This window comes from Ferruginibacter yonginensis, from assembly GCF_042651465.1.
GTDB classification, from domain to species: Bacteria; Bacteroidota; Bacteroidia; order Chitinophagales; family Chitinophagaceae; genus Ferruginibacter; species Ferruginibacter yonginensis.
In genome coordinates this window covers 807,402-865,072 of the sequence record NZ_JBHSCZ010000002.1, presented here as the reverse complement: position 1 = coordinate 865,072, position 57,671 = coordinate 807,402, and the positions used below count along the sequence as shown (strand labels likewise).

Sequence of the window (57,671 nt, the reverse complement as noted above, 5' to 3'; positions counted from 1 at the left end):
CTTCTACACAAGATGTTACCTCATCAGGTAATTATAGGTTAATTGTTACCAACCAATTTGGGTGTACAACATCCGATTCAACCCCAGTAAGCATGGCCGACTTTGTGTTCAACGGTAGCCTAGTTGCTGGCGATGCACAACAAACAGGTCGTTTAAATCGCTTTGCCGTATTGAGTACTTGTGCAGCTCCAAAAAGTTGCCCACTTACATTTACTACTGCAGGTGCTAGGTACTACGACAGTTATACTGTAACTAACCCACGAAATGTTGCTGTTTGTGCTACTATTGGTCTAAGGAGTGATTGTGGTACCAGTCTTTTCAACGTAGCTTACCTTGGCTCTTACAATCCTACACAGCTTTGTAATAACTACCTAGCAGATCCTGGTTCATCATTCCCAGGTACCGGATACATGGAGGTTACAATACCTGCCAACTCCTCAATAGTAGTGGTAGTTCACGAAGTGAATCCAGGTACAGGCTGTTCAAGCTATCAATTAACAGTAGATGTACCAAGGGAAACAGGAGTTACTGTTAGTCCAAGCACACCAATTTGTTCAGCAACACCGGTTACTTTAACTGCTCCAGTTGCTAGTTCATATTCATGGAACCCTGGTGGTAATACAACACAATCTATTACCGTTACGCCAGCAGTTACAACTAAATATTTTGTGACACTTGGATATGGTAATGTGGGCTGTAATACAATTGATTCGAGTGAAATAGTAATTAGTCCATTACCTACTGTAGCATTTGCAGGTAACGATACTGCAGTATGTGGATTAACCATCAATAATTTAGCAGCCAACACGGCTGCTGTTGGAACTGGTACATGGTCACTAGTATCAGGCCCTGGTACAGTAACCTTTGGTAATGTCAATGCATCGAATTCAAGTGCGACTGTTTCTGTAAACGGTGTATATGCATTACGCTGGACGATTGCAACTGGCGCACCTTGCCCTAACAGTACGCAAGATGATGTATTGGTGAATTTTGCAGCAACGCCATCTACCGCTGATGCAGGGCTTGATAAAACAGCTTGCGTATCGCCGGGTAATGTAAGTATGACTGCTGCCGTTCCAACGGCTGGCTCTGGTGTATGGACTCAAGTAGCGGGCCCTACAACGGCCAGTATTATTTCGCCAAATTTGCCAAATACAAATATCAACGGTCTAAATACAATAGGAACTTATACATTTAGGTGGACAGTTTCCAACACTCCTTGTGCTTCCAACTTTGATGAAGTTAATGTGGTAGTGAACGGCAACCCGACCAACTTTACCATAACAGGAGGAGGTACCTTCTGCCCATCGGGTACTACCTTAGTTGGACCAGTTAACCCTAACTATACTTATCAATGGGGTAAGAGCTATTTAGCTGCTCCTTTTGCCCCTGTTGGTACAAACCAAACATTAGCGGTAACAAGTTCGGGTAATTATCAATTGACGGTTACCAACCAGTTTGGTTGCAGCACTTCCGCTACAACTATAGTAAATGCTGCTGACTATGTATTTACCGGCAGCTTAACTGGAACTGATGCACAACAAACCGGACGTTTGAACCGCTTTGCCAACCTCAGTACATGTGTAGCACCGAAAGTATGCCCAGGCACCTTTACTACTGCAGGTTCAAGGGCTTACGACAGCTATACAATTACCAACCCTCGTCCTGTACCGGTTTGTGCTGTTATCGGTCTTAACTCATCATGCGGCACTGCGGTATTCTCAGCTGCTTACAGCAACAGTTTCGACCCTATCAATCTTTGTAATAATTATCTGGCAGATCCGGGTTCATCACCTGCTTCCAGTATTTTCTACGAAGCTACAATACCAGCCAATGGTACTATTGTAGTGGTTGTACATGAGGTAAACCCTGGTCAAGGTTGTGCAAACTACAGCCTTACTGTAGATGTGCCAAGAGATAGTACACCAATTGTGGTAAACCCTTCAAGTGTTACTTGTGCTGGTACAGCCACCTTAACGGCACCTGTAGCCAACAGCTATTCATGGACTCCGAGTGGTGCTACAACAAGAAGTATTACTACTCCACCGTTGTTTGTAAATACCCAATATAAAGTACTACTTGGATACGGCAACAATGGCTGTACACGTTTGGATTCTACTACTGTAACGGTTACAAGTTTGCCACCAACAATTAGCTGCCCAGCCAATATAACTGCCAATAATACACCAGGCATTTGTGGTAGAGCGGTTACATACTCAGAAACTTCGGGTGGTTTACCTACACCAACTATTACCTATACCTTTACTGGTGCTACAGTAGCATCAGGTGCTGGTAATGGTAGTGGCTCCGTTTTCAACGTGGGTGTTACTACAGTAACGTTAACTGCTACCAATGCTTGCGGCAGTGTGAATTGTTCATTTACTGTAACCATCGTTGATAATCAACCTCCAACTGTAACTACAGGTACAATTGGTAGTTGTTACCCAACTGTAGCGGCAGCACAAGCAGCAGCTTTAGCAGCAACAAGCGCTACAGATAACTGTCCAGGTGTTTTAACAGAAACTGCTTCAACTATTGGAACTTGCAGTGCTGTAGTAACAGTAAGAACAACGGATGCGGCTGGTAATTTCACAGACGTAACTTATAATACAAGAATAGATAATACTGCACCAATCATTAATTGTCCTGCTGCAATCACCGTTTGCGGACAAGCAAATATTCCTGCTCCAAATATCGCTTTAGTTTCAGCGACTGACAACTGCCCTGGTGCTGTAATCATAACTCACCAAGGTGATGTAGTGAATGGTTTCTCTTTAACAGCGCCTTATACAGTTACTAGAACATATAGAGCAACTGATGGTTGTGGTAATTTTGCAGATTGTACACAAACCATTACCGTTAACCCAACCGCTACCGTAAATGCAGTGGCTAACCAAGTAGTTTGTAACAACACACCTACTACAGCAATTGCATTCTCTAGCCCGACAACAGGTGGTACTATTGTTTATAATTGGACGAACAACACACCATCAATCGGCTTAGCAGCAACAGGTGCTGGTAATATTGCTTCTTTCAATGCAACTAATACTGGTACAGCGCCAGTAACGGCAACCATCACTGTTACACCAGCTTATACCAACGCAGGTATAACTTGTACAGGTACACCAATTACATTCACTATTACAGTAAATCCTACTGCTACCGTAAATGCAGTGGCTAACCAAGTAGTTTGTAATAACACAGCAACCACTGCGGTGGCATTTAGCAGCCCTACAACTGGTGGTACTATTGTTTATAACTGGACGAACAACAATACCTCAATTGGCTTAGCGGCAACAGGTACAGGCAATATCGCTTCGTTCAATGCAACCAATACTGGTACTGCACCGGTTGTAGCAACCATTACGGTTACACCATCTTACACAAATGCTGGCGTAACTTGTACAGGTACACCAAGAACATTTACGATTACTGTAAACCCTACAGCTACAGTAAATGCGGTGGCTAACCAAGTAGTATGTAACAATGCTCTAACAACAGCAATTGCATTCTCTAGCCCTACAACAGGTGGTACAATAGTGTATAACTGGACGAACAACACACCATCAATTGGCTTAGCAGCTAGTGGTACAGGTAATATTGCTTCGTTCACTGCAATTAATACAGGCACTGCACCAGTTGTAGCAACCGTTACGGTTACACCATCATACACAAATGCTGGCGTAACTTGTACAGGTACAACAAGAACATTTACAATCACTGTAAACCCTACAGCAACAGTAAATGCGGTAGCAAACCAAGTAGTTTGTAACAATGCGCCAACCACTGCAGTTACTTTTAGTAGTCCTACAACAGGTGGTACCATAGTGTATAACTGGACGAACAACACACCATCTATTGGATTAGCAGCAACAGGTAGTGGCAACATTGCATCATTCAATGCCATCAATAATGGAACAGCGCCAGTTGTAGCAACCATTACCGTAACCCCAGCTTATACCAACGGTGCAGTTACTTGTACGGGTACGCCTACAACATTCACCATTACGGTGAATCCTACGGCAACAGTTACTGCAATTGCAAACCAAGGTGTTTGTAACGGTAGTCCATCAACAGCCATTACATTTACCAGCCCAACAACTGGTGGTACAATCGTTTACAATTGGACGAACAATACCACATCAATTGGTCTTGCAGCAAGCGGTACAGGTAACATTGCTTCATTCACTGCAGTAAATACAGGTACAGCGCCAGTAGTAGCTACCATTACGGTAACACCGGTTTACACCAATGCTGGAGTAACATGTACAGGTACACCACGTACATTCACCATTACGGTAAACCCTACTGCTACAGTTAATGCTGTTGCTAACCAAACATTGTGTAACAACTTCCCTACTACAGCAGTTACATTTAGTAGCCCAACAACAGGAGGTACAATCGTATATAACTGGACGAACAACACACCGTCTATCGGTTTAGCGGCTTCAGGTAGTGGTAACATACCATCATTCGTTGCAACCAATACTGGTGCTAACCCAGTAGTAGCTACCATCACTGTTACACCAGCCTATACCAATGCAGGCGTAACATGTACGGGTACACCAATTACATACACGTATACGGTAAACCCTACTCCGGTAGTTACTTTAGCACCGTTCCAACCAATATGTAAAAATGCAGCGCCATTAACCTTAACAGGCGGTACACCCGTAACTGGTACCAATGGTGGTGTAGGTGTTTACTTTATTGATAATACGAGCACACCGCAAACAGTGTTTAACCCAGCGTTATACACACCTGGTTTACATACCATTACTTATCAATTCACCAACCAGTTTGGTTGCGTAAATAGTACAAGTAGAACCATATTGGTTTACCCAATACATACAGTTGAAATTACATTAGCACCTAACACTGGCTTGGCTCCAGGTGCATCTGCAACTATTGCAGCTACTGTTTCACCAGTTGATAATTACACGTATGTATGGAAGAAAAACAATGTAGTAGTGCCAACAGCACCTACTGCCAATAGCATTGTAGTTTTAGCAAATGATGCAGGAAATTATACGGTAGAAGTTACTGCACCTACAGGTTGTGTGGTGGTTTCATCAAGTGTGTTTACACCATCATTAGTGATACCGCAACGTTTATTCATCTTCCCTAACCCAACTAACAATGGCATATTCAATGTTAGTTACAATAATGGTGGAAGTAACCTTACTAACAGAACCTTGAATGTGTATGATAGTAGAGGTGCAAGAGTATTTACAAAATCATACAGCATTAACGTACCATTTGGTAACATGCAGGTAGATATTAGTAAATATGCAAGAGGTACTTACCACGTTATTTTAACGGGTAGCGATGGTAAACAATTAGGTAGTGCATCAGTAATTAAATTATAATAAAATAAAGCACAACTAAAAAAGCGCCTCCAAATTGGAGGCGCTTTTTTTATATCAATAAATTATAAAGTTTACTTGATGTAAAGAATAGTTTAAGTTATACGAATAAGTAAATTCAAAATTTCTACAAAATTTACCAAGTAATTTTGCAAGATGAAATTGTTACTTATAGAAGATGAGAAAGAACTAGCCTTAAGTATTCAAACTTACCTAACCCACAAACATTTTATTTGCGAATGGGTAGCCAATAAAATTGATGCTATCCAAAAAATTACAGTTTACGATTATGATTGTATTTTGCTTGACCTGATGCTCACTGATGGTAACGGTTTCGATATTTTAAAAGAAATAAAAAAACAGCATAAAACAGATGGTATCATCATTATTTCAGCAAAAGAAACATTAGAAACACGAATTGAAGGCTTCAACCTCGGTGCTGATGATTTTCTAATAAAACCATTTCACTTAGCCGAATTACTAGCAAGGGTACAAGCCCTAATAAGAAGAAAAAATTTTAAAGGAAACAATATTGTTGCTTTTAACGAAATTAATATAGATGTTTTAGCCAAAACAGTTAAAGTTAACAATATTATAATCGATATTACAAAAACAGAAATTGATTTGTTGCTTTACCTAATTGCAAATGAAAACAGGGTGCTTTCAAAAAGTGCCATTGCAGAACATTTATCAGGCGATATGGCTGACATGCTTGATAACCACGACTTTGTTTATGCTCACATAAAAAATTTAAAAAGAAAACTACATGATGCTGCTTGTGGTGACTACATCAAATCAATTTATGGATTAGGTTACAAATGGAAACATGAATAAAAAGCTATTACTTAAAACACTCAAAGCATATTTAATTTACGCTGTGCTCATATTAATAATATCAGCACCTTTGTTTTATTTTGCTATTAAACGACTGTACACTAATGAAGCAGATGATACGTTACTCCTTCACAAAAAAGAATTTTTAAAACAAATAGCCTCATTAAAATATACTGACATTCCTCAATGGAATAAGTATAACCGAAACGCCAAAATTGATAGTAACAAAAAAGTATACCATGACAGCTTATTCTTCAGTGCTTATTATGATACTTTAGATGCAGAAATTGAACCTTACAGAGAATTAAACTATCCCATAAAAATTGAAAATAAAGAGTATACTTTTTCAGAAAAAATCAATTTAATAGAAACAGAAGATCTCCTAAAAAATATAGCCATTCTGTTTTTTTCTATCATTTCAATTTTATTAATCGGCTTATTTTTTATTACAAAAAAATTATCTCTACATCTCTGGAAGCCCTTTTACAAAACATTAGAGCAGATTGAAAGTTTCGAAATTGATAAAACCAAACATCCCAATTTTTTAAAAACAGACATTGAAGAATTTAATCGTTTAAATACCAGCATACAAAAGCTTATTGAAAAAAATACCATTATTTACAACAGCCAAAAAGAATTTATTGAAAATGCTGCACATGAACTACAAACACCCTTAGCGGTATTTAAGGCAAAAGTTGATACACTTATGCAACGTACAGATGTTACCCAAGAACAGTCTGAAATTTTAAATACATTAAATGAAAATATTACACGTATTACTCGTTTAAATAAAAATCTTTTATTACTCTCTAAAATTGAAAATGACAGTTATAACGATAAACAAACCATACCAATATCAAATTACATTGAAAAAAATTTAGCATTTTTTACTGAACAAGCAAGTGCAAAATCACTAGTGATAAAGGTTACCATGCAATATAATTTCGACATTTATTCAAACCCTTCTTTAACTGAAATACTGATCAGTAACCTATTTTTAAATGCCATTAAACACAACAACATTGATGGAATTATTTTGATTGAAATTCAAAATAACAAACTAATATTTTCAAATACAGGTATATCAAATACATTAAATAAAAGCAAACTTTTTAAACGATTTTCAAAAGTAAATCCTTCAGAAAATGGTACTGGTTTAGGATTATCAATCGTTAAGAAAATAACGGATAGCAATGGCTGGTCAATTGAGTATCATTATAACCACCCACTACATTCATTTATTATTAATTTCTAAAATTCAATTTTTATACTAAATCGTACAATAGCTTTGAAAAATTAATAAAATAAAATGCTCAAAAAGTACTTTTTAGTAACGGCTTTTTTATGGAACACAGGCTACTCAGTTTGTGCTCAAACACCTGATAGTGCTGTATTTTATAAAACGCAACGAATAAATACAAAATTTATTTATGCGCCAACTATACTCATCATAATTGGTATTGCTATAAATGGTAATGGTGCAGAAGGAATTAAAAAAGAAATTGCAGAGGAACGTAATGAATACCTACCAAAGTTTGCTACACATATAGATAACTATTTACAATATACACCTATTGCCATTGCCTATGGGCTCGATGCGTTAGGTCACAAATCAAAAACCGATATCAAAAATAGAACGGTGATATTATTAAAAGCAGAAGTACTAATGACGGGTGTAGTGTTTGGTTTAAAAAAAATTACCCATCAACAAAGACCCGATAACAGTAGCTATAATTCTTTCCCATCAGGACATACAGCACAAGCATTTGCAGCAGCCACTTTTTTGAGTGAAGAATATAAGCATACTTTTAAATGGATGCCTTTTGCAGCTTATGGTGCCGCATCTACAGTTGGTTTATTAAGAATGGCCAATAATAAACACTACCTCAGTGATGTATTAGTTGGTGCTGGGTTAGGCATACTTTCCACGAAATTTGCTTACATAACCCATCAATACAAATGGATTAAAAAACAAAAACCCTTACCCCCTTTATAAAACATATATTCAATATTCAAATTTTCTTCTAATTCATTTTTCAACTTTGCAGTTTCATTTTAAAGAGTAAATAGAGAATAATGTCATTTAAAATTTTATTATCACTTAGCATTGCATTCATTTTATCAACGGTAACACATGCTCAAACTGCAACGGTAACAATATCTGGAGTTACAAAAAACAAATCAGATAAAACAGCGTTACCGTTTGTAAATATCATCTTAAAAAAAGAAAAGGATAGTGCTTTTGTTACTGGTACAGTGAGTAATGAAGAAGGTCGATTTAACATTCCTAATATTAAAACAGGTAATTATTTTCTACAAGTTTCGTACATAGGTTTTACATCAAAAAATATCCCATTGGTAGTAGGCGCTTTAAGTAGTTTTTTAAACATAGGTGTTATTGAATTAGTACAAGATGCAAAACAACTACAAGAAATCACTATCAGCACCAAGCAAGATGATGTAAGTAATAAAATGGATAAAAAAGCTTATGCTGTTGCTAATAATATTACCCAAACTGGTGGCTCCGTTTTGCAAGCATTAAAAAATTTGCCGGGTATTACTACCAGTCAAGATGGTAAGGTGGAGCTTAGAGGTAGTGATAAAGTAGCTATTCTGATTGATGGTAAACAAACAGCACTTACTGGCTTTGGCAGCCAAACTGGGTTAGATAATTTACCAGCATCAGCTATCGAAAAAATTGAAATTATAAATAACCCTTCTGCAAAATATGATGCCAATGGTAATGCAGGTATCATCAACATTATTTACAAAAAAAATAAACAACAAGGCTTTAATGGTAAATTGGGTTTTACAACCGGTGTAGGGGCGCTTTGGCAAAAAAAAGATAACCTACCTAGCATTCGAGCACAATACCAAACAACGCCCAAAATAAACCCATCTATATCTTTAAACTATCGTAAAAATAAAATAAACAGTTTTTTGCAAGCTGATTGGTTATATACTGAAACCCTTAATAAAAATGAATTTGTAACAAGAAGTTTTGATGATGGTACTATTTTAAACCAACAAACCAAACGAAATAGAAACACTCATTTTGTTACATCTAAAGCCGGTATTGATTGGAGTATGACCAGTCAAGATATGCTCACACTTTCTGGCTTATTTGGTATTGAAAAAATAATTGATCGTGGTGACCAACCCTTTTTTAATAAAGACTTTACCAATAGATTACGCTTATGGCAGTTTGTTGAAGATGAACTAAAAACTACCGCCGTAGCATCAGCCACGTACCAACATAAATTTAAACAAGCAGGTCATGTTTTAAACATTGGTTTTAATTACACTTTTCATAGAGAAGATGAGAAATATAATTTTGTTAATATCTTACCTACTTTTATTGGTTTAGATTCGTTTAAGCTATTATCTGATGAACATGTGGCAGATGTGAATGTAGATTATATAAAACCTTTAAAACATGGGCGTATTGAAGGGGGCATAAAATTTCGTTATCGTGATATACCTACTAATATGCAATTTAAACCAGGCATAAATTCACCATTAGATGTTAATGCAGGCGGTGCCGCAACTTACACTGAAATTATTCCGGCAATATATAGTAACTATGTATTTGAAAGCAAAAAAATAGAAGCTGAAATAGGCGTAAGAGTTGAATATGTTGATTTAAAATACAAGGTAAATCCTAGCCATAATACTTACAAAAGTGATGGTTACCAATACAGCCAACCTTTTCCGAATGTAAGGGTGGCTTATAAAATAAACGATCAAAACAAAATTTCGTTGTTTTATAATCGTAGGGTTGATAGACCAAACGAGGTTGACATACGCATTTTTCCAAAATATGATGATGCAGAAATTATTAAAGTAGGTAACCCTGCATTACAACCACAGTTTACTAATACTGTTGAGTTAGGGTACAAAACAAATTTAAATAAAGGATATTGCTATGCAGCATTGTACCATCGCATTACCAAAGGTACAATTACCAGAATTGCAACACAGGTTCCTCCAAGTACCTTAATTTATACTGTGTTTCAAAATGCAGGGAATAGTAGCAATACAGGGGTAGAAGCAGTTTTTCAATATGACTTTTCTAAAGTGGTTTCAATGAATACCAATGTAAACATCTATCAAAACAGCATCGATGCCTTTACCATTTTAAATAAATACCCAGTACCCTCCATTTACACGGCAAATAATGAAAAAGTTACTTCTGGCAATGTTAAACTGAATGCCATTTTTCATTTACGTAAGCAAACAGAGGTTCAAATTTCTAGCATTTACCTTGCGCCAGATATTATACCCCAAGGTAAAATTGGCACCCGATTTTCCGTTGATATGGGTTTAAAAAAACAAGTACAAAAAAGCAAGGGCGAACTGTTCTTCAATGCTAGCGATGTATTCAATACCTTAACAATTAAGAAAACATTAAACGGAAATGGTTTCAAAATAACGAGCACCGATTTTTATGAAACCCAAGTATTTAGGTTGGGTTACAGCTACAAATTTTAATTACTTTGAATAAAAAACTTACTCAAAAAACAAAAGCCTGCAATTGCTTGCAGGCTTTTAATACGTTGTAAAAGTTTATGCTATGGCAGCACCTTCTACCAATACGGTAGCTTTATTGTTTAATACCTCTACAAAACCACTTTTTATGTTATAGGTTTCGGTATTGTTTTTATCTTTCAAAATTTTTAGCTTACCGCTCTTTAAAGCACTTACTAAAGGAGCATGCTTATCTAACAACTCAAACAAACCATTAATGCCTGGTAGTTGTACGCCGTAAACGTCGCCACTAAAAATCATTTTTTCTGGTGTTAAAATCTCCAAAGTCATAATAACGAATATTAAAGTTGTTATTGGCCAAACTGCGGTAACACATATGCAGTATGGCTAAAAAAATAGTACTGAGTGGAATTCTATACACACTCAGTACTACCTATATACAGCTTATGCTTGTGCAGCAGCCATTAATTTTTTACCTTTTTCAATAGCATCTTCTAAAGTACCTACTAAGTTAAATGCTGCTTCTGGGTACTCATCAACCTCACCATCCATAATGGCGTTGAAACCACGTATTGTATCTTCGATTGGCACTAATACACCTTTTAAACCAGTGAACTGTTCTGCCACAAAGAAAGGTTGTGATAAGAAACGTTGTACTTTACGAGCACGACTTACTACTAATTTATCATCATCACTCAATTCATCTAAACCAAGGATGGCAATAATATCTTGTAACTCTTTATAACGTTGTAAAATTAATTTAACCCTGTTTGCTGTGTTATAATGTTCATCACCAACAATTGCAGGTGTTAATATTCTTGATGTACTATCTAATGGGTCAACCGCTGGGTAAATACCTAAATCGGCAATTTTACGACTTAATACCGTTGTAGCATCTAAGTGAGCGAAAGTAGTTGCAGGAGCCGGATCCGTTAAATCATCGGCAGGTACATATACCGCTTGTACAGAGGTAATTGAACCATTTTTAGTTGATGTAATACGCTCTTGCATTAAACCCATTTCAGTAGCCAATGTAGGTTGGTAACCCACCGCTGATGGCATACGACCTAGCAATGCTGATACTTCAGAACCTGCTTGGGTAAAACGGAAAATGTTATCTACGAAGAATAAGATATCCTTACCTTGGCCATCACCATCTCCATCACGGAAATATTCAGCCATTGTTAAACCACTCAATGCCACACGTGCACGTGCACCCGGTGGTTCGTTCATTTGTCCGAACACAAATGTAGCTTTCGATTCTTTTAAACCTTCTACATCAACGGCACTTAAATCCCAACCACCTTCTTCCATGCTATGCTTAAACTTATCGCCATAGTTCATAATGCCAGCTTCAATCATCTCTCTCATTAAATCGTTACCCTCACGAGTACGTTCACCCACACCAGCAAATACAGATATACCGCTATAAGCTTTCGCAATATTGTTAATTAATTCTTGAATTAATACCGTTTTACCTACACCGGCACCACCAAACAAACCAATTTTACCACCTTTTGCATATGGCTCAATTAAGTCGATTACTTTAATACCTGTAAATAATATTTCGTTTGCTGTAGATAAGTCTTCAAATTTTGGAGGCTTCGCATGAATAGGGCGACCATTTGCTTTACTTACTTGTGGCAAACCATCAATAGCATCGCCAGTTACATTAAACAAACGACCTTTAATAGCATCGCCAGTTGGCATTGTAATTGGCTTACCAGTATCGGTAACTGCCATGCCACGTACCAACCCTTCAGTACCATCCATTGCAATGGTACGTACACTATCTTCACCTAAGTGTTGTTGTACTTCAAGCACTAACTTATCGCCATTTTCACGAGTAAGTTCTAATGCATTTAATATTTCAGGAAGTTTGGTATCATTACCAAATTGCACGTCAACAACGGCACCGATAATTGATTTTATTTTACCCGTATTTGCCATATTTACTATTTAAAATATATGAGGTATATAATTTTGCCGCAAAGGTAATACTTGAGTGCTGTAATTAAAAATTGAGAGCACTATTTTTTGCTAAATTGAGAGAATTAATTTGATAAAAGCCTTATTTAGGCGTAGTTTTTGCACAGATAGCAACAAATTATTATGCATTTTATTCATTTTTTTAATGTTTATTCAAAACAATCAATAAACATTTTCTCCCTTACATTTAACGTATGAAAAATATTTTTTTACTTGTAGCTGTCGTTTTTTTGTGCAGTGCCTGCCAACAGAATAAATTATACCGTCAAAATAAATCGGCATTGCAAGCGGCACAAACCATAAAAACCTACAAAGCAATTGGTGATTTAAACGATGCTTATTTCGATATTAAACAAAACAACTATTTTGAATTTTACATGCAATTGTTTGATAGTGTAAAAAATACCTATTACCCCGGCACCTACAGCCAAAATGGCGATACTTTGCTTTTGCAATTTTTTAATAAAAAAGGAGCAACGTTTTTAGGTACAAAAGCATTAATTAACAGTAGTAAAAACGAAATTATTTTCTTTGATAAAAAAGTAAGTCTATCAAAAAAAACAGCCTTTAATTAGTAGCCTGCTTTTGCTTATTGGCTATATATACGCCCGATAATATGATGGCTAAGCAAACCAATTGTTTCCAACCTATTGTTTCGCCGTACCATATACCCCACATTACTGCAACAACAGGAATGGCATAGGTAACCATTGATGAAAATACCATACCAGCTCTTTTAATAAGCATATAAAAAAGTATTGATGCTACCGCAGTACCAACAATACCCAATATAAATGTAAAACCAGTTGATATTAACAGCGGTTTACTTACAATATCTAATGCAAAGTAATCCGTAAAGTATAGAACAATGGCTGCTGGTATGGCACATAATGATAATGCAATAGAGGCAATTTGTATGGATGGTATATCTTTCAAATACTTACCTACCATATTTACATTTACGCCATACATTACCGTAGCTGCTACTACAAATAGTACATACAATATATTACTATTTTGATGGAATGATGGCTGTGCTAAAAAAAGTAATACGCTACCAGTTAACGATACAGCTATACCTATAATTTTATTTACGGCCGTTTGTGTAGCAAAAAATAAGGCACCTGTTACAATTACAAATACTGGTGTTAACGCATTTAAAGTACCTGCCAAAGCACTATCAATATGTTCTTCTGCCAAACAAAATAAATAGGCTGGTAACAAACTCCCCAGAACACCCGATAAAAAAATGAGTCCTAATTTTTTGGATGGTATATTTCGAATATGCTTAATGGCAATGGGTAAAAGTACCAAGCCCGATGAAATAATGCGAATTGAAGCTACTTGATATGCGGTTAAATGCATTAACCCTTCTTTCATTAACACAAAACTACTACCCCAAATAAATGATAAAAGTATAAACAGCAACCAGTTGTACAATCGATTATTCAAAGTAAAAATTTTGGCAAAGGTGCAGTTTAATTACTTACTACTCAAGTTATCAATATAAATTTTGTTATTTTGTAATATATCGCTTAACAAAACTAAAACTAACATTATGAGTATGATTAAAGAATTTAAAGCATTTGCTTTAAAAGGTAACATTATTGATTTAGCAGTGGCTGTTATAATTGGTGCTGCATTTGGTGCCATTATTTCATCGTTGGTAGATGATGTTATTACACCTTTACTGCTGAACCCTGCTATGAAGGTAGCTGGTGTAAGTAAAGTAGAAGAACTATCGTGGGGAGCTGTAAAATATGGTAAATTTTTAGCTGCCGTTATTAAATTTATTATGGTAGCCTTTGTTTTATTTTTATTAATAAAAGCTGCTAATAAATTAAACAAAAAGGAAGAAGAACCTGCTGCACCAGCTGCACCATCATCAACAGATGTATTGTTAGCTGAAATTAGAGATGAATTAAGAAAGAAATAAGCTTTTGTTAAAATAACCAAATATGTAAAATAAGCCATTTGAAAAATGGCTTATTTTGTATTATATGAAAAAATTAATTTGTTGTTTCTTTATTACAGCATATTCATATTGTTTTGCACAAGACAATACCGTTAAATTTTTAAAAGCAGAAACAGAAAAGTTTTTTGCTAAAGAAAGCCTAGATACATCATCTAAAAACTGGCGCAAAGGTGGTCAATTTAATTTCAATGTAAACCAAGGCACACTTAGTAATTGGAGTGCTGGTGGCGATAAATTCTCATTTTCACTCAATGCTTTTTTAAATACCTATGCTTTTTATAAAAAGGGCAAACATTCGTGGGATAATAACCTCGACCTTGCCTATGGCATCATCAACACTACTAGCTTGGGTAATCGTAAAGCTAGTGATAGAATTGACCTTACGTCTAAATATGGTTTCTCCTTCACAAAAAATATGAGTTTAGCTCTTTTATCAAACTCAAGAACCCAATTTGCAAAAGGTTACGCTTATTTAAAAAATAGTACCGGAGGCGATTCTGCATCGGTAACATCAAAAACATTTGCACCAGCATATGTACTGTTATCATTAGGGGTTGATTATAAACCTGTGCAAGCATTATCTATATTTTTATCGCCACTTACCCAACGGTATGTTATTGTTACTGATAAACGATTAGGAAAATTTTATGGCCTTGATAGTGGAAGCAGGTTTAAAAATGAAGCAGGTGCTTTTTTTTCAGCAAATTTTTTTAAGAAATTAAACGCCAACATTACGGTAAAAAGTAAGCTAGATTTATTTTCTAACTACAAAAATAACCCTCAAAATATTGACGTGTTTTTTTCAAACGTATTTACCGCCAAAGTATCAAAATTTATAAACGTATCTGTTAACCTCGATATTATTTATGATGATGATACTCAAAACGTTAACCCCGAAAAAGGGCCAGCACCACAAATACTTCAACTAATGGGTATTGGTTTTGCCTATAAATTTAAAGGCTAAATTACTGATACATAACAGCACATCTTTACAAAAAACCTTATTTTTACCTCCCTTCAATAAACATTGAAGGGATTTTTTTACATGATCAACCATTTATTTTGTGAGCAATAACAACGAATCATATCAAATTAAATTAGAACAGTTTGAAGGCCCATTTGACCTTTTATTGTTTTTTATTGAAAGAGATGAACTGGATATTTACAACATACCTATCACAAAAATTACCAACGACTTTCTAGATCACATTCACCTCAGTGGCAAACTAAATATTGAATTGAGCAGTGAATTTATATTGTTTATAAGCACCCTCATGCGTATTAAAGCTAAAATGCTTTTGCCACGTAAAGAATTAGATGCTGCAGGTAATGAAATTGACCCTCGACAAGAATTAATTGATAAGATTTTAGAATACAAGAAATTTAAAGAAGCCTCCGCAAAATTAGCTGAAATGGAAGCTGAACGTTTGTTGATGATTAAACGTGGAAACCTTCAAAAAGAACTAGCCATAATTGGTGAAGAAGCTGGAGAAGGTACCGAAATACAAACCGTTACGCTTTTTAAATTGATGAAAGCTTTTGAAAGAGTAGCCCAACGTTTACATGAACGCAACCATAAACCTGTGCATACCGTTGTACAATACAATTATACAATGGAAGGTGTGAGAGAAAACCTACTCACCATCAGTAAAAAACAAAAAACATTGGCTTTTGAAAAAATATTTGATGGCTGCGAAAACCGCATACATGCTATTTTTATTTTCCTCAACATGCTTGAGTTAGTACAACAAAAGTTTTTGCAAATTTTAGTTGGTGAGGGCCGTAACAACTTCATTATAGAGTTTAATGAAGAACGTGAGGAAGACCAAAGCACAGCACTCACGGCCGACGATTTTAGTCACCTCAATTAATTTTGCCAAAATAACAGTTACTCAACCTTGGTATTTAATTTGATGTTTAAACATTAAATTTAAAGCAATGAAAACAACCATTACAAGAGCCAATGAAAGAGGCGTTGCCAATTATGGCTGGCTAAAACCAGCACATTATTTTAGTTTTGGAGGATGGCATGAACCTACAAAAGTTCATTTTGGTGCATTAAGGGTACTTAATGATGATTGGATAGCTGGTGGAGGCGCCTTCCCTACACACCCACATGATAATATGGAAATTGTAACCATACCTTTTACGGGTGCGTTACAACATAAAGATAGTACTGGTGGCGCTGGCATTATTAAAGCAGGTGATATTCAAATTATGAGCGCAGGTAGTGGTGTACAACACTCCGAAGCCAACGCCTCACCAACAGAACCTGTTACCTTATTTCAAGTATGGGTTTTCCCAAAAGAAAAAAACATTACACCTCGGTATGATCAACGAACATTTGATATAAATGACCGTAACGAAAAATGGCAAACAGTAGTATCACCGCTTGATGCAGATGCTGCTTTATGGATAAACCAAGATGCTGCTTTTTCTTTAACCAACCGTGCAGCACAACAAACCATAACATACCAACATAAATTCAACAACAGTGGTGTTTACCTTGTGGTGATAGATGGTGTGGTAGAAGTAGAAGGCAATAAACTTAACAAAAGAGATGCTATTGGCATTGCCGAAGTTGATCAATTTGATATTACCATACATGAAAATGCTTCGTTACTTGCTATTGAAGTACCTATGCAGTTTTAATGAATTAATAATAAATCCATAGTAATATGGGTTTATTATTTTCATCAATACACTTTTTGAGTTGTTGTAAAAAAGCTGGACTCACCGTTGGGCAACCCCAACTGGTACAAATTGGTTGCGGATAGGTAGGTTCATTAGGCACAAGTGGATGAGCATGTAATACCACGGCTCTTTTAAAAGCATTACTATTACTAGCATCTAAGCCATGTAATTTATAGGCTAACCCAAATTTACCGTAATACTGCTCTCCTATTTTATATTTACCAATGGAAGTCGCATTACTCCCCACAATGTTTGAAAACTTTAAATCGCTTGTACTTGTTAATGAACCGCTGCCATGGGTTACTAAGGCTTCGTACACTAAACTATCTTGTTGCAAATTGTAAACAAAAAAGCGGTTTTTACCACTAGGTACCGTCATGTCAATTAAAAAACAATACTGGGTATTGAAGTTATTTTTTTGCACAAACTGTTTTGCTAGCACCACCTTTGTTTTTAAACGTTCATACACATAGGTGTTACTCAATGTTTCTTTAACGGGTGATTTTGCTACAACAGCTTTTTGTGGCTTTTTTGAAATGAAATTTGTTTTATTAATAACACCATAGCACAAACCAATAGTAGCAGCTATCATCAATAAAAATAATTTCATAGCAGTAATTTGTTATGAGATGTAAACAAAATTACTTACCATAAAATGAGTAAAACTTTTTCACAAGTATTATTTAACCTCTTGCATTTCAACCAGTTTTTTATAAAAACCATTTTGTTCAATTAGTCCTGCATGGGTACCTCTCTCAACAATTTCACCTTTACGCAACACTATAATTTCGTTTGCATGGCGAATGGTACTTAAGCGATGGGCAATAACTACCGAGGTACGATTTTCCATTAAGTTATTAATGGCATCTTGTACGAGGCGTTCACTTTCAGTATCAAGTGAAGATGTTGCTTCATCTAAAATTAAAATAGGCGGATTTTTTAACACTGCCCTTGCAATGGTTAAGCGTTGGCGTTCACCACCACTCAACTTCATGCCCCTATCGCCAATGTTGGTGGCGTAGCCTAATTCTTTCTTTTCAATAAAACTATGAGCGTTGGCTATTTTGGCGGCATTGATAATATCTGCTTCTGTAGCATTATCCATACCTAAAGCAATGTTATTTGCAATGGTATCATTAAATAAAATAGGCTCTTGGGTTACAATGCTCATTAAACTTCTTAATGAAAACAATGAATAATCTTTTATTGAAACCCCATCTACCAAAATATCGCCATGGGTAGCATCATGAAAACGAGGAATTAAATCGGCCAAGGTTGATTTACCAGCACCACTGCTACCCACTAATGCAATGGTTTTACCTTTTTCAACTTTAAAACTTATGTTTTGTAAAATAGCCACATCATCGTAATAAAAACTTACATTTTTAAACTCAATACTATCATTGAACGAAGTGATTTGTTTTCCGTTGGGGTTATCATCTACTGTAACTGGGGCGTTCAACACTTCTTCAATACGAGCAATAGCAGCTGTACCTCTTTGTAAATTACTAAACGCACCAGATATACTTTTGGCTGGGTCAATAATGTTGTAAAACAAGGCCATATAGGCTAAAAACAAAGCGCCGTTTAACGGCAAACCGGGCTCATGACTTAACACTTTGCTGCCACCGTACCATAAAATTGCGGTAAACATCATTACCCCAAGCATTTCACTCATGGGCGATGCAAAACTTTGTCTGTACCCAATTTTATTGGTAATACGCATTAAATTCATGCTATTATCAAAAAACTTTTTACGGGTTTTGGCTTCTACGTTAAAGGCTTTGATGACTCTTAAACCTCCCAACGTTTCATCGAGTATAGAAATTGATTCACCACTTTTTTGTGCAACTTCACCAGATGGTTTTTTGAGGGATCTTCCTAATCGTCCGATAAAAAAGCCCATTACCGGAATAAAAAATAAAATTACAATGGTAAGCTGAACACTAATGGATAATAATACTGCCAATGTAATGATGATTTGTAAAGGATCTTTCACCCAGCCTTCTAACGCACCTATTACAGAACCTTCTACTTGATTAATGTCGTTGGTCATACGGCTCATTAAATCGCCTTTACGTTGTTCCGTAAAATAACCAATGGGCAAGCTCAATACCTTATTAAAAATATCAATACGAAACCTAGTAATCACTTTGTTTTTTGCAGGCATTAATGAACGTGATGCCAAATACAAAAAAATATTTTTTAGTACAATACTGCCAATAATAAGCATACAAATTATAGAAAGGGCATATAAATTATCACCAGCAGCAACTAATGCGGCAACTTTTTGCTTTACCCATTCAAAGGGTGAAAAACCAACAGCTTTTGCTGTACTTACGGTTGTTGCAGCATCATTTACCTTAAATAACACTTGCAAAAAAGGAAACAACATACCCAATGATATGATGCTAAAAACGATGGATAAAAGGGTACAAATGATGTACGATGTAATAGCCAGTTTATAATCTTTCAAATAAACAAAAACCCTTGAATATTTTTTCATTCGTATAAATAAAGTTCATTAACCAGCAAAGTAACTAATTTTACAGTGATTTAAAGCACACATTATGTTAGAAGGTAAAAGACAAAAACAAGTAGCGGCCGTATTAGAAAAAGAGTTAAACGATATTTTTCAGCGTATGGGGCTTTCAATGATAAATGGTGGAATGGTTTCAATTGCATCTGTAAAAATTACACCCGATTTATTTGATGCAAGGATATACTTAAGTTTTTTTAAAATAACCGACCCTGTTGGCACCTTAAATTTTATACAAGAAAAAAATTGGGAAATAAAAAAAGAGCTCACAGCAAGGGTACGCCACCAGCTGAGAAGCATGCCACAACTTACTTATTATATAGATGATACTTTAGAGTACGTTGATAAAATTGAACAGCTTTTTAAAGATATTAAAAAGCAAGATGAACAAAAAGATGGAACGGCTTAATACTAAGTACCATGTTTGTAACCTTTGCCTGGCGCTATTTTAAAGCAAAAAAATCTGCCAATGCTATTAATATTATTGCATGGGTTACTACTGTTGTAATTGCATTTGCTACTTGTAGCCAAATACTAGTATTGAGTGTGTTTAACGGTTTTGAAGGGTTGGTAAAATCGCTTTACTCTAGTTTTTATAACGATGTAAAAATCAAACCTAAGCAAGGAAAAACATTTGTATTATCAGCTAACCAAATTGCCCAATTAAAGCAACAACCTTTTTGTGCAGGCTTATCTATGATAGTGGAAGAAAAAGCATTGTTACAAAATGAAACAGCCCAAACGGTTGTAACGCTTAAAGGGGTTGATAGTATGTATAAAAATATTAGCGGTGTACCAGCGCATATTAACAATGGTAGTTTTGATGTTGGTACAGAAGATGCTCCCAAAATAATAGTAGGTTACGGCGTACAAAATGCAGCGGCCATCAGTTTTAGTGAAGCTTTTCCACCTAGCAACGTTACCATCATCTTACCCAAAAAAACAACTTCTACAGATGCTTTGGCGGCTATGGCACAAGGCAATGCCCTAACTGCAGGCGTTTTTACTATACAACAAGAAATTGATAACGAGTTTGCCATAACCAACATCGATTTTGTTAAACTACAAATGGGGTTACAAGCCAATGAATACTCTGCCGCAGAAATGGCGTTCACAAAAAACACTGATGAAGCTGCTGCTATAAAAAAAATACAAACTATAATTGGTGACCAAATGTTGGTATTAAATAAATATGAACAAAATGCCAATTTATATAGCACTATGCGACTTGAAAAATGGGCTATTTATGCAGTTTTAACCCTCATTTTAGTAATAGCTGCTTTTAATATGGTGAGTGCTTTAACCATGCTTGTACTTGAAAAACAAAAAGATATAAGTATTTTGAAAAGTATGGGTACCAGTAATGCTGGTATTCAAAAAATATTTTTATCAGAAGGTTTATTGCTTGGTATTATAGGCACAACGAGTGGTATTTTACTGGCACTTATCATTAGTTTTTTACAGGTGAAGTTTCACCTCATAAAAATTATGGGTGGCTCCTTTTTGATAGATTATTTTCCTGTAAAATTGATTGCAAGCGATTTATTAATGGTAGCACTTACTGCCATTTTTATAAGTGTGTTGGCCTCATGGTTTCCTGCGCAAAAAGCGGCTAGGCAAGCTATTGCTTTAAAATAAATGATCCATTGTCCATCATTTATTTAAAGTAAAATTTAATAAATTTTACAAATATGATTAAATTTATATATTTACATAAATTTTAAATCATACCTATGAAAGTAACCGTCTAAACATTATTATTATAATAACTTTAGTGATATTACAATTTGTTGCCTGTAAAAAAACGGCATTCAATGAAACAACAAATAATAATTTTAATACAAGTTTATTTTTTAAAAATGATAAAGTATTAACTTTTTATCAGAACCTATTATTTACTAAATTAAAAAAGCAAGTAGCTTCAAATAATACAACCCTACAAATTCCACAAAATTTAGGTTACCCGTTGTGGCATAAATCGTTGATATCATTAAAACCTATTGCCCAAAGTTTTACTAACACAAACGAAGGAGATACTTTAATGGCTGCATATATACCATTAACTATTAATGGTGCTTATTTAAGTGGCCTTATTAAAGCCGATGAATTGGTTGATGGTACATTTACTTTTAGAGTAATGAGCAATACTGAGTTTTATAATGTAATGCATAACCAAAATGCACCAGCTAATGTACAAAATAATTGGTTGAACATATTTTTAATAATGGACTATAACTCTTTTGGTAACAAATTATTTAAAAATATACCTACAACTGCTTTTGCAGCAAATAATATACCTTCAAATATTACAACGGTTGACATTTTAATAGATTCTGTTTATGCTGTACATAATTTAATGCTACCAGTAGAACAATGTTACAATGTAACTTACCAAGGATACCACTGTGGCACTCCTAATAATAGTTTATGCATACCCCATTGCGACTGGGCTACCGGTTGTAGCGTATGTTGGGGCATGTTTTTTGATATGGAAGTTTGTTATGATGTAATGATAGAAATGCCAGGTGGTGGCGGAGGTTCAACAGGTGGTAGCAGTGGTGGAGGTGGGGGTTCATCACCTAACCCTTGTGGTGGTGGTACTGTAGCAAACCCTCTTGAAGGTACATGGTATAGACCAGCCAATGGTGGTTGTGGAGGTGGCGGCGGTTTTGAGCCAGATCAAGAACCACCAATGTCGCCTTGCGAAAAAATTCAATTTTTGTTAAATCCTGCTAATGTAGATGATAGGCAAGCCTTAATAAACTTAAAAACCAATGGCAATAATTTTAATTACGAAACTGGGGTTACTTTTAGAACAATTGGTGGCGCCCCCATTACAATGCCTTTACCAGGGCAAATACCCCCCGTAATTAGTTTAGAAAATAAAGGAGAAATAAAATATACGAATGCTATTCAAAGAATGATGGTGCATTTTCACCCAAACAATGCATTTTTAGCAGCTTTAGGAATAAAAACGTTGCCTATTTTTTCGCCAGGCGATGTTATTTCGTTGGCAGAAATAGATGGATATAAAGATGCATCAGGTAGAGATTTGGTTAATTTAAACAGGTTTGTACTAGGTATGATTAATAGTAATGGCGACGCTTATTTTATTAGTATAGATGATGTAGAACAATTTCGTAATGCTATGAGGGATATTGTCAATGATCCAGTAAACAAAGAAAACTTTGAAGAAAGTTATGAAATTAAGCCTAACACCAATCCAATAATCTATGAAACACAGTTTTTAAAATGGGTAAAGAAAAAGCAATTAGGCATTTCTGTTTTAAAAGCTAATGCTGATTTTACATCTTTTTCAAAACTCACTTTGGACAATCAAAATAATGTTATTCCTACACCTTGTAATTAATTTATAAAAATGAAAAAAATAATACTACTATCAATTGTTCTTTTTTTTACAACTTTAATATATGCCCAATGCCCTAATGCTGGTGATAATATTTATTACCCTCAATTAAATAAATTTGAAGGTACATGGAAGTACAGCAATGGCAACACAGAGGTAATATTGATATTAAAGAAAAAACACATTACAACAAATATTGCTGATAGTGAATCTTACCAAATCGATAAGATACTAGGCGTACTAAGTGTAAAAGTAAACAATATAACAGTTTACAGTAATTTGAATGACCTAAATAGTTTAATAAACGATAATAATTATAGATGCAGATTTGTTTTTAAAAAAGAATGCGATATGAATAATGACGATTTGATTTATTGTTATTCGCATGATGATATTAAGCAAAAAAGTATAACTATTTATGTAACCTACCAGCATACCAATACACCGAGTATACACCTAAGGCAATCAAACAACGAACGCTTTGGATTAATAAATTTAGATGGTACAGTAATTAGCGAAGACCTATCGAACCCCAATGGTACTTTTGACCCTACTTTTACTATACCTAACAACATTGTACTTATAAAACAACCGTAGTGAAATATGCTTTTTATTTAATATTAAAGTGGTTCGCATTTTTGGCTTTAATTTTTATTGGCCATATAATCTATGCTCAATACCCTGATAATGGCGATAATATTTTTTACCCTCAATTAAATAAATTTGAGGGTACTTGGAAATATAGTAATGGTAATACAGAAGTAATATTGATTTTAAAGAAAAAACATATTACAACGAATTTTGCAAATGGTGAGTCTTACCAAGCAGATGAAGTACATGGTGTGTTAAAAGTAAAAATTAGTAACAATACTATTTTTGATAATACTACAGAACTAAACGAATTATTGACAAATAGTTTATATAAGCCAAAAATATCTGTTAATGTAGATTGCTTTTCCAATAATTATGATGTAATTAGTGGTTATATGAGAGATGTTACAAAGCAAAAGGGTGTAGAGTTAAAACTTACATATCAAAATACAAATACACCTACTTTACTTTTAAAACAAATAAATGAAGAACGTTTTGGTTTAATAAATTTAGATGGTACGGTTATTAGCGAAGACCTATCGAACCCCAATGGTACTTTTGACCCTATTTTTACTATACCTAACAATATCGTTCTAGTAAAACAGCCATAGTTTTTTAATTATGATAAACATATAGCATTAAGAAAGCCGCTTTGCAGCGGCTTTTATATTTTTAGTAATCGCCTAATGTTTCTGGTAATTCAGCTAGCGCCTTGGCCAATTGCTCATCATTAGGTGCTATACCATGCCATTCGTGGGTACCTTCCATAAACGAAACGCCTTTACCCATTATTGTTTTCATTAAAATAACCACAGGCTTGCCTTTGCCAGTTAAGCTTTTAGCATGGTGTAAACCTGCAACTACAGCATCCATATCATTACCATCCATCTCCATTACTTCCCATTTAAAGGCTTCAAATTTTGCATGGAGGCTACCTAAATCCATTACTTGGTGAGTTGTACCGTCAATTTGTTGTCCGTTAACATCAACCGTTGCAATTAAATTATCAACGTTTTTACTACCGGCATACATAATGGCTTCCCAGTTTTGTCCTTCTTCTAACTCACCATCGCCCATTAATGTAAATACCAAATGAGCATCTTTATTTAACTTTTTTGCAACTGCTGCACCAATAGCTACGCTTAAACCTTGGCCCAATGAGCCACTAGCAATTCTTACACCAGGTAAATGCTCATGTGTGGTTGGGTGCCCCTGTAAACGAGTGTTAAGTTTACGAAAGGTTGCTAACTCTGCCACAGGGAAATAACCACTACGGGCAAGTGTACTATACCATACTGGGGAAATATGTCCATTACTTAAAAAAAACAAATCTTCTCCTTTACCGTTCATATCAAAATCTTTGTTGTGTGTCATAACATCAAAGTAAAGGGCAGTTAAAAAGTCAGTACATCCTAAAGAGCCGCCGGGGTGACCGCTTTGTACACCATGTACCATACGTACAATATCTCTTCTAATTTGTGTGGCTGTTGCTACTAATGGGTTCATTTTATAAAAAAAAGTTATAGGTGGTTGTATTTTTGCATTGCAAACGTAAATGAAATGATAGATTTTTAAAGCATATCCTTCATTTTTATTTTGACTAACAAAATAATCAGCAAAAACGAACGTTAGTAAAAATACAAAGTGTCAATATTAGTTTTACGTAAACATTACCGTATAAACAAGTTAAAATATATGTTTTAACAACATATTTTATACCTTTGTTAGGTTGTGGAACAACAAACCCTTTATGCAGCAATTAATACTTAGTACAATTTTAGCATTTTTCGTCACTTTTTTTGCGATACCTGTTATTATTCAAATAGCAAAAAGCAAAAAATTGTTTGATGAGCCCGATGAAAGAAAGGTTCATAAAGCCGTTATTCCTACATTGGGTGGGCTGGGTATTTTTGCAGGCTTTATTGTAGCAACTTTAATGGGTGCACCAACTGTGCAAGAGTTACAATATTTTGCAGCAGCCGCCATTGTAATATTTTTTCTAGGTATTAAAGATGATATTTTAGTACTTTCTGCCAATAAAAAATTTATAGGTCAGTTAATCGCCGCTGGTATTGTTATGAAATTTGGAGGTTTGTATATTGATAATATGCATGGCTTTATTGGTATTCATAACATTCCCTATTATGCCAGTGTGTTTTTAACTATTTTTACCATAATCGTTATTACCAATTCGTTTAACTTAATTGATGGTGTTGATGGCCTTGCAGGTAGCCTTGGCCTATTAACTAGTGTGGCATTTGGCATATATTTTTATTTGGCTGGTGAGTTAGCTTATGCTGTAATGGCATTGTCACTATCAGGTGCTATTTTAGGATTTTTAATTTACAACTTTTCACCTGCTAAAATTTTTATGGGTGATACTGGTTCGCTTTTAATAGGTTTAATCAACTCCATATTAGTAATAAAATTCATAAATGTTGCTGGCGGTACAACAAATGCATATGCACTCAATGCAGCTCCTGCATTAGGTTTCGCCATTTTAATGATACCATTGTTTGATACATTAAGGGTTTTTGGGTTACGCATTTCAAAAGGGCGATCACCTTTTAACCCAGACAGGATACATATTCACCATTACTTACTTGATTTAGGTTTTTCACATAAAAAAATTACCCTTAGCCTTGGTGCAGCAGCGGTAGGTTTTATGGCGTTGGCTTTTGCTATTCGTCATTTAAATTGTACAGCTATTGTTGCAATACTATTATTAACAGGCTTTTTATTTATTGGTATTATTTACATGCTCAGAAAAAACCTAAAATCATCGTTTAATGAGCCTGTAAAAGAAAAAGAAATACGCACCACACATAAAATTTTCAACTTAGTACCAGAAACTGCTGAGTTAGACTAAAATTTAATTCCAATTAAATTTAATAAAATAAAAATCTGATGATAACACATCAGATTTTTTTAGCTTTGCACCCAATTACATTTACATTATGGCAGAAGAATTAAATATTATAGTTTCAGATGCAGCAGCTTCAATGAGTAAAGCAATTAACCATTTAGAGGCTGAATTAGCAAAAATTAGAGCAGGTAAAGCTAATCCTATTATGCTTGAAGGTATTACTGCAGATTATTACGGTAGCCCAACACCAATTAGCCAAGTTGCTAATATTGTAACACTAGATGCTCGTACCATATCAGTACAACCATGGGAAAAAAACATGTTACAAGTTATTGAAAGAGCCATCATAGCTGCCAATATTGGTATAAACCCACAAAATGATGGTGTTTCTATCCGCTTATTTTTACCGCCACTTACTGAAGAAAGAAGAAAAGAATTGGTAAAAAAATGTGGTGTTGAAGGCGAACAAGCCAAAGTATCAATCCGCAACATCAGAAGAGATGCGATAGAGCAAATCAAAAAATTACAAAAAGATGGTGCTAGTGAAGATGAATGTAAGGATGCCGAAACCGCAGCCCAAGCCACCACTGATAAACATATTGTAATAGTTGACAAATTATTAGCCGCTAAGGAAGTTGAAATTATGGCTATTTAGTTTTGATGTGTAGCAACAACTAACATTATAACCTCATGCAATCAACTAGAGAAACTTGGTTTTTACTGATTTCTGTTCCTATTTATATATTGTTTATAGGAGCAGAAATTTTACTAAGTAATTGGGGTCATAAAAAATGGTATAGTTTAAAAGGTGTGTTACAAAATGTATACCTCACCTTAATGAATGGCAGTTTAGATTTGTTACTTCGCTGGGCTTTTTATGTGAGTGTTTTACAGTTTACATACCACCATCATATTTTCGAAATTAAAAACCCTTACCTATACTGGTTTTTATTGTTCATTTTAGAAGATGTTGCTTTTTATGTTGAACATAGAATTGACCACTATTGCAGGCTTTTTTGGGCAGTACACCTTACCCACCATTCATCAGAAGAATTTAATTTAACCACAGGTTTTCGATCATCAGTTTTTCAACCCGTTTATCGTTTTATATATTTTTTACCAATAGCTTTGTTAGGGTTTCACCCTCTTGATATTGTGTTTATGTACTCCATTACCCAAACCTATGGTATATTGGTACATACCCAATACATTAAAAAAATGCCCCGTTGGTTTGAAGCTATATTTGTAACACCAGCGCACCACAGAGTGCACCATGCAAGCAACATCATTTACCTCGATAAAAACATGGGAATGTGCCTCATTATTTGGGATAAACTTTTTGGTACTTTTCAAGATGAACTACCTGAAGAACCTGTAAAATATGGGCTTACAAAACCTATTGAACAGCCACACAACCCTTTCAACCATGTTTGGCACGAATGGAAAAATATATATGCAGATTGGCAACGTAACATTCCATTTACCACCAAATTAAAATACCTTTTTATGCCCCCGGGTTGGAGCCACGATGGTTCATCAAAAACAGCCGAACAATTACGTAAAGAGCTGCCCTTAAATTAACCCTTTGTTGTTGCTTTTTTAAAGTATTTTTATACCATGCAAATTATAAATGTAGTTACTGCAGCCGATGCAGCAGCATTTTTTAAATTACCGCTCTACATCTACAAAAATGATCCAAATTGGATACAACCATTGGATAAAGATGTAATGGAGGTTTTTGATAAAACAAAAAACAAAACCTTCCGCAATGGTATACTCGAACGTTGGATTGTAAAAAATGAAAGCGGAATGGTAGTTGGCCGTATTGCAGCTTTTACCAACTCAAAATATAAAAATAAAGGCGATCAATTCCCCGTTGGTGGTGTTGGTTTTTTTGAATGCATCAATAACCAATTAGTTGCTAATTTATTATTTGATACTGCCAAGCAATGGCTTTTACAACAAGGCATGCAGGCAATGGATGGTCCTATTAATTTTGGTGAGAGAGATCGTTGGTGGGGCTTGGTAAACAAAGGTTTTATGGAGCCCATGTATTGCATGAACTATAACTTACCATATTATGTTGCACTGTTCGAAAACTATGGCTTTAAAGTATTTTTTGAACAAGTATGTTTCAGCATGCACCCAAAATCGCCCCTCGATCCTAAAATTTGGAGTAGGCACCAAGAGTTACAAAAAGATGCAAACTTTTCATCTGACCACTTACACAAAAATAATATTGCTAAATACGCTCAAGATTTTACTTCCGTGTACAACAAAGCATGGGCTGGCCATGGTGGGTTAAAACAAATAAGTTTTGAACAAGTTAAAAGCATGTTTACCAAAATGAAACCAGTGATGGATGAAAAAATCATCACGTTTGTATATTATAAAAAAGAGCCAGTGGCTTTGTTTGTGAACATACCCGATTTAAACCAGTGGTTTAAATATTTACATGGAAAATTCGGACTCATTCAAAAACTCAAATTTTTATTCATTAAACAATTCAAAAAAAATAAAAAATTTGCTGGGTTGGTTTTTGGCGTAGTACCTGAGTGGCATGGTAAAGGTGTTGATGCATACCTTATTGGCGAAGCTGCTCGTTATATTCAATCGCCAGAAAGCCCTTATACAGAGTACGAAATGCAATGGATTGGCGACTTTAACCCCAAAATGCTTAACATAGCTAGCAATTTAGGAGCAGTTTTTAGGAGCCGAAATTTATGCACCTATCGGTATATATTTGATCGTAACATGCCTTTTGAACGCCACCCCATTTTATAAATTTGTAACTTTACCTTTTACAACATTCAGCCATATCACTGCATGTTCATTTTACCATTATGGAGAAGTTTATTGTATCAGCTAGAAAATACAGGCCACAAAATTTTAGTACCGTGGTGGGGCAATCGCATATTACCACTACACTAAAAAATGCCATTGCTAATAATCAACTAGCACATGCCTTTTTGTTTTGCGGACCAAGAGGTGTGGGTAAAACAACTTGTGCCCGTATTTTAGCAAAAACAATCAACTGCGAAACCAAAACAGCCGAAGGCGAAGCTTGTAACACTTGCAATAGCTGTGTTTCTTTCGATAATGGTACATCACTCAATATACATGAACTTGATGCTGCTAGTAATAACTCGGTAGATGATATTCGCAGTTTGGTTGATCAGGTACGTTTTGCACCACAAGCTGGCGAATACAAAGTATATATTGTAGATGAGGTACACATGCTCAGCCAAGCAGCTTTTAATGCTTTTTTAAAAACATTAGAAGAGCCGCCTCCCTTTGCTATTTTCATTTTAGCAACAACAGAAAAACATAAAATATTACCTACCATTTTAAGTAGGTGTCAAATTTTTGATTTTAAACGTATCACCACAAACGATACTGTTGAACATCTCAAAGAAATTTGCGATAAAGAACATATCACTGCAGAAAATGCAGCCTTACACATCATTGCCCAAAAAAGTGAAGGTTGTATGAGAGATTCGTTGAGTATTTTAGATAAAATTGTAAGCTTTACTGGCGGACAACTCAATTACAGCAATACCCTTGAGCACCTGAATATTCTTGATGAAGACTATTTTTTTAAACTACTGCAATACGCCATCGACCAACAACTTACTGATGCCTTACTTTTGTTTGATACCATCAATCAAAAGGGATTTGAAGGTGATACTTTTTTAGAAGGTTTGTTGGAATTTTTTAGAAATCTTTTGGTAAGTAAAGATGCGAAAGCCGCTATGCTGCTAGATGTTGCTACTGATTTTAAAAATAAATACATACAAGCTGCTACCGAACTTTCAGCAAGTTGGGTTATCAGCGCCATCAATTGTATGAACGATGCAGCCATCAACTACAAACAATCTCGTAACAAACGTCTTTCAGTTGAAATGGCACTCATAAAACTATGTTACCTCAATCAAGCAATTGAGTTGAGCAACGATGGCGAAGGCTTATCAAAAAAAAAACGAGTTGATGCAGTAAAACCTATTGCATTTAAAGGCATACAGTTTATAAAATTGCCTACCACAACAGCGGTGGTGAATGCTCCAAAAAATACGTCGGCACAAGTAAACACCCAACCTGAAGCTACGCTTACTATTGAACAAGAAAAACAGCCATTAATTCCTACAAAAACAGCTGCTACTTCAAACACCACAACTAGTAACACAACCACCAAAAAACCAGGACTAGGTTCTTTATCAAAAATTAGAGAAAGGCTGTTGGCAGAAAGTAATCAAAACAACCAAAGTATTGCATTAACCAACGAACATTTACAAGAGGCTTGGCAATTGTACATTGAAAAATTACAAGAGCAAAAAAAGCACCCTTTTGTTACACAGTTTAAAGCAGCAAATGTGCAATTAACGGATGAAAACACTTTCAACATCATCACTGGTAGTAGTTTTCAACAAAAATTTATTGAGCAAGAGCGATCGGGTTTAATTAATTTTTTACAGCAACGTTTCAATAATAAATTTTTAAAATACAACCTCATTGTTGAAGAAACAATGGATGAAGAGCAGCCTGTAGATGAAACAAAAGCATTAACCAAAAGGCAACAATGGGATATTTTAGTATCAAAATACCCGTTAATTAAGCAATTTAGAGACCGTTTAAACCTTGAATTAGACTATTAAATTGATAAACTAAACAATGCAAATCAATTTTATTTTTTTTGCATTAATTTCGAAGCAAAATTATACAACTATAATATTATGGCAGAAGTTATTAGGATGCCGCTATTGAGCGATACGATGACAGAAGGGAAGATTGTGGCGTGGAATAAAAAAGTAGGCGATAAAGTAAAGGCAGATGATGTATTGGCTGATGTTGAAACAGACAAAGCCACTATGGAAGTAAATGGTTACGTTGATGGAACGTTGTTGTACATTGGTGTTCCGGCTGGCGAAGCTGCAAAAATCAATCAAATTATTGCCATTGTAGGTAAAGATGGTGAAGATTATAAACATTTATTAGATGGTGAAAATGCTGCTCCAGTGGCGGCTACAACAGCCCCAGCAGCAGCACCTGTTGAAACAACACCTGCGCCTGCAGCAGTAACATCAACAGCAAAAGTGAGTTTACCTGCTGGCGCAAAAGAAATAAGAATGCCGCTTTTAAGCGATACCATGACAGAAGGTAAAATTGTTGCTTGGAACAAAAAAGTGGGTGATCAAGTTAAAGCGGATGATGTATTAGCTGATGTGGAAACTGATAAAGCTACTATGGAAGTAGTAGGTTACGAAGATGGAACGTTATTGTACATTGGTGTTGAAGCTGGAAACGCTGCAAAAATTAATGAAATTATTGCCATTGTTGGTAAACCAGGTACTGATGTAAGTGCATATATTGCTGCCGAAAAAAGTGGTGCTAACGCAGCCAATAACAGTGCTGCACCTGCCTCAACCGAAGCGCCAGCTACAGAAAATGCAACAGCGGCTGCAACTACTGAAACAACTAACAACAGTACCGATGGCAATAGGGTAAAAGCTTCGCCACTTGCTAAAAAAATGGCTGCTGAAAAAGGTGTAGATATTACTAAAGTGGCTGGTACTGGCGATGGTGGTCGTGTTACAAAAAAAGATATTGAAGGCTTTAAAGAAACAGCGGCACCTGCTGCTGCACCTACAAAAGCAACGACCACTATTACGAATGCGGTACAAGGTGAAGAATCTTTCACTGATTTACAATTAACGCAAATGCGTAAAACCATTGCACGTCGCTTAAGTGAAAGTAAATTTAGTGCGCCACACTTTTACTTAACGATGGAAATTAATATGGACAATGCCATTACTGCACGTGCAGCAATTAATGAGGTTAGTCCGGTTAAAGTATCGTTCAACGATATGCTTATAAAAGCAGCTGCATCAGCATTACGTTTACACCCCGATGTAAACAGCAGTTGGATGGGCGATTACATTAGAATCAACAATCATATACATATTGGTTCTGCCTTGGCATTGCCTGACGGCTTAATTGTACCTGTTATAAAATTTGCTGATCAAAAATCATTATCACAAATTGCTGCCGATGCTAAAACATTATACGGTAAAGCAAAAGATAAAAAATTACAACCTAGCGAATTTAGTGGCAACACTTTCACCATATCTAACCTTGGAATGATGGATATTGAGCAGTTCACTGCCATCATCAACCCTCCAGATAGTTGCATTTTAGCCGTTGGCGCTATTAAAGAAACCGTTGTTAGTAAAAATGGCCAGTTCGCCGTAGCCAACATTATGAAAGTAACCCTCAGTTGCGATCATAGAAGTGTTGATGGTGCTGTAGGTGCTGCATTTTTACAAACACTGAAAAAATTCATTGAAAACCCAGTAACCATGCTGGTGTAACTATATTTTAATTCTTTAAAAGCCTTCGTTTTTACGAAGGCTTTTTTGTTGCACATAGTTGTATACAACGTTAATATTTTCAATATTTATTGAAAACTCAATAAACTAAACTAACTTTAATGTTCATTTTTCAATGTATTATGACCATTACAGAAGCAAAACAACAATTCATTAATAGCTGGGGCGCATTTGGCACCCAATGGGGCATCAACCGTACTATGGCTCAAATTCATGCATTATTATTGATTAGTGAGCAACCATTAACGCAAGATGATATGATGGAACAGCTCAACATTAGCAGAGGCAATGTAAACATGAACATTCGTGATTTAATTAGTTGGGGGTTGGTAGAACGTGTTATAGTACCGGGTGAACGAAAAGAATATTTTACAGCAGATAAAGATATATGGAAAGTAGCTACTCAAATTATTAAAGAACGTAAAAAAAGAGAGTTAGACCCTATGCTGAAATTATTAGGACAACTTGAAAATATTGACAACCCTAAAGATGATGAAAGTAAGCAGTTTTTAAAAGTAGTAAGCGATATAAAAAAATTAGGCAGCCATGCCGATAGTTTAATTGATGTAATGATCAAAGCTGAAGAAAACCGGTTTATCAATGCTGTAATAAAACTTTTTAAGTAAATGGATAATTTAACCAATAATACCGCAATTGTTTTGTTTGATGGAGTTTGTAATTTATGCAACAACTCAGTTCAATTCATTATTAAGCATGATAAAAAAAATATTTTCAAATTCGCTTCATTACAATCTGCCATTGGGCAACAATTACTAAAAACTTATGAATTACCAACCAGCAATTTTAGTTCGTTTGTGTTAATTCAACATAACAAAACTTATACCCAATCAACCGCTGCATTAAAAATAACACAGCAATTAAATGGGCCAATTAAATTATTATACGCCTTTATGATTGTGCCTGCTTTTATACGCAATAAAGTGTACGATGTTATTGCAAAAAATAGGTATAAATGGTTTGGGAAAAGAGAGGTTTGTATGTTACCAAGCCCACAACTAGCTAGCAAATTTTTAAGTTAACAATGCTACAAAAATGATATTATGAAAAAGAAGACAATGGTTTTAGGAGCCTCTACCAATACAGAACGATACAGCAATATGGCAGTAAAAAAACTACAACTGCACCAACACCCTGTAGTGGCTATTGGCAATAAAATAGGTACCATTAACGATACACCTATTATAAAAGAAACACCTGATATCAATGATGTTGATACAGTAACATTGTACCTCAACCCTACCAATCAGCAACCATATTATGACTATATTTTATCGTTACATCCTAAACGAATTATATTTAACCCAGGCACAGAAAATAAAACACTTGAAAAAATAGCAACTGAAAAAGGTATTCAAACTATAGAAGCCTGCACATTGGTTTTATTAGCAACCAATCAATTTTAAAAAAACTATCATGATAATATACTAATTCTACTAAAAATGCGTTTTAGTTGCGTAAGACAAAATAAAACATTTAACGCAGTAAGGTAGATTCATGTGTTAATGCTAAGGGAGTCGGTGTTAGGGACCGATTCCCTTTATTTTTTCTTTTCGGCTGTCAACAATATTTCGTCATTGGTTTCTCCAATATAATCTAACAGTTTTTGACGCCCCTGCTTTTTTACGGCACTTGTAACAAAATGCCTTGGTAAAAATTGCCAAGTTTGGCGCATTGCTTCTAAAAAATCTTTTACATTTTTACTTACAATACGTTGCGATTCTTTATCACTTTTCGTAAATGCCAAACTAAACGGCACTTGCCATTTTTTAAGTTGTTCTAAAAATTCTAAATCAATTTTTTGAGGTGAATGCCTAGCATCAATTAAAACAAAAAGTTGGGTAAGGTTTTCACGTTTGCGTAAATAATTTTCAATCATTTGCTCCCATTTACGGCGGCTACTTATACTCACTTTTGCAAAGCCATACCCCGGCAAATCAACCAAATACCATTGTAAATCGGCTACTGCTTTTTTACCCTCTTCGCCATTATTACTGGTAATTTCAAAGTGATTGATCATTTGTGTTTTACCTGGCGAACCCGATGTTTTAGCTAATTTATCATTATTACACAGCATATTTATGAGCGATGATTTACCCACATTGCTTCGCCCAATAAATGCATACTCAGGCCTATCAGGCTGAGGGCACTTTTCAAAATCAGGACTACTAATTACGTAAACAGCTCTTTTAATATGCATCACTTTATTTTAAAATATATGCAAATTTAACTTTTATATGTGCATCAAATACAAACTTGTGCAATTGATGGCTGTTTTAAACAACTTATATTTGCAGTAAGATGGAAAAATACGATCACGATACAATAGTACCATATAAGGATTCTGAGGAGAGTAAAAAAAATCAGGTGGCAAATATGTTTGATAGTATTGCCCACCGCTACGATTTTTTGAATAGGTTTTTGAGCGCAGGTATTGATGTGCGCTGGCGCAAACAAGCTATTAGTTATTTAAAAGACATTCATCCGCAGAAAATTTTAGATGTAGCAACAGGTACAGCCGATGTTGCTTTAATGACTGAAAAAATATTAAAGCCAGCCAATATTATCGGTATTGATATTAGTGATGGTATGTTGGATATTGGTCGTAAAAAAATTGAAGCCGCAGGTGTACAAACTGTTATTCAATTATACAACGGCGACAGTGCTGCAATACAATACAGCGATAATAGTTTTGATGCAGTTACAGTTGCTTTTGGCGTTCGTAATTTTCAACAATTAGAAAAAGGATTGTCAGAAATAAGACGAGTACTAAGGCCTGGTGGTAAACTTGTAGTGTTAGAATTTAGTAGGCCCAAAACACCGCTGGTTAAAGGTTTTTATAACTTTTATATGAAAGCAATTTCACCCAATATTGGCAAGCTTTTTTCTAAAAATAAAGAAGCCTATAAATATTTAGATGAATCTATTCAAAAGTTTCCTGAAGGAAAAGATTTTTTGAATATTTTAGAAAAAGTAGGTTTTACACAAACCATTAATAAACCATTGAGCTTAGGTATATGCAGCATCTATTGCGGAACAAAATAACTTATTCTTTAACCGTTATTATATTGGCTTTACCCATTTTGAGTAAAGCCCAATTACGTGATGGTATTAACCTAATTGATCATGATGAAAAGTTGATACGATTCGGTATCAACTTTGGTATTAACCGTTCACATTACAACATTGGCCATAGCAAACAATTTTTAAGTTTTGATAGTGTAAATGTGATTGAAAGTATCAACAGTACCGGTATTAATTTGGCTTGGATGGTGAACCTCAATTTGAACCAACATTTTGATATACGTACCCAACCCCTCAATTTAATATTTACTGAAAAAGCCTTTCAGTATACGCTTAGTAAGCCCGATAGGGTTCGTAAAGAAGACAGTGTGGTTACAAAAAAGGTACAAGGTATTACGTTGGCTTTTCCTCTACAACTTAAATTTTCAAGTGATAGAATCGCCAATTTTAAAGTGTACATGCTAGCCGGTGGCAGAGTGGAGTATGATTTGGCAGCCAATGCTGGCAAAAAAAATAACGATGAAATTATTACGCTACAAAAGCTAGATTATGCTGCTGAAGCAGGTATTGGCTTCCATATATATTTTCCTGTATTTGTACTTACGCCTGAGTTAAAAGTAACATACGGTTTAAAAAATGTATTATCACCTAACAATAGTTTAAAATATTCAAATACCATTGATCGGCTTAACTCAAGGTCCATCACCTTATCACTTACAGTCGAATAAAAAAAGGCAAACTTAAAAGTTTGCCTTTTTTTATTATGATTATATTTTCTTAAAAATCGTATTGACGTTTAAACATATTCAATCTAATACCTGCTGTAAACAAAGTAGTATTACTTTGACCGGGAAGGTTAGCAATACTGTAGGTTCTATGTTGTAAAGAAGCATCTAAAAACAAATTGGTTTTTAATTCGTATGAAATTAACATCGTACCATTAAAACAGGTTGCCTTTGCTCCGCTACCAACTTTAAAACCATTATCTTTTATACGGGTTGTGTTTAACTCAAAAATATTACTACCAAAATTAATACCTGCGCTATCCAACCCTTGCTGGTAATAAATAGCTCGAGCATCAATAGTTAAACGTGGTATAGGTTGGTAACGAGCAATGCCAATAACCTCTGTAAAATTAGCGCCTAATGGGTGTGCTAAAGGTTGGTTATAATGAGTATAATTTGAAATAGAATCGTTGTGACTATAAGTAAACGGACGTACCCTATTTACCTCACCTTGCACATCTAAGTTTTTAACACCAAATGCATCTACATATTTTACGCCTGCTTGTATACCAAACTTATTTACCCAACTAGTAGGGTTGTTTTTAACTTCACCTAAAATAAACTCATCTAACAAAAACTGGCCATAAAACTGTAACCTATGTGCAACATTTGCTTTAAAATCAATACCGGCCAAGGCATTATCAGGGCTACCTACTGAGCCCTCTACATGTCTGTAAAAAATAACTGGGTTGAGGTATTGAAAATCAAATCTATTTTTTCTACCAAAAACAATACCCTCAAATAAACCAATATTCAACCACTTCGTAACGTTCATACTCAAATGATGTATGGCTGCATATTTTCTGTCAATGAGTGTATCGTTACTTCTATTTTTTCTAAACTGGGGTGTTAACTCCATAAAAATATTTTGGTAATTAAACTTCCACACTTTTGTGTTCAGTTTTGCAAACAAATAACTATTACCCCAATCACTTAAAAATAAGCTGCGGTAACCATTACCAATAAAATTTTTATCGTGCCCAAATTGTACATCTATAAACTTGGCTACATTGAAAGTAAAATATCCTCGAGCATCAAAATAATCAACCCCTGTTTTTTTAAATTCTTTATAAAAACCTACACCAGGCACTGCATTGTATTGATTTACCTGCTGTTGAAAAAAACGTGGCCCTCTTTCTTGGTTATCTGTTAAGAAAGTGGAGAAGCCAATTTTTTTACCAATGAGGCCACGTACGCTAACACCTCTTGAGTTTAAAAATATGCCTTCATCGTAACCTGGCTCAACAGCTTGATGAATTTGTAAAATAGGGTTAATGGCAATAAATACATCTTTATTATTAACTTCTAAAAAGTTAGCTTTCGTTTTATAGAATGTATTAAAAAGAGGCTTCTTACTTAAAAAATTTTCTTTTGGTGTAGTTACCCATTCACTATTGTTCATGAGTAAACTTTGCAAATTATATTCATCTACTGGCGTTAAATCAAGGTCGGTCCACTCTTTAAATTTATCAACCCCCATGCTATCGCTGTAGCCCATACGTGCACTATCTAAAAAAGTAGCTTCTTTTACAATGTACTTACGGTTGAAAGGGCGTAAAGTTGAAAAATTTAAATCTGTATTGTATTGCTGCTTTATTTCCATGCGATCAATAAAATGTGCTTCTCTTGACCCTTGGTTTAAATAGGTTGATTGTGCTGCGGCAGTAAATGGGCAAACAAAAACCATTAATTTGATAAAGCTTTTAATAATTTGCATGTAGTTTAGTATTTTTTGATAATTATAACTCTAACGAATAATTGTATGCAAAAGTATCTTTTTAAAAACATACTTACCGTAAATGAAGGAAAAATTGATACAACAGATGTGTTGATTAAAAATGATAGAATTGAAAAAATTGCTCCCAATATTACAGAAAAAGGCAACGTAATAGAAATTAATGGTGAAAATAAACACCTTTTTCCTGGAGTTATTGATGATCAAGTGCATTTTAGAGAACCAGGGCTTACCCACAAAGCCAATATTGAAAGTGAAAGCAGGGCAGCGGTTGCAGGTGGTGTTACCACGTTTATGGAAATGCCTAATACCATACCAAATGCACTTACCATTGAGTTGTTAGAAGAAAAATATGCAATTGCCGCTGCAACATCAGCCGCAAATTATTCATTTTTTATGGGTGTGAGTAATGATAACAAAGAAGAAGCACTCAAAGTAAACCAACTAAAAAATGATATATGTGGTTTAAAAATTTTTATGGGTAGTAGCACTGGTAATATGTTGGTAAACAACCATGCTACGCTTGATGCTATTTTTAGCAACAGTGAGGTTTTAATTGCAACGCATTGTGAAGATGAAAGAATTATTACAGAACGATATGCTCATCAAAAAGCAATTAAACCAAACTTAGAAGCGGCTGATCATCCTATCATAAGAAATGATGAAGCTTGCTTTGAATCATCGTTAACCGCTATTCAATTTGCAAAAAAATATAATAGTCGTTTACACATTTTACATATATCAACTGAAAAAGAATTACAACTATTCGGCAATATGCTACCGTTAAAAGATAAACGTATAACAGCCGAAGTATGTGTACATCACCTACATTTTAACGCAACAGATTATGATACTTTGGGTTATAAAATAAAATGTAACCCTGCTATTAAAGGCCCTAAAAATGCCAAAGCGCTGTGGCAAGCATTGTTAGATGATCGCCTCGATGTAATTGCCACTGACCATGCACCACATTTACTTAGTGAAAAAGAGCCGCCTTACGAAAAAGCACATGCAGGTTTACCATTAGTACAACACTCCTTACAACTTATGTTGCACTACCACCAACAAGGCTATATTAGTTTAGAAAAAATTGCTGAAAAAATGAGCCATGCTGTTGCTACTTGTTTTCAAATTAAAGAACGTGGTTTTATTAGGGAAGGATATTTTGCTGACTTAGTGATGGTAAACCTCAACCAACCTTACACCGTAACAAAAGAAAATATTTTATACAAATGTGGTTGGAGCCCATTAGAACAGTTTACGTTTCCTGCTACAATAGAACAAACAATGGTTAATGGCAATATCGTTTATGGAAATGGCCACATCAATGCATCACACAAAGGTAGTCGCATACAATTTGATCGATCATTTTAACATTACAATACAGTATGGAAATAGATAAAACCACCCTAAATGATTTAGTGATTTTTGATAAAGAAGATGAATTTTCTATTTTCAATAAAATTAACGCTACCACAACAGTTAGGGGCAGGGAGCAATTACGCAAATACATAGCCACTCCATTGCCTAATGCACAAGCTATAAGAGCCATACAACAAACCATAACTACAATTATACAACACCTGCAACAATGGCCAACGTGTATATCAAACGGTACAATAATGGTGGTAGAAAGGTTTTATGATGCACAAATTGATGCAATACCACAAAAACCTACACCCATAAATACTTTCAGTTACAAAATATTACATAGCCATGATTTTACGCTGGTAAAGTATTCTGTAAAGCACTGTTTCGATTTTATAAAAGGTATGCAACAGTTGGTAGCATTGTTGTTGCATGATGATACACCTGCCCCTTTAAAAGAACAACTTTCAAATGCACAACAATTACTACATCAATCAGCATTCAACATCATCCATAAAAAAACAACAGCGGCTGAATTAAATGCAGCCCAAACCCTACAACTTGGGTACTTTTTATTGTACCAATACAAAAGAAAAATGTATGATTTACTAAACATTTTTGGAAGATTAGATGCTTGGTTTGGTATGGCAAAAACGACTCAACAATTCAATTTGTGTATGCCCGAAATTGTTGAAACAGATACACCTTTTATACAAGCAAACAAACTGTTTCATTTAATGTTGAATAACCCTGTGAGTTACAATGTAACCCTTAATAAAACAACAAACTTTTTATTTTTAACAGGGGCTAATATGGCTGGCAAAAGTACTTTTATTAAAGCTTGTGGTACGGCTGTTTACTTAGCACATACGGGCATGGGCGTACCTGCACAACAAATGCAATTGAGTTTTTTTGATGGCATTTTGAGTAACATAAACGTAATTGATAATATTGCCAAAGGCGAAAGTTATTTTTTTAATGAAGTACAACGCATAAAAGCAACTATTAAAAAAGTGAGTGATGGTAAAAAATGGTTGATTTTAATTGATGAACTTTTTAAAGGCACCAACGTGCAAGATGCAATGAAATGCAGTAGCGAAGTTATAGGCGGTTTATTAAAAGTAAAAAATTCATTGTTTATTTTATCAACGCATTTGTATGAAATTGGGCATGAGTTAAAAGTGCACCCAAATATTACTTTTAATTACTTTGAAACGGCCGTTACCAATGATCAATTAAGTTTTAGTTATCTACTTAAAGATGGTATTAGTAACGACCGTTTGGGTTATCTTATTTTAAAAAAAGAAGGTGTGGTTGATATGTTAGGAAGATTGTAAACAAATTAGAATAATGACAATTGCAATTCATGAACATATTTCGGTTTTGATTTGCGTTTTTTATGATACGTAGCCCCTATATGGTATAAAGTAGTGGGCTTTAACCTACTAGCAACACTTATTTGAACACCTTCAGCTTTTTGCTCAAAAAGTTGCTGCACCAAGGTAGCGTCATTATTATCTTTCGATAAATGTGCCAGTATAATATGTGTTAATTTGGGCGTACGATGTTGTATAAATAAATTGAACGCTTCCGTATTGCTTAAGTGCCCATTGCCGCCCCTTATTCTATCTTGTAAAAAAATAGGGTATTTGCCATTAGCAAGCATGGCAGTATCATAATTAGCTTCTAAAATAACGGCATGGCATTGCTTAAAATGTTTAATTACATTGTTACAAACTTTACCAATATCTGTATAAACTCCTACAGTTACGGCATTGTAGGTAATATTAAAACTTGTAGGGTCAGCAGCATCGTGGTATTTTGCAAATGCCTTTATTTGCAACGTACCTATATTAAATGTATCGTTTTTTTCAAAATGTACAATGGGTGTATCTTTTAAGTGATAGCAACCTTGCATGGTTGCCTTGGTTACATACACCGGTATTTGGTATTTAATGGATAAACCAGCCAGGCCACGTACATGATCAATATGCTCATGAGATACCACAATTGCTTTTATGTTGCTAACCTTTAATTGTAAACTAAGTAACCTACGTTCAATTTCTTTACAAGCCAAACCTGCATCTACCAACACCGCATCATGTTCATTGCCTACGTAGTAACAATTACCATTACTTCCACTGTTTAACGAGGCTACATATAAACTCATGCTACAAAGAAAATGAAAATTAGTGCTACTTGTGTATTTGTATAACTAACATTATTTTCCCCACATTTTTATTACTTTAGTTAAAATTTAATCTGATGCTAGTAAAAACCTATGGAAGTGCTGTATATGGTGTTGATGCTATCACTATTACCGTTGAAGTAAATGTAACCAACCAAGGGCAACATTATTTTATTGTGGGGCTACCCGATAATGCCGTTAAAGAAAGTATACAAAGAGTTGAGAGTGCCATAAAAAGCAACCAGTATTTTATGCCTCGTACCAAATTGTTGGTGAACCTAGCCCCTGCTGATATTAAAAAAACAGGTGCTGCTTTTGATTTACCAATAGCCATTGGCACTTTAGGTGCTACTGAACAAATAGAAAATATAGCAAGGCTGGAGCGTTTTGTAATTATGGGTGAGTTAAGTTTAGATGGTGCTGTACGTCCCATTAAAGGTGCACTACCCATTGCTATTCAAGCACGTAAAGAGGGTTTTGAAGGATTAATTGTGCCAGCAGCCAATGCCATGGAAGCCGCTATGGTGAATAATTTAAAAGTATATGGTGTTTCGCATATTAATGAAGTAATACAATTTTTTATAGATGAAAAGTCGCTTACACCTACTACTGTTGATACACGTGCAGCCTTTGCCGAAGCCCAAAACCAATTCGATATTGATTTTTGTGATGTAAAAGGACAAGAAAATATTAAACGTGCCCTTGAAATTGCAGCTGCTGGTGGACATAATGCCATTTTAATAGGACCACCAGGCGCTGGCAAAACCATGCTAGCTAAGCGTTTACCTACCATTTTACCACCGTTAAGTTTATACGAAGCCTTAGAAACTACAAAAATACATAGTGTGGCAGGTAAGTTACCAGAAAACGCAACGTTGGTAAATAAACGACCATTTAGGAGTCCGCACCATACTATTTCTGATGTAGCTTTAGTAGGTGGTGGTGGTAACCCACAACCAGGTGAAATATCATTAGCACATAATGGTGTATTGTTTTTAGATGAATTACCTGAGTTTAAAAGAACAGTGTTAGAAGTAATGCGGCAACCCATGGAAGAAAGAAGGGTAACTATTTCAAGAGCAAAAATAGCGATTGATTTTCCGGCTAGTTTTATGTTGATTGCTTCAATGAACCCTTGTCCTTGTGGGTATTTCAACCATCCTGAAAAAGAATGTAGTTGTCCACCCGGTGCTGTGCAAAAATACCTCAACAAAATATCGGGGCCTTTATTAGATAGAATTGATTTACATGTAGAGGTAACACCTGTTGCTTTAAATGAACTACAATCGCAAACTACCCAATACGAAAAAAGTGAACGTATTAAAGAAAGGGTAATACAGGCAAGAGCGATACAAGCGGAGCGGTACAAATCATTAACGGGTGTGTATGCCAACGCACAAATGAGTAGTAACACTTTAAAAGAAATATGTGTAATATCAACCGCTGGCCAAAACTTATTAAAAATAGCAATGGAAAAGTTAAACCTATCTGCCCGTGCTTATGATAGAATTTTAAAAGTGAGTAGAACCATTGCCGACTTAGCCAACAGTACTGATATTAAACCCGAACACCTTGCCGAAGCGATACAATACCGAAGTTTGGATAGAGAGAGTTGGGGTGGTTAAAGGCTTTTTTCTTTTTCGGGATTTGACGCCTCTTGTCTCAAACGCTTACGCTGCCAAATTTCTCCTTTATGTCGTGTAGGTACTTCATCACCCAACAATTTACCCCAAGGTTTCATTTCGGGCAAGCGATCAAAAATAATTTTTAGAATTGCCACAAATGGTATTGACAAAAACATACCTGATATACCCCATAGTGCACCACCCAACAAAACCACCAACACCGAAAAAAACGCATTAATTTTTACCCTTGATGATACTAAAAAAGGCACTAAAAAATTATTATCAACAAACTGAATAACTATATACGATATCACTACTGCTAACTGTGTGCTATAACCGTCTTTGGTAACACTAGCTAATATCACAGGCAATGCAATAGCTATAATGCCACCAATATAAGGTAACATGTTCAGCAATGCCCCAATTACTCCAATTAAAATGGCATAGTCTAACCCAATAATCATTAATGCCACAGAATTTAATACAGCAACTACCAACGCTTCTAATAACAAACCAACCATATAACTTTGAATAGCTGCTTTTGTTGCGCCCAAAACCTCTGAAACCTTTGCTGAATTTTCTTCTGCAAATACTTCATGAAAAAAATTAATGATAAGTGTTTTATAATACAATAGCAAAAACACATAAATCGGTATCAAAAAAATCAGACTTAAAATGCCTAATGCACCGCCAACAGTTCTACCTAATAAAGCTTGACTACTATTTAAAGCCTCATTGGCTAGTTTTTGTTGTTTGGCAATAGTAATATTTAAATGAGTATTTAACCATTGCTGCACATTGGCTAAGTTTTCATTGAACTTTAATTTTAATTGTGGCAGGTTATCGCCAAAGTTTACAATTTGGTTGGTTATAAAATAAATAATACCGGCCACTATCAAAAATGCTAAACCAATTGCTAAACTAATAGCTACAATTTTATTGACGCCCCGTTTTTGTAATTTGGTTACCATCGGGTTTAATAAAATGGCTATTACTAACGAAAAGGCAATAGGTGCCAAAATATCACTCAATACAAACAAGGCATAACAAACCAACGAAATACCAAATAAAATAATGGTACTTTTAAAATAGAATGGATATTGCTGTTGGCTATTACTCATAATTATTCAAGATTTACAGTTAGTTTATCAAACATAATATTTCTTTTCATAAGATGAACTTTTGATTATTTTTTGTTCAGTTTTATTTCATTTTCTGCCTTTCCGTCAATTTATACGAAATTGCACCGAATTTGATGTTAAAACATCTAATAAACATTCTAATGAAAATATTATTACAATACATAAAGCCTTACAAATGGCTGGTGGTGCTCACCCTTATTTTAGCTGCTATTAATATTGGGTTTTCGCTCATTGACCCCGTTATTTTTGGTAAACTCATTAATCTTGCAGCCGATGCTTGGAAGGAGCCCAAAGTATTCAATTCATTTTTTTGGGATTATGCCAAACCTGTTTTTGGTTTACTCGGCCTATCTGTTGGCGTTGCCATGGTGAGCCGTATTGCCAAAGCTTTTCAAGATTATTTTTTGAGCCTTGTAACACAAAAATTTGGCGCTACCGTTTTTACACAAGGGTTACAACATGCCATGAAGTTACCTTATCAAGATTTTGAAGACCAACGTAGTGGCGAAACATTATCTGTACTTACAAAAGTGAGGGCCGATACTGAAAAATTTATATCATCATTTATCAACGTATTGTTTCCTGTAATTGTAGGTATTATCATTGTGGCAGTTTATGCTACATCTATTCACTGGAGCTTACCGATCATTTACTTTGGTGGTATATTTTTACTAGTAATAGTATCAAACTTACTGAGTAAAAAAATAAAAGTAGTACAAAAAAATATTGTTGCACAAACCACAGCTTTGGCCGGCGCTACCACTGAATCGCTCCGCAACATTGAGTTAGTAAAAAGCTTAGGACTTACCCACCAAGAGGTTGAACGCCTTAATAAAAACACATTCAAAATTTTAGGGTTAGAAATTACCAAGGTAAAAAAAATGCGTAGTATCAGCTTTATACAAGGCACATTTGTGAACACATTACGCCAATTAATTTTATTTATGTTAATGTGGGTAGTATATGGTAGAATGCTAAACCCAGGCCAATTAGCCACTATGCAAATATTTTCATTTTTTGTATTTGGCCCATTGCAAGAAATTGGTAACATTATTTTAAGTTATAGAGAAGCTCAAGCATCACTCAATAATTTTAATAACTTAATGGCAAAAGCACCTGAGCTTGAACCAACAAACCCTAAAACTTTAGGCAGCATTAATACCTTGGCGTTTGATAAAGTAGCTTTTCAACACCAAACAGCGTCGCACAAAGCTATTGACCAAATTAGCTTTAAAGCGAACTTAGGTGAAACCGTTGCTTTTGTTGGACCAAGCGGTAGTGGTAAATCAACCTTAATGAAACTATTGGTAGGTTTATACAGACCGCAAGAGGGTAAAATATTTTACAATGGTTTAGATGAAACTGAAATTCATTTTGATGATTTAAGAAAACAGATTGGCTTTGTAACACAAGACACTAACTTGTTTAGTGGTACCATTAAAGAGAACTTATTATTTGTAAATCCTACTGCTAGTGATGCATTGTTAAATGAAGCCCTCACCAAAGCATCGTGTACGTATTTATTAAGCAGGGCTGAAAATGGCATCAATACAGTAATTGGCGAAGGAGGGTTAAAATTAAGTGGCGGTGAAAAACAACGTTTATCAATAGCTCGTGCTTTATTACGAAAACCAAGGTTACTTATTTTTGATGAAGCAACATCAGCACTAGATTCTATTACCGAAGAAGAAATTACGAATACGATTAGAGAAATTTCTACCTCAAAAGAGCAAATCACTATTTTAATTGCACACCGCTTAAGTACCATTATGCATGCAGATAGAATTTATGTATTAGAAAAAGGTGAAGTGGTTGAAACAGGTAACCATGATGATTTGTTAGCAGAGAAAGGTTTGTATTACGCTATGTGGCGCCAACAAATTGGTGAACGTAAAAAATTAATCGAAACTAAATAAGCATGAACATTCAAAACTTTTTCGGAATTGCTGGCGGTATAGTATCATCAGTAACATTTTTACCACAGGTTATCAAAATTTGGAAAACCAAATCAGCCAAAGATTTAAGTATGGTTACCTTATTTTTTTTGATATTAAATGTTTCGTTATGGTTAACCTACGGTGCACTCATTGGTGATTTACCATTAATGATTACCAATGGCATTGTATTGGCCATGGTATTAATGATGGTGTATTTTAAATTAACATTTAAGCAATAAATATAAGAGGTGGTTGTTTGCACAACCACCTCTCTTTTTAAAAAACCGAAACCAAAAACTACTAACATTATAATTTCATTGAAAGGGGCACATTTACTTTCACACTAAAATTTCTTCCCATATTAAAAACACCCGTTCTACCCGTAACCACATTTTCTGCCGCATATTTTAAACGACTCAAATGGTTTTGGTAAGCAACATCTCCTAGGTTATTTGCAGAAAAATTTACAGTGCATAACGTAGTGCCTTTTTTATTCACAACATCAGTTCCAACACCTGCATTCAGCAATGTGTAACCGTTAGTAGCAGTTTCGGTATTAAATGCAGTGAATGGATTGTTTTGCTTAAAAGTATTATCAAGCTCAACTTTCACATAAAGGTTGGATAAACCTTTTCCTACTTTTTTAAAATCGCCTCTTAGCTCTGTTAACAAACGTGGTGCTGGTATAAATGGTAAGTTTTTTGAACCAGCTTCTGCTTCACGTAACCTACCTGCTACGTATGAAAAAGTATTTTGAAAATGTAACCAATCAATTGGGTGAGGGTGAAAATCCAACGTAGCTTCTATACCTGCTAAACTAGCTTTTCGTTGATCAAATTTAAATGCCGTTAGGTCATTACCATCAACATTCACCAAAGAATCGGTACCATCATTAGCAGATAATTTTCTATAAAAAATAAAATTATTAAATGCATTTATATAACCAGCTACATTGAAAGATACGTGTTGGGTATTAAAATCAACAGCAGCATCAAACTGAGTACTGGTTTCACTTTTTAACGATGCATCGCCATACTCATAACGTATAGTTCCTTCATGGGCGCCATTGCTAGCCAACTCTGGTATACTCGGTGCTCTAAAAGCTCGAGCCACATTAAATTTTATATTTACCTTTTTTGATGCTTGGTAAGCTAAGCCTGCACTTCCTGAAAAATTATTAAAATCTTTTTTAAAACTATTGCCCTTGATACTACCTGTTTCATCTAACAAATTGGCTACATCAATATTTCTGTTATCAAAACGAGCCCCACCACTGAGGGTAAGCTTATCAAAATCTTTTTCAGTGAATACAAAAACTCCCATATCGTTTAGCCTGTAATTGGGTATTAACTGCTCTATACCTCTATTGGTATTGGTTTGGTTCATACCATTTATACCAATCGAAGGTTTCCAGCCACCCTTTTCTTTTAAATGAAATTGAGCTGCATAGGTAGTCGTTTTTAAATCGAAATACAAGGCTTTTTCTTTTAAATCATCGGGGTTGCCAAACTCTTCACGTTGGTTGCGTTGATAGCCTACGTTAAGGGTTAATTTATTATCGCCAATTTTAAAACTGTTATCTGTAGCTATTTTAAAATGTTGTATTTGTTGAAAAGGTACTTGTGCAATGGTACTTTTAAAATCAGCATCTGTTGCTTCTCCTTCGTTACCACCAGGCAATGGCTTAATAAATTTTCCTTGATCATTTCTTTCACCTTCAACTAGGCCCGGTGTTAAACTGAAGTTACTTACAATTAAATGACTATAACCCCAATTACCATTGTACCCCACATAACCGCCTGCATTTTGCTCTTTAAACTTTGAGTTAAATACATAGCCATCGTATTTATTTTTATAATCAGCGGCTTCTCTAGTGGTGCCATATACGTTCCAACTAAAACCATTTTTATTACCAGCTACATTACCATACAAACTACGCAACCTATTATTAGTTTGGTAATTAGAACCCACATTAGCTTTTAATGTATTTAATGCTACTGGCACATTCGTAATAATGTTTACCACACCTGCCATTGCATCACTACCATATACCAACGAAGCCGGACCTTTTAAAATTTCAATTTTACTTACACTGGCTTCATCTATTTCAATACCATGTTCATCACCCCATTGCTGGCCTTCTTGCCTTACACCATCGTTCATCGTTAATACCCTATTATAGCCCAACCCTCTTATTACAGGTTTTGAAATAGCTGGCCCTGTGGCAATAGCTGATACCCCTGCTTTTCGTGTAATGGCATCAATAATATTAGTGGAAGTAGTTTGCTGCAACTCTTCTTTACGCATTACTGCCACTTGAAAAGGTACTTTTTTTAATTGCGATGCTCTTGATACACCTGTAACAATCACCGCATTGTTTTCAACTACGGCGGCTGATAAACTGATGTTTAATTTAGTATCGCCTTTTATAAAAATATTTTGCGCCAAGGTATTGTACCCAATATGCGAAAACTCAATGAGGTGGTTGCCCTCCGTAATATTATCAATTAAAAAGTTTCCGTTTGCATTGGTATTAGTACCCACTTTTGCATCATTAATATAAACAGTAGCACCTACTATGGGCTTACCTGTTGCAGCATCAGTTACTGTTCCACTAAAACTACCTTTTACAACACCATTATTGGCAAATGCAACAATGGCTTGTAACAACATCACCAAGGTTAATAATTTTTTCATCTTTATTCAATTTTTGAAACTATGTTGCAAATATAGTAAATGCAACAATGTTTCAAATTTATTTTTTGTTAAAGGCAAAAAAAAGCCCCAAAAATTGAGGCAGTGGTTTAACAACGGTTCGTAATGTTATCGTTAATTAATATTTTCAATAATACCTGCAATGCCTTGTCCGCCACCAATACAAGCGGTCACCATGCCATATTTTTTATGAAGGCGCTTCATATCAGCCACAATTTGTACCGTTAATTTAGCACCTGTACAACCTAATGGATGCCCCAATGCAATAGCGCCTCCATTAATATTTACAATATCGTTATTTAAACCTAAGGTTCGTATAACTGCTAAAGATTGTGAGGCAAATGCTTCATTTAATTCAATCAAATCAATGTCATTTAGTTGCATACCTGCTTGCTTCAATACTTTTGGTACTGCTGCAACCGGACCAATACCCATAATACGAGGCTCAACACCTGCACTAGCACAATTTACCAAACGAGCTATTGGCTTTAAGCCCAACTCATTTACCATACGCTCACTCATTACTACTACAAAAGCAGCACCATCACTTGTTTGTGAGCTATTACCTGCGGTAACACTGCCACCTGCTGCAAACACAGGCTTCAACTTCGATAATCCCTCAGGGGTAGTATCTGTACGGACACCTTCGTCAGTATCTACAACAAATGATGTAGTTTTCTTTTTACCAGCAGCATCTACATATACTTGCTCAACAGTGATCGGCAAAATACCCGATTTAAAATGACCTTCAGCAATTGCTTTAGCCGCTTTTACATGGCTTTGGTAAGCAAACATATCTTGGTCTTCTCTACTCACCTTATATTCATTGGCAACGGCTTCAGCCGTTAAACCCATACTTAAATAATAATCTGGTTCATCTTTCGTAATGGCGTATGATGGTACGGTTTTCCAACCAGCAGTGGGTACCAAGCTCATACTTTCCGTACCACCAGCAACAATACACTCCGCCATACCACACCTTATTTTTGTGGTAGCCATTGCAATACTTTCTAAACCACTACCGCAATAACGATTTATGGTAATACCGGGCACGTCAATACCTAAAGCCTTGGCTGCAATAATTCTACCGAACTGCAAGCCTTGCTCAGCCTCGGGTACAGCATTTCCTACAATAACATCATCAATACGTTTGGTATCTAATTGAGGTATGGTAGCCATTAAACCCTTTAATAAATCAATGGCCAAATCATCTGGCCTAGTAAACCTAAAGCCACCTTTTTTACTTTTAGTGATAGCGGTTCTAAAACCTGCTACTATATACGCTTCTTGCATACTATTTTATTTTATCGTTTTTATTTTTTGGCGCTGTGGGCCGCATTGCAAGTAGCAACAGTTGTTCTGGCTTTTCGTTACAATCTTTTTGGGCTTCGCCACAAAAAGTATTTCCACTTCAATCCAGCAGCCCTTGAGCTGTTGAATATAAATATTACAAAATTGACCAAAACCAATTTAGTTGTTTATGCAACTTTCTGTATCAAAGATAGAAATTTAAAACAATTATCAAAAAAAAATGAAAAGTTATATTTGCAGTAATGATGTACAACCTCTTACGCAGTTTTTTATTTCTTTTTGATGCTGAAAAAGTGCATCATTTTTCAATGAATAGCCTTAAAATGCTTTGTAGCATCGGCTTCATAAAAAAAATTATTACCACAATATACCAACCCTCACAAAACAAGCCTGTAATGCTTGGTAAGCTTCAATTTAAAAATATAGTAGGCTTAGCTGCTGGGTTCGATAAAAATGCATTATACCTTACCGAATTAAACGCACTTGGCTTTGGCCATGTTGAAATTGGTACTGTTACACCATTACCACAAGAGGGTAACCCTAAAGTAAGGTTGTTTCGTTTACCAAAAGATAAAGCCCTCATCAATCGTATGGGTTTTAATAATGATGGGGTAACCGTTATTACAGAGCGACTTAAAAAATGGCAAGAGAAAAACAGTACCAATAAAATTATTATAGGCGGCAATATTGGTAAAAATAAAATTACCCCTAACGAAGCTGCTTTTAAAGACTATGAAATATGTTTTACAGCTTTACACCCTTATGTTGATTATTTTGTAGTAAATGTAAGCAGCCCAAACACCCCTGGCTTAAGGGCTTTGCAAGATAAAGAACCCCTAACCGAAATACTAACGCACTTACAAAAAATTAACAACGGTACCACATTGCCGAAACCTATTTTTTTAAAAATAGCACCTGATCTTACACCTGAACAAGTTGATGATGTGATTGATATGGCTTTGCAAATTAACCTAGATGGTTTGGTAGTTTCTAATACCACCATCAATCGTTCACAATTAAAAACAGCTAGCACAATAATTGACAATATTGGTGCAGGTGGCTTAAGCGGTGCACCCGTTAAACAAAAATCAACCGCATTGGTGCAATATATTCACCATAAAACAAACGGACGTATTCCCATTATTGCTAGTGGCGGTGTTTTTACAGCAGCTGATGCCAATGAAAAAATTGCTGCCGGTGCCAGCCTTGTACAAGTATGGACGGGTTTTGTATACGAGGGCCCAGCTATCGTAAAAAAAATACTACAGAGCAAACAACAGTAACCACCTAATTTTGCCCAACATTTAATTTTTTATGGAGCATTTATTTACATCAGAAAGTATCATTAGTTTTTTTGTATTAGTACTGTTAGAAGTAGTACTAGGTATTGATAATGTAATTTTTGTAAGCATTATCATAAACAGATTACCAGCAAATAAAGAAAAAAATGCTCGTAGGGTATGGATGATAACTGGTATTATCACCCGGAGTTTATTACTAATGGCATTGGGCTGGTTATTAGCACAAAAAGGTAAACCAGTGTTCACACTTTTCAACAAAGGGTTTGATTTAGCAAGTTTGGTAATGCTAGCTGGTGGCTTGTTTTTAATTTATAAAACCGTTAGAGAAATTCACCATAAGCTAGAGGGTGAAGATGAAAGCTTGAGTGGCAACAATAAGCCTGCACTTAGTTTTGGCAAAGCCGTTTTTCAAATTATGTTGATTGACATGGTGTTTTCTTTTGATAGCATTATTACCGCTGGTGGTACAGCTGAGCATGTTGAAATTATGATTGCAGCAGTGGTAATTGCAATGTTTATCATGTTTTTGTTTAGCCCTAAAATTTCAGCTTTTATACACAAACACCCTTCATTAAAAATGTTAGCACTTTCATTTTTAGTTATGATTGGTTTAACCTTAGTTATAGAAGGTTGGGATAGCGAAAAAGCACATGATTTACACTTAAAAAATTACGTATACTTTGGTATGGCGTTTTCATTTATAGTTGAAGTACTCAACATTATTATGGCCAAAAAACAAAAGCGCAAGCATATTGTAAAATTAAATGAGCCCACGTTAAGAAATGATGACGATGATGTTCATCAATCAGATCAGGCACATTAATGCACACATAATAAAGCCGCTGCCACCATGGCGGCGGTTTCTGTTCTTAGTCTGGTTTCACCTAATGCTACGGGTAAATATTGTTGCCTTATTGCTAAAGAAATTTCATCAGGTGTAAAATCACCTTCAGGCCCAATCAACATTGTAGCATAGTGTTGTGTTGTTAAAAATTGATGTTGATCTAACCAGCTTCTTAATGATGTTTTTTGTGAAGGTTCACAATGAGCAATAAACTTATAACCATCTAATGCTTGCTGCACAAAGGTTTCAAAATGTTGTGGCGGTAATAATTGCGGTAACCAAGCTTGCTGCGATTGTAACATAGCACTTATTAAAATGCCATTCATTCGTTCGTATTTAAAATGTTGTTTTTCAGTACGGGTACAAAGCAAGGGCACAATTTGTTGCACCCCCATTTCAGTAGCTTTCTCTAAAAACCATTCAAAACGACTGTTATTTTTAACCAACGAAACCGCTATACAAATTTGTTTAGTGGGTTTGGGCACCACTCGTGTTTCTAAAATTTGAACGCTGCACTTTTTTTTATGAGCATCTACAATAGTGGCTGTATATACATGGCCTAAACCATCAGTTAGTTTTAAGTTTCTACCATTTTGCATACGCAACACCATCACAATGTGTTTAGATGTTTCTTCATCTAACACCACAATAGGAGTTGCATTGTTTAAAGGAGTGGTATAAAAAAATGGTAATTGCACTAGCTAAATAATGAAATTAAAATGGTGCTTCGTCATCAAATTGGCTATCGTTCATTTTACTACCCTTTTGAATGTACATGTTAGGTCCATCAAAACCTGCACCAGGTGAGGTTGGACGCCAATTGCCTGCGCCTAAATTAGGATTAAAATCATTACTACCACCTTCTTCATCTTCTACAAATTTTTGAATATGCAGCAATGCCCTAAGTTTTACAGTTTCTAAACTACCGTTACGGTGCTTCGCTATTTTAACGTGTGTTTCTCCTTTGAGGTAATCACCCGTCGCATCTTGGTTAATATCATGATATTCTGGTCGGTACAAAAACATAACCATATCAGCATCTTGCTCAATAGCACCCGATTCACGTAAATCGCTCAACTGTGGCATTTTGTTACCATCTTTACGCTTCTCTACCTCACGACTCAATTGCGATAAGGCAATTATAGGCACTTGCAGCTCTTTGGCTAAGCCCTTTAAATCTCTTGAAATTTTGCTAATTTCTTGTTCACGGTTGCTATTTCTATCAGCACTACCGCTCATCAATTGTAGGTAGTCAATAATAATAATACCTACACCATGTTTATTTTTTAATCGACGACATTTTGCTCTTAATTCAAAAATATTCAATGCAGCTGAATCATCGATATAAATAGGCGCTTTAGATAAACGATTGATACCTTTTTTGGTAAGCTGGGTCATTTCGTGTTCTTCTAACCTACCACGAGCAATTTTTTCTAAATGAATTTCACTTTCGGCGCTTAAAATACGTTGCACCAATTGGCTACTACTCATCTCCAAACTAAAGAAGCCTACAGGTGTTGGTTTGGTTGGGTGTAAAGCCGCAGCCCTTGCTAGGTTTAAGGCAAAAGCGGTTTTACCTACTGATGGCCTTGCTGCTAAAATAATTAAATCAGTTGGTTGCCAACCATAAGTAATTCTATCCATTGATGGGAAACCCGTAGGCACCCCCGTAATATCATCTTGCCTATTACGCATATACTCAATACGATCAATGGTTTTTACCAAAACGTTTTCAATATCATCAAAGTTTTTACGAAGGTGATTATTGGTAATTTCAAATAATTTCGATTCTGCAATATCTAACATATCAAACACATCAGTACTATCTTCATAAGCTTCACCGATTATTTCACCGCTAATGCGAATCAATTCTCTTTGAATAAATTTTTGCAAAACAATACGGGCATGTGCTTCAATATTAGCAGATGATACTACTACATTAGTAAGTTTCGTAACAGCATATGGTCCGCCTACAAACTCTAACTCTTCCCTAAACTTTAACTCTTCTACCACTGTGAGCAAATCAATAGGCAAATTTTTGATTTGCAATGATTGCATGGCTTTGTATATTTTTTGGTGTGCCTCTACGTAAAAACACTCTGGTTTTAATATTTCAATAACTGTATCAAAAGCGGCTTTTTCGAGCATAATAGCACCTAAAATAGCTTCTTCAAGTTCTTTAGCCTGTGGTGGCACTTTACCAAACATCAAGCTATTGTTTTCGAGCAATGGCTTACGACGTACTTTTCTATCTTTATTAAAATTGGTTAACTCCATTTGATGTTCTTAAAAATGCTTTCAAAAAATTGTTGTTGGTGTAATGTCCGGCAAAAAAGTGTAGCAGGACGGCTAAGATAAATCCAATTGGTTAATATTAAATTAACATACAAGGGTTATCAACCACATGAAGGTATTTATTCACCGCATATTCACATGCAAATATAGTTTATACACAGCTTAACCACAATACAATTAACATAGTACATGCAATACAAATGGTTATACAACATCATTTATCAACAAATAAGTTATTAGAAAAATATAATTTTTACACGTTGAAAAATAATTTTTGATGCACGTTTTAAAAAAAATCTTTTCAAAATTTCAAAGATTTAATTTATGCAAATAGGTGCTCTTTTGATGCGTTTTGAAAGCCGTATATTTGCACTCAAATTTTATTTCACGAATGATTATTTCTTACAACTGGCTCAGCGATTATTTACCAACTACTATTGACCCTCAAAAGTTGAGTAAAATATTAACTTCAATTGGTTTAGAAGTTGAGAGTTTACACCCTTACGAATCAATAAAAGGTGGATTAGCTGGCTTAGTAGTAGGCGAAGTATTAACCTGCGAAAAACACCCTGATGCTGATAAACTAAAAATTACTACTGTTAATATTGGTACAGATACACCTTCGCAAATTGTATGTGGTGCTAGTAATGTAGCGGCCGGTCAAAAAGTAATTGTTGCTACTGTTGGCAGTACCATTTACCCTACTAATGGCGAACCCCTACAAATAAAAAAAGCAAAAATTAGAGGTGTAGAAAGCCAAGGTATGATATGTGCCGAAGATGAAATTGGCGTAGGCGAAAGCCATGCTGGTATTATGGTATTACCTGCTGAAACTATACCTGGCACTGCTGCTAACACCCTTTTTGAAACCTATAGTGATTTTATTTACGAAATAGGCTTAACGCCCAATCGTATGGATGCTATGAGCCATTTAGGCGTTGCCAAAGATGTTTGTGCTTATTTATGGCATCATGATAAAAAAGAAACAAAAGCTGTATTACCATTTAAAAACAATTTCAAAGCAGATAATAATGATATTGCTATCAATGTTACCATTGAAGCTACTGAAGGTTGCCAACGTTACGCAGGTGTAAGTATCAACAATATTACTGTTGCTGAAAGTCCTACTTGGTTACAAAACAAATTAAAAAGTATTGGCCTAAAGCCCATAAATAATGTGGTGGATGTTACCAATTTCATTTTACATGAAACTGGTCAACCATTGCATGCTTTTGACATTGCAAAAATTACAGGCAATACCATCAAAGTAAAAAACGCTACAGCTGGCGAAAAATTTACAACGCTTGATGAAAAAGAACGTACACTTTTTGAAAACGATGTAATGATTGCCAATGCAAATGAACACATGTGCATAGCAGGTGTGTATGGCGGCTTGCACAGTGGTGTTAGCAATGCCACCACGGCAATTTTTTTAGAAAGTGCATGGTTTAACCCTAGTAATATCCGTAAAACATCATTACAACATGGGTTGCGTACAGATGCTGCAACTCGTTTTGAAAAAGGTGTAGACATTAGCAATACTGTTAACGTTTTAAAAAGAGCTGCCTTACTTATTAAAGAAATTGCTGGCGGTACTATTAGCAGTGATATTATTGACCTTTACCCTGCTCCGCAAGAAAAAACGGCAGTAGCCATAAAATACCATTATCTTAAAAAGTTGAGTGGTAAAAATTACCATGCTGATACCATTAAAAATATATTAACAGCCCTCGGATTTGAAATTCAAAAAGAAGGTATTGATGAAATGTGGTTGAGCGTACCTTACAGCAAACCAGATATTAGCATCGCTGCCGATATTGTTGAAGAAATTATGCGTATTGATGGGTTAGATAATGTGGAAATACCTGCCACCATATCTATTGCACCATCGGCAGATAATGGCTACGCTAACAATAGTTTTGCAGAAAAAATGGCTAATTACTTAACGGGCAATGGCTTTCATGAAATATTTACCAACAGCATTACAGATAGCAAGTATTACGATGAAGCCACTTTACAGCACACCGTTAAAATGATCAATAACCTCAGTGCTGATTTAGATGTGATGCGTCCATCACTTTTACAAACTGGGCTTGAGGTAATAGCATACAACATCAACAGAAAAAATAACGATGTAAAATTGTATGAGTTTGGCAAAACCTACCACAGTAATGGAATAGGTAAATATGCTGAAAAAAATAGGTTAGCCATTTTTACCTCAGGGATTGTAACCATTGGTGGTTGGCAATCAAAAGATATGAAGGCAGATTTTTATCATATAAAAGGTATTT

At 35.2% G+C, this 57,671-nt stretch carries 49 protein-coding genes (2 of these 49 cut by a window edge); 35 read left to right on the top strand and 14 right to left on the bottom strand.

The window, feature by feature from the left end:
* From ACFOWM_RS10995 to ACFOWM_RS10975, 5 genes are all read left to right on the top strand, one after another.
* Positions 1-5,369: the 3' portion of a T9SS type A sorting domain-containing protein gene (locus ACFOWM_RS10995; protein WP_379709922.1), read on the top strand. It extends 4,462 nt beyond the left edge of the window; only the last 5,369 of its 9,831 coding nucleotides appear in the window; its start codon lies off the left edge, out of view; it ends in the stop codon at positions 5,367-5,369.
* A gap of 153 nt (positions 5,370-5,522) precedes the next feature.
* Entirely contained in the window at positions 5,523-6,200 is a 678-nt protein-coding gene (locus ACFOWM_RS10990; protein WP_379709920.1) for a response regulator transcription factor, read from the top strand.
* Positions 6,193-7,455, top strand: coding sequence for a sensor histidine kinase (locus ACFOWM_RS10985; RefSeq protein ID WP_379709918.1), 1,263 nt, complete (start codon positions 6,193-6,195; stop codon positions 7,453-7,455). Before ACFOWM_RS10990 ends, ACFOWM_RS10985 begins: the two co-directional genes overlap by 8 nt.
* Before the next feature lie 54 nt (positions 7,456-7,509).
* Complete coding sequence (locus tag ACFOWM_RS10980; RefSeq protein WP_379709915.1) at positions 7,510-8,196, top strand: phosphatase PAP2 family protein; 687 nt, start codon at positions 7,510-7,512, stop codon at positions 8,194-8,196.
* An 80-nt stretch (positions 8,197-8,276) separates the two neighbouring features.
* Positions 8,277-10,691, top strand: a complete 2,415-nt coding sequence (locus ACFOWM_RS10975; protein WP_379709912.1) for a TonB-dependent receptor domain-containing protein — start codon at positions 8,277-8,279, stop codon at positions 10,689-10,691.
* Between the two features lie 75 nt (positions 10,692-10,766).
* Here ACFOWM_RS10975 and atpC read toward each other — a convergent pair whose 3' ends face one another.
* Entirely contained in the window at positions 10,767-11,018 is a 252-nt protein-coding gene (atpC, locus tag ACFOWM_RS10970) for an ATP synthase F1 subunit epsilon (protein WP_379709910.1), read from the bottom strand.
* A gap of 114 nt (positions 11,019-11,132) precedes the next feature.
* Positions 11,133-12,638 carry a F0F1 ATP synthase subunit beta gene (gene atpD / locus ACFOWM_RS10965; RefSeq protein ID WP_379709907.1) on the bottom strand — a complete coding sequence of 502 codons (1,506 nt, stop codon included), beginning with the start codon at positions 12,636-12,638 and terminating at the stop codon, positions 11,133-11,135.
* A gap of 233 nt (positions 12,639-12,871) precedes the next feature.
* Between atpD and ACFOWM_RS10960 the strand changes: the two genes are divergently transcribed.
* Positions 12,872-13,252 (top strand): hypothetical protein, encoded by a 381-nt coding sequence (locus ACFOWM_RS10960; protein WP_379709905.1) that lies wholly within the window; start codon positions 12,872-12,874, stop codon positions 13,250-13,252.
* Here ACFOWM_RS10960 and ACFOWM_RS10955 read toward each other — a convergent pair.
* A complete protein-coding gene (locus ACFOWM_RS10955) occupies positions 13,245-14,129 on the bottom strand; it encodes a DMT family transporter (protein WP_379709903.1) in 885 nt (294 codons plus the stop codon). The genes ACFOWM_RS10960 and ACFOWM_RS10955 overlap by 8 nt on opposite strands.
* 106 nt (positions 14,130-14,235) lie before the next feature.
* Between ACFOWM_RS10955 and mscL the strand changes: the two genes are divergently transcribed.
* The 4 genes from mscL (at position 14,236) to ACFOWM_RS10935 (ending at position 17,304) form a co-directional block, all read left to right on the top strand.
* Positions 14,236-14,613 (top strand): large conductance mechanosensitive channel protein MscL, encoded by a 378-nt coding sequence (gene mscL / locus ACFOWM_RS10950; protein WP_379709900.1) that lies wholly within the window; start codon positions 14,236-14,238, stop codon positions 14,611-14,613.
* Positions 14,614-14,677: 64 nt separating this feature from the next.
* Positions 14,678-15,616, top strand: a complete 939-nt coding sequence (locus ACFOWM_RS10945) for a DUF3078 domain-containing protein (RefSeq protein WP_379709898.1) — start codon at positions 14,678-14,680, stop codon at positions 15,614-15,616.
* Positions 15,617-15,716: 100 nt separating this feature from the next.
* Positions 15,717-16,523, top strand: coding sequence for a segregation and condensation protein A (locus ACFOWM_RS10940; RefSeq protein WP_379709896.1), 807 nt, complete (start codon positions 15,717-15,719; stop codon positions 16,521-16,523).
* 67 nt (positions 16,524-16,590) lie between these two features.
* Positions 16,591-17,304 (top strand): pirin family protein, encoded by a 714-nt coding sequence (locus ACFOWM_RS10935; protein ID WP_379709894.1) that lies wholly within the window; start codon positions 16,591-16,593, stop codon positions 17,302-17,304.
* 4 nt (positions 17,305-17,308) lie between these two features.
* Here the strand turns inward: ACFOWM_RS10935 and ACFOWM_RS10930 are convergent, their stop codons facing one another.
* Both ACFOWM_RS10930 and ACFOWM_RS10925 read right to left on the bottom strand, forming a co-directional pair.
* Complete coding sequence (locus ACFOWM_RS10930; RefSeq protein ID WP_379709892.1) at positions 17,309-17,956, bottom strand: murein L,D-transpeptidase catalytic domain-containing protein; 648 nt, start codon at positions 17,954-17,956, stop codon at positions 17,309-17,311.
* A gap of 69 nt (positions 17,957-18,025) precedes the next feature.
* Positions 18,026-19,852, bottom strand: coding sequence for an ABC transporter ATP-binding protein (locus ACFOWM_RS10925; RefSeq protein ID WP_379709890.1), 1,827 nt, complete (start codon positions 19,850-19,852; stop codon positions 18,026-18,028).
* A gap of 64 nt (positions 19,853-19,916) precedes the next feature.
* Between ACFOWM_RS10925 and ACFOWM_RS10920 the strand changes: the two genes are divergently transcribed.
* The 5 genes from ACFOWM_RS10920 (at position 19,917) to ACFOWM_RS10900 (ending at position 24,454) form a co-directional block, all read left to right on the top strand.
* A complete protein-coding gene (locus ACFOWM_RS10920) occupies positions 19,917-20,294 on the top strand; it encodes a ribosome-binding factor A (RefSeq protein ID WP_379709887.1) in 378 nt (125 codons plus the stop codon).
* An 11-nt stretch (positions 20,295-20,305) separates the two neighbouring features.
* The gene (locus ACFOWM_RS10915) at positions 20,306-21,523 is read left to right on the top strand and encodes an FtsX-like permease family protein (protein WP_379709885.1); all 1,218 of its coding nucleotides are present in this window, start codon (positions 20,306-20,308) and stop codon (positions 21,521-21,523) included.
* Positions 21,524-21,659: 136 nt separating this feature from the next.
* The gene (locus ACFOWM_RS10910) at positions 21,660-23,255 is read left to right on the top strand and encodes a hypothetical protein (RefSeq protein WP_379709882.1); all 1,596 of its coding nucleotides are present in this window, start codon (positions 21,660-21,662) and stop codon (positions 23,253-23,255) included.
* A 9-nt stretch (positions 23,256-23,264) separates the two neighbouring features.
* Positions 23,265-23,849 (top strand): DUF6705 family protein, encoded by a 585-nt coding sequence (locus ACFOWM_RS10905; protein ID WP_379709880.1) that lies wholly within the window; start codon positions 23,265-23,267, stop codon positions 23,847-23,849.
* Between the two features lie 41 nt (positions 23,850-23,890).
* Complete coding sequence (locus tag ACFOWM_RS10900) at positions 23,891-24,454, top strand: DUF6705 family protein (RefSeq protein ID WP_379709877.1); 564 nt, start codon at positions 23,891-23,893, stop codon at positions 24,452-24,454.
* Between the two features lie 61 nt (positions 24,455-24,515).
* On the opposite strand, the gene ACFOWM_RS10895 is transcribed toward ACFOWM_RS10900, so the two are convergent.
* Complete coding sequence (locus ACFOWM_RS10895; RefSeq protein WP_379709875.1) at positions 24,516-25,349, bottom strand: transketolase; 834 nt, start codon at positions 25,347-25,349, stop codon at positions 24,516-24,518.
* A gap of 244 nt (positions 25,350-25,593) precedes the next feature.
* Between ACFOWM_RS10895 and ACFOWM_RS10890 the strand changes: the two genes are divergently transcribed.
* From ACFOWM_RS10890 to ACFOWM_RS10850, 9 genes are all read left to right on the top strand, one after another.
* Positions 25,594-26,712, top strand: coding sequence for a glycosyltransferase family 4 protein (locus ACFOWM_RS10890; protein WP_379709872.1), 1,119 nt, complete (start codon positions 25,594-25,596; stop codon positions 26,710-26,712).
* A gap of 88 nt (positions 26,713-26,800) precedes the next feature.
* Positions 26,801-27,364: a ribosome recycling factor gene (gene frr, locus ACFOWM_RS10885; RefSeq protein ID WP_379709869.1), complete on the top strand. Its 564-nt coding sequence runs from the start codon at positions 26,801-26,803 to the stop codon at positions 27,362-27,364.
* Between the two features lie 35 nt (positions 27,365-27,399).
* Positions 27,400-28,290 carry a sterol desaturase family protein gene (locus ACFOWM_RS10880; RefSeq protein ID WP_379709867.1) on the top strand — a complete coding sequence of 297 codons (891 nt, stop codon included), beginning with the start codon at positions 27,400-27,402 and terminating at the stop codon, positions 28,288-28,290.
* A gap of 36 nt (positions 28,291-28,326) precedes the next feature.
* Positions 28,327-29,493: a hypothetical protein gene (locus ACFOWM_RS10875; RefSeq protein WP_379709865.1), complete on the top strand. Its 1,167-nt coding sequence runs from the start codon at positions 28,327-28,329 to the stop codon at positions 29,491-29,493.
* A gap of 59 nt (positions 29,494-29,552) precedes the next feature.
* Positions 29,553-31,361 carry a DNA polymerase III subunit gamma/tau gene (gene dnaX, locus ACFOWM_RS10870; protein WP_379709863.1) on the top strand — a complete coding sequence of 603 codons (1,809 nt, stop codon included), beginning with the start codon at positions 29,553-29,555 and terminating at the stop codon, positions 31,359-31,361.
* A 78-nt stretch (positions 31,362-31,439) separates the two neighbouring features.
* Positions 31,440-33,074 carry a pyruvate dehydrogenase complex dihydrolipoamide acetyltransferase gene (locus tag ACFOWM_RS10865; RefSeq protein ID WP_379709861.1) on the top strand — a complete coding sequence of 545 codons (1,635 nt, stop codon included), beginning with the start codon at positions 31,440-31,442 and terminating at the stop codon, positions 33,072-33,074.
* A 119-nt stretch (positions 33,075-33,193) separates the two neighbouring features.
* A complete protein-coding gene (locus tag ACFOWM_RS10860) occupies positions 33,194-33,718 on the top strand; it encodes a GbsR/MarR family transcriptional regulator (RefSeq protein ID WP_379709859.1) in 525 nt (174 codons plus the stop codon).
* Entirely contained in the window at positions 33,719-34,132 is a 414-nt protein-coding gene (locus ACFOWM_RS10855) for a thiol-disulfide oxidoreductase DCC family protein (protein ID WP_379709857.1), read from the top strand.
* 21 nt (positions 34,133-34,153) lie between these two features.
* The gene (locus ACFOWM_RS10850) at positions 34,154-34,516 is read left to right on the top strand and encodes a CoA-binding protein (protein ID WP_379709855.1); all 363 of its coding nucleotides are present in this window, start codon (positions 34,154-34,156) and stop codon (positions 34,514-34,516) included.
* A 134-nt stretch (positions 34,517-34,650) separates the two neighbouring features.
* Here the strand turns inward: ACFOWM_RS10850 and yihA are convergent, their stop codons facing one another.
* On the bottom strand, positions 34,651-35,310 hold the full coding sequence (gene yihA, locus ACFOWM_RS10845; protein WP_379709853.1) for a ribosome biogenesis GTP-binding protein YihA/YsxC: 660 nt from the start codon (positions 35,308-35,310) through the stop codon (positions 34,651-34,653).
* Between the two features lie 101 nt (positions 35,311-35,411).
* On the opposite strand from yihA, the gene ubiE reads away from it, so the two are divergent.
* Entirely contained in the window at positions 35,412-36,155 is a 744-nt protein-coding gene (ubiE, locus tag ACFOWM_RS10840) for a bifunctional demethylmenaquinone methyltransferase/2-methoxy-6-polyprenyl-1,4-benzoquinol methylase UbiE (protein WP_379709851.1), read from the top strand.
* Positions 36,128-36,862, top strand: coding sequence for a type IX secretion/gliding motility protein PorT/SprT (porT, locus tag ACFOWM_RS10835; RefSeq protein WP_449267377.1), 735 nt, complete (start codon positions 36,128-36,130; stop codon positions 36,860-36,862). The genes ubiE and porT overlap by 28 nt, the downstream gene beginning before the upstream one ends.
* 49 nt (positions 36,863-36,911) lie before the next feature.
* Here porT and ACFOWM_RS10830 read toward each other — a convergent pair whose 3' ends face one another.
* Positions 36,912-38,636: a capsule assembly Wzi family protein gene (locus ACFOWM_RS10830; RefSeq protein ID WP_379709846.1), complete on the bottom strand. Its 1,725-nt coding sequence runs from the start codon at positions 38,634-38,636 to the stop codon at positions 36,912-36,914.
* Between the two features lie 45 nt (positions 38,637-38,681).
* Between ACFOWM_RS10830 and ACFOWM_RS10825 the strand changes: the two genes are divergently transcribed.
* Together ACFOWM_RS10825 and ACFOWM_RS10820 are read left to right on the top strand one after the other, a co-directional pair.
* Complete coding sequence (locus ACFOWM_RS10825; protein WP_379709844.1) at positions 38,682-40,028, top strand: dihydroorotase; 1,347 nt, start codon at positions 38,682-38,684, stop codon at positions 40,026-40,028.
* 14 nt (positions 40,029-40,042) lie between these two features.
* Complete coding sequence (locus tag ACFOWM_RS10820; protein WP_379709841.1) at positions 40,043-41,359, top strand: MutS-related protein; 1,317 nt, start codon at positions 40,043-40,045, stop codon at positions 41,357-41,359.
* A gap of 5 nt (positions 41,360-41,364) precedes the next feature.
* On the opposite strand, the gene ACFOWM_RS10815 is transcribed toward ACFOWM_RS10820, so the two are convergent.
* A complete protein-coding gene (locus ACFOWM_RS10815; RefSeq protein ID WP_379709838.1) occupies positions 41,365-42,192 on the bottom strand; it encodes an MBL fold metallo-hydrolase in 828 nt (275 codons plus the stop codon).
* 95 nt (positions 42,193-42,287) lie between these two features.
* On the opposite strand from ACFOWM_RS10815, the gene ACFOWM_RS10810 reads away from it, so the two are divergent.
* Complete coding sequence (locus tag ACFOWM_RS10810) at positions 42,288-43,835, top strand: YifB family Mg chelatase-like AAA ATPase (RefSeq protein ID WP_379709836.1); 1,548 nt, start codon at positions 42,288-42,290, stop codon at positions 43,833-43,835.
* Here ACFOWM_RS10810 and ACFOWM_RS10805 read toward each other — a convergent pair.
* Complete coding sequence (locus tag ACFOWM_RS10805; protein WP_379709834.1) at positions 43,832-44,956, bottom strand: AI-2E family transporter; 1,125 nt, start codon at positions 44,954-44,956, stop codon at positions 43,832-43,834. The genes ACFOWM_RS10810 and ACFOWM_RS10805 overlap by 4 nt on opposite strands.
* A gap of 161 nt (positions 44,957-45,117) precedes the next feature.
* Here ACFOWM_RS10805 and ACFOWM_RS10800 point away from each other — a divergent pair, with 161 nt between their 5' ends.
* On the top strand, positions 45,118-46,893 hold the full coding sequence (locus tag ACFOWM_RS10800; RefSeq protein WP_379709832.1) for an ABC transporter ATP-binding protein: 1,776 nt from the start codon (positions 45,118-45,120) through the stop codon (positions 46,891-46,893).
* 2 nt (positions 46,894-46,895) lie between these two features.
* Positions 46,896-47,153 (top strand): SemiSWEET family sugar transporter, encoded by a 258-nt coding sequence (locus ACFOWM_RS10795; RefSeq protein ID WP_379709830.1) that lies wholly within the window; start codon positions 46,896-46,898, stop codon positions 47,151-47,153.
* Between the two features lie 67 nt (positions 47,154-47,220).
* Here ACFOWM_RS10795 and ACFOWM_RS10790 read toward each other — a convergent pair whose 3' ends face one another.
* Together ACFOWM_RS10790 and ACFOWM_RS10785 are read right to left on the bottom strand one after the other, a co-directional pair.
* Positions 47,221-49,611, bottom strand: coding sequence for a TonB-dependent receptor (locus tag ACFOWM_RS10790; RefSeq protein WP_379709828.1), 2,391 nt, complete (start codon positions 49,609-49,611; stop codon positions 47,221-47,223).
* A 132-nt stretch (positions 49,612-49,743) separates the two neighbouring features.
* A complete protein-coding gene (locus ACFOWM_RS10785) occupies positions 49,744-50,922 on the bottom strand; it encodes an acetyl-CoA C-acyltransferase (RefSeq protein WP_379709827.1) in 1,179 nt (392 codons plus the stop codon).
* Here ACFOWM_RS10785 and ACFOWM_RS10780 point away from each other — a divergent pair.
* Genes ACFOWM_RS10780 through ACFOWM_RS10770 form a run of 3 tightly spaced genes read left to right on the top strand, consistent with a single transcriptional unit; the run spans position 50,917 to position 53,064 of the window.
* The gene (locus ACFOWM_RS10780; RefSeq protein WP_379709823.1) at positions 50,917-51,183 is read left to right on the top strand and encodes a hypothetical protein; all 267 of its coding nucleotides are present in this window, start codon (positions 50,917-50,919) and stop codon (positions 51,181-51,183) included. The genes ACFOWM_RS10785 and ACFOWM_RS10780 overlap by 6 nt on opposite strands.
* A complete protein-coding gene (locus tag ACFOWM_RS10775) occupies positions 51,183-52,223 on the top strand; it encodes a quinone-dependent dihydroorotate dehydrogenase (RefSeq protein ID WP_379709820.1) in 1,041 nt (346 codons plus the stop codon). Before ACFOWM_RS10780 ends, ACFOWM_RS10775 begins: the two co-directional genes overlap by 1 nt.
* Positions 52,224-52,254: 31 nt before the next feature.
* On the top strand, positions 52,255-53,064 hold the full coding sequence (locus ACFOWM_RS10770; protein ID WP_379709817.1) for a TerC family protein: 810 nt from the start codon (positions 52,255-52,257) through the stop codon (positions 53,062-53,064).
* Here the strand turns inward: ACFOWM_RS10770 and ACFOWM_RS10765 are convergent.
* Together ACFOWM_RS10765 and dnaB are read right to left on the bottom strand one after the other, a co-directional pair.
* A complete protein-coding gene (locus tag ACFOWM_RS10765; RefSeq protein WP_379709815.1) occupies positions 53,061-53,783 on the bottom strand; it encodes an RsmE family RNA methyltransferase in 723 nt (240 codons plus the stop codon). The two genes, ACFOWM_RS10770 and ACFOWM_RS10765, sit on opposite strands and share 4 nt — an antisense overlap.
* Positions 53,784-53,799: 16 nt before the next feature.
* The gene (gene dnaB / locus ACFOWM_RS10760) at positions 53,800-55,362 is read right to left on the bottom strand and encodes a replicative DNA helicase (protein ID WP_379709812.1); all 1,563 of its coding nucleotides are present in this window, start codon (positions 55,360-55,362) and stop codon (positions 53,800-53,802) included.
* A 409-nt stretch (positions 55,363-55,771) separates the two neighbouring features.
* Between dnaB and pheT the strand changes: the two genes are divergently transcribed.
* Positions 55,772-57,671, top strand: the 5' portion of a protein-coding gene (pheT, locus tag ACFOWM_RS10755) for a phenylalanine--tRNA ligase subunit beta (protein ID WP_379709810.1). 527 nt of this gene lie beyond the right edge of the window; 1,900 of the gene's 2,427 nt are visible here — the first part of the coding sequence; it begins with the start codon at positions 55,772-55,774; its stop codon lies off the right edge, out of view.

What these genes read in the sequence shown, in the direction of transcription:
- ACFOWM_RS10825 (WP_379709844.1), top strand. Translation starts at nt 38,682, where the DNA reads ATGCAAAAGTATCTTTTTAAAAACATACTTACCGTAAATGAAGGAAAA.
- ACFOWM_RS10850 (WP_379709855.1), top strand. Translation starts at nt 34,154, where the DNA reads ATGAAAAAGAAGACAATGGTTTTAGGAGCCTCTACCAATACAGAACGA.
- ACFOWM_RS10985 (WP_379709918.1), top strand. Translation starts at nt 6,193, where the DNA reads ATGAATAAAAAGCTATTACTTAAAACACTCAAAGCATATTTAATTTAC.
- ACFOWM_RS10820 (WP_379709841.1), top strand. Translation starts at nt 40,043, where the DNA reads ATGGAAATAGATAAAACCACCCTAAATGATTTAGTGATTTTTGATAAA.
- ACFOWM_RS10805 (WP_379709834.1), bottom strand. Translation starts at nt 44,956, where the DNA reads ATGAGTAATAGCCAACAGCAATATCCATTCTATTTTAAAAGTACCATT.
- ACFOWM_RS10815 (WP_379709838.1), bottom strand. Translation starts at nt 42,192, where the DNA reads ATGAGTTTATATGTAGCCTCGTTAAACAGTGGAAGTAATGGTAATTGT.
- atpD (WP_379709907.1), bottom strand. Translation starts at nt 12,638, where the DNA reads ATGGCAAATACGGGTAAAATAAAATCAATTATCGGTGCCGTTGTTGAC.
- ACFOWM_RS10905 (WP_379709880.1), top strand. Translation starts at nt 23,265, where the DNA reads ATGAAAAAAATAATACTACTATCAATTGTTCTTTTTTTTACAACTTTA.
- porT (WP_449267377.1), top strand. Translation starts at nt 36,128, where the DNA reads ATGCAGCATCTATTGCGGAACAAAATAACTTATTCTTTAACCGTTATT.
- ACFOWM_RS10975 (WP_379709912.1), top strand. Translation starts at nt 8,277, where the DNA reads ATGTCATTTAAAATTTTATTATCACTTAGCATTGCATTCATTTTATCA.
- ACFOWM_RS10875 (WP_379709865.1), top strand. Translation starts at nt 28,327, where the DNA reads ATGCAAATTATAAATGTAGTTACTGCAGCCGATGCAGCAGCATTTTTT.
- mscL (WP_379709900.1), top strand. Translation starts at nt 14,236, where the DNA reads ATGAGTATGATTAAAGAATTTAAAGCATTTGCTTTAAAAGGTAACATT.
- ACFOWM_RS10775 (WP_379709820.1), top strand. Translation starts at nt 51,183, where the DNA reads ATGATGTACAACCTCTTACGCAGTTTTTTATTTCTTTTTGATGCTGAA.
- ACFOWM_RS10920 (WP_379709887.1), top strand. Translation starts at nt 19,917, where the DNA reads ATGTTAGAAGGTAAAAGACAAAAACAAGTAGCGGCCGTATTAGAAAAA.
- ACFOWM_RS10930 (WP_379709892.1), bottom strand. Translation starts at nt 17,956, where the DNA reads ATGAAATTATTTTTATTGATGATAGCTGCTACTATTGGTTTGTGCTAT.
- atpC (WP_379709910.1), bottom strand. Translation starts at nt 11,018, where the DNA reads ATGACTTTGGAGATTTTAACACCAGAAAAAATGATTTTTAGTGGCGAC.
- yihA (WP_379709853.1), bottom strand. Translation starts at nt 35,310, where the DNA reads ATGCATATTAAAAGAGCTGTTTACGTAATTAGTAGTCCTGATTTTGAA.
- ACFOWM_RS10830 (WP_379709846.1), bottom strand. Translation starts at nt 38,636, where the DNA reads ATGCAAATTATTAAAAGCTTTATCAAATTAATGGTTTTTGTTTGCCCA.
- ACFOWM_RS10800 (WP_379709832.1), top strand. Translation starts at nt 45,118, where the DNA reads ATGAAAATATTATTACAATACATAAAGCCTTACAAATGGCTGGTGGTG.
- ACFOWM_RS10865 (WP_379709861.1), top strand. Translation starts at nt 31,440, where the DNA reads ATGGCAGAAGTTATTAGGATGCCGCTATTGAGCGATACGATGACAGAA.
- dnaB (WP_379709812.1), bottom strand. Translation starts at nt 55,362, where the DNA reads ATGGAGTTAACCAATTTTAATAAAGATAGAAAAGTACGTCGTAAGCCA.
- ACFOWM_RS10925 (WP_379709890.1), bottom strand. Translation starts at nt 19,852, where the DNA reads ATGAAAAAATATTCAAGGGTTTTTGTTTATTTGAAAGATTATAAACTG.
- ACFOWM_RS10855 (WP_379709857.1), top strand. Translation starts at nt 33,719, where the DNA reads ATGGATAATTTAACCAATAATACCGCAATTGTTTTGTTTGATGGAGTT.
- ACFOWM_RS10890 (WP_379709872.1), top strand. Translation starts at nt 25,594, where the DNA reads ATGCAGCAATTAATACTTAGTACAATTTTAGCATTTTTCGTCACTTTT.
- ACFOWM_RS10945 (WP_379709898.1), top strand. Translation starts at nt 14,678, where the DNA reads ATGAAAAAATTAATTTGTTGTTTCTTTATTACAGCATATTCATATTGT.
- ACFOWM_RS10795 (WP_379709830.1), top strand. Translation starts at nt 46,896, where the DNA reads ATGAACATTCAAAACTTTTTCGGAATTGCTGGCGGTATAGTATCATCA.
- frr (WP_379709869.1), top strand. Translation starts at nt 26,801, where the DNA reads ATGGCAGAAGAATTAAATATTATAGTTTCAGATGCAGCAGCTTCAATG.
- ACFOWM_RS10860 (WP_379709859.1), top strand. Translation starts at nt 33,194, where the DNA reads ATGTTCATTTTTCAATGTATTATGACCATTACAGAAGCAAAACAACAA.
- ACFOWM_RS10785 (WP_379709827.1), bottom strand. Translation starts at nt 50,922, where the DNA reads ATGCAAGAAGCGTATATAGTAGCAGGTTTTAGAACCGCTATCACTAAA.
- ACFOWM_RS10790 (WP_379709828.1), bottom strand. Translation starts at nt 49,611, where the DNA reads ATGAAAAAATTATTAACCTTGGTGATGTTGTTACAAGCCATTGTTGCA.
- ubiE (WP_379709851.1), top strand. Translation starts at nt 35,412, where the DNA reads ATGGAAAAATACGATCACGATACAATAGTACCATATAAGGATTCTGAG.
- dnaX (WP_379709863.1), top strand. Translation starts at nt 29,553, where the DNA reads ATGGAGAAGTTTATTGTATCAGCTAGAAAATACAGGCCACAAAATTTT.
- ACFOWM_RS10960 (WP_379709905.1), top strand. Translation starts at nt 12,872, where the DNA reads ATGAAAAATATTTTTTTACTTGTAGCTGTCGTTTTTTTGTGCAGTGCC.
- ACFOWM_RS10990 (WP_379709920.1), top strand. Translation starts at nt 5,523, where the DNA reads ATGAAATTGTTACTTATAGAAGATGAGAAAGAACTAGCCTTAAGTATT.
- ACFOWM_RS10980 (WP_379709915.1), top strand. Translation starts at nt 7,510, where the DNA reads ATGCTCAAAAAGTACTTTTTAGTAACGGCTTTTTTATGGAACACAGGC.
- ACFOWM_RS10935 (WP_379709894.1), top strand. Translation starts at nt 16,591, where the DNA reads ATGAAAACAACCATTACAAGAGCCAATGAAAGAGGCGTTGCCAATTAT.
- ACFOWM_RS10880 (WP_379709867.1), top strand. Translation starts at nt 27,400, where the DNA reads ATGCAATCAACTAGAGAAACTTGGTTTTTACTGATTTCTGTTCCTATT.
- ACFOWM_RS10895 (WP_379709875.1), bottom strand. Translation starts at nt 25,349, where the DNA reads ATGAACCCATTAGTAGCAACAGCCACACAAATTAGAAGAGATATTGTA.
- ACFOWM_RS10770 (WP_379709817.1), top strand. Translation starts at nt 52,255, where the DNA reads ATGGAGCATTTATTTACATCAGAAAGTATCATTAGTTTTTTTGTATTA.
- ACFOWM_RS10810 (WP_379709836.1), top strand. Translation starts at nt 42,288, where the DNA reads ATGCTAGTAAAAACCTATGGAAGTGCTGTATATGGTGTTGATGCTATC.
- ACFOWM_RS10915 (WP_379709885.1), top strand. Translation starts at nt 20,306, where the DNA reads ATGTTTGTAACCTTTGCCTGGCGCTATTTTAAAGCAAAAAAATCTGCC.